A 57671-nucleotide genomic window follows, 5' to 3' on the forward strand; every position below is an offset into this window, starting at 1 on the left:
TCTGTTTCATCGACTTTAATTTCAGGTTGAGTCGGTTTAACGTCTTTAGGATCAGTTACCTCATTTTTCTCAACATCCGTTTTAGGCGTTTCTGGTTTAATGGTCTCGATATCAGTGATAGACTCTTCATCAAAAGAGTTTTCTGTTTCATCGACTTTAATTTCAGGTTGAGTAGGCTTCACGTCTTTAGGATCAGTTACCTCATTTTTCTCAACATCTGTTTTAGGAGTTTCTGGTTTAACAGTCTCGATATCAGTGATCGATTCTTCATCAAAAGAGTTTTCCGTTTCATCGACTTTAATCACAGGTTGAGTAGGCTTCACGTCTTTAGGATCAGTTACCTCATCTTTCTCAACGTCTGTTTTAGGAGTTTCTGGTTTAATGGTCTCGATATCAGTGATCGATTCTTCTTCAAAAGAGTTTTCTGTTTTATCGACTTTAATTTCAGGTTGAGTAGGCTTCACGTCTTTAGGATCAGTTACCTCATTTTTCTCAACATCTGTTTTAGGAGTTTCTGGTTTAACAGTCTCGATATCAGTGATCGATTCTTCATCAAAAGAGTTTTCCGTTTCATCGACTTTAATCACAGGTTGAGTAGGCTTCACGTCTTTAGGATCAGTTACCTCATCTTTCTCAACGTCCGTTTTAGGTGTTTCTGGTTTAACTGTTTCAATATCAGTGATCGATTCTTCTTCAAAAGAAGTTTCTGTTTCATCGACTTTAATTTCAGGTTGAGTAGGCTTCACGTCTTTAGGATCAGTTACCTCATTTTTCTCAACGTCCGTTTTAGGAATTTCTGGTTTAATGGTCTCGATATCAGTGATCGATTCTTCATCAAAAGAGTTTTCCGTTTCATCAACTTTAATCACAGGTTGAGTAAGCTTCACGTCTTTAGGATCAGTTACCTCATTTTTCTCAACATCTGTTTTAGGTATTTCCGGTTTGATTTTTGGTGAATCAATTGGGTCAACTGTTTCAATGGGTTGCTTAATTTCTTGCTCTTTCACAGGCTCATGAGTCTCTAAGTTTCCAGAGGCTTCACCATCAGAAAAAAGATTAGTTACGTTATAACTACTTGTTTCTAGTAGCGGTTTTCCTCCCCATAGTTGGTAAGTGATATCGCAACTATTATCAAAAGCTTTTAAACGATTATTTGTAATGAGTGTTTCATAGCTAAAACTAAAAGAAGCAAGTCTTACGCACTCACGGCGAATGTGGATAATCATTTTGTTATCAGAAGAAATAGTGATTGTTCCGTAACCTTTCTTCTCAAATTCAGCAGCAGTTATTTGAGTTCTACCCAAGTAATTATCAACCGTCACATTAATATTATTTTTATCAAATTTTTGACCAGGACCATGCGTATCAGTTAAAGAAACATCTGATGCCATTTCCAATTTGTTCATGTTAACATTTAAAAACCAACGAACCGCATTTTTACTCCCGTTCATATCTCCAGATTTCCAGAAGAATGGGTATTTACTTGGTCCCGTGTTGGTATTACTGTTTCCTTTAATTGTAATAGATTGAGTATTAACTGTCGTTCCTAGATTTGTATGAATCACAGAATCTTTGGTACGGTCTGTTCGTGTGGCAGTCAAACCAAAATTAAATGTTCCAGTGACGTGATTTAATTTTTTAACTTTGTCATTGAATGTGGCAACTACGCGGTCAGAATAAACAAGGGCTTCACCCAAGTCGCTTAATTGTATTTTTCGAGGAGAGCCATCAGACTCAGTCATACCTTTTAATTCAGGAGGTAAACTTAAAGTAATGGTGTCACCTGGTTTAACATCTAGGTTATTCTTTTCACTAAAACTAACTCGAACAGAAGATGATTGTCCTTGTTGTAAATTAGTGTTCGTAAAACTAATCGAATCTATAAAATCTGTACTGCTTAGTTCTTGTGCTGAGACAACAGAGTGACCGGCTAAACCACCTATTGTAACTGTTAGAACCATAAAAAATAATTTAACAAAATGTTTCATTAATGTAGCTCCTCTTCCCTTTTACTTTGTGAATCTGATAATGATAGTATCAAATAAAGGTTCTTTTTTAGAAATTAGTTGCTTAAAGTTTAATTGTACTTTTATTCTATTTTAATCTTACTTTAATGTGAAACGTTTTCTAAAAAGGTTTTAATTAACGAGTTTTTGTTATTAAATTGATGTTAAATTGATATGAATAGAGAATAAAAATCGTTACTTTTGTTATTTTATATAAAATGTTAAAAATGTATCAATTATGTGGATTTTTAAAAGAAAAAAATGAGGAGGAATGTGTGGATTTCTATTAAAATTCACTGAGATATAGTAAGATAGGGACATAAGAAAAAGTAACCTGTAGGAGGCTTACACGGATGAAATTAGGGATTGTCGGATCAGGAATGATCGTGAATGATTTTTTAAGAATGGTTAAGGATCTTCCAGAGATAGAATTAAAAGCAATTGTAGGAACTAAGAGAAGTTATGATAAATTGTTAGTTTTACAAATAGAACACGAGATAGATTCAATTTATACGGATATCTTAGAATGTTTGGAAAATCCTGATGTGGATACTATTTACGTGGCACTACCTAATCATCTTCATTATGAGTACACTAAATTAGCTTTAGAGCATGACAAACATGTGATTTGTGAGAAACCATTTACCCTAAATTTAGAACAATTCATGGAGTTAAAAAAAATAGCTATCTCAAAAAAATTAGTCTTAGTTGAAGCTATTACCAATCAATATTTAGAAAATTATCAAGAAATAAAAGAAAGTTTACCTCAACTAGGGGACATCAAACTTATCGAATGTAACTACTCTCAATATTCATCTAGATATGATGCGTTTAAAGAAGGAACGATTTTACCAGCTTTTGATCCAGCAAAAGGCGGTGGGGCATTAATGGATATTAATATCTATAACATTCATTTTGTGGTTGGATTGTTGGGCAAACCACTATCGGTTAATTATTTGCCAAATATCGAAAGAGGCATTGATACGTCAGGTGTTTTAGTCATGGATTATGGTGTGACGAAAGTTGTTTGTATTGGGGCAAAAGATTCAACGGCGGAGATTAGATCGACGGTTCAAGGTAATTTAGGATCGATGGTTGTTGTTGGTGCGACAAACGAAATCAATCAAATTGAAAAACAGATGTTGAAACAAGACAAAGAAGTGATGAATAAAAATAGTCATTCTCATAGAATGTATCAAGAATTTAAAGTATTTAATGAGATGATTGAAACGCTTGATATGAAGAAAACAATCGAGCAGATAGAACATAGTCAAATCGTGATGGAGATTGTAAACGAAGCGTTGACTTCTTCAGGGATTAGACTCGGATAATGATAATTAGATGATAGACATACACAAATGGAAGTCTATTTGATATAATAATGTGTTGAAAAAACAGAACAAGAGGAGCAAACATGAGAAATATAAAATTAACGATTGAGTATGATGGCAAAAGGTATCACGGTTGGCAAAGACTAAAGGATTCAGAAAAAACGATTCAAGGAAAAATCGAATATGTTTTATCTGAAATGACAGAAGAAAAAATTGAAATTATTGGTTCAGGTAGAACGGATGCTGGTGCACATGCTAGAGGGCAAGTCGCAAACTTTAAAACAGAATCAAACATGTCACGTCAAAAAATGATGGACTATTTAAACTACTATTTACCAAATGATGTAGTTGTTAATAAAATAGAAGAAGTGCAAGAAAGATTCCACTCACGTTATAACTGTTCGGGTAAACAATATAGCTACTACGTTTGGAATACAGAAGTACCCTCAGTTTTTAAAGGACAACATAGTTTCCATGTTCAAGAAAAATTAGACATTGATAAAATAAATGAAGCCTGTCAAAAATTAGTGGGTGAGCATGATTTCTTAGGTTTCTCATCTTTAAAGAAATCAAAAAAATCAACTGTAAGAACGATTAAAGAATTGTCAATGGAACAAGAAGGCAACATGTTACGATTTATTTTCGTGGGAGATGGCTTCTTGTATAATATGGTTCGTATCATTATGGGCACATTATTAGAAATCGGATTAGGTGAACTACCTGTGGAATTAATCGATGAAATCTTCGAAGACCGCATCAGAGAAAATGCTGGTGAAACAGTACCGTCGTACGGATTATTCTTAGATGAAGTGTATTATAATTAAATAATAAAAGCGTACAAACCTTGATTAGTTTTAGGTTTGTAGGCTTTTTATGTTAAGATTATTTATAATATTTGTTAAGGAGAACCGTTATGATTAAAGAAGAATTTATTGTATACCACCTAGTCACACGGGAAAAAATGAATGTGGGTCAAAAAATTAGTTTTGATAATCATCAAAAAAATCAACTGTATCATTTCTTTTTTGAAAGAGAGCAGCTAAATAAAACAGGACAAGATGCTATTCAGATTCTTTATTTAAATAAAGAAAATGATGAAATAAAAATAAATAAAGAAGATACTAAAGTAACATTGAATTATGTGGATCAAACAACCAGGGCGATTAGAGAAACTATTACCGAAATGGTGAGACTAGAAAAATACCCAGAGTATCCTTCTAGATTATCTTGTTTATATGCGACTAAAAACTATGAAGATGCGATGAGATGGAAACAGCTATTCGATTCATTTAATCGCCAAGTCCTACAACTGGTTAAGTTAAAAGTAAAAGGCGCTTGTTTTGAAGGCGATGGAAATCTACTACCAAAAGAAGATGGTCTTTCCTTTTCAAAAAAGATAGAACAAGCAAATAGTTATTGGCAAGGAAGTGAAACGTGTGAACTTCCTGAATTATTAGTTAATGGAAAAATAGAAGTCATTGAGGTTGTAGAAGATTATTTAGAAGGTGAAAATTAATTTTTTTAATTGTTTATGTTCATAAAGAGGAGTAGAATAAAAATAAAAGGACTGATTGAAGATGACTGATAAATCAAAATTATTTTTACAAAAAGCATTGGCTGGCGGCACTCTTTTGGTATTAGGATACCTAACAGCAGTCTTAATCACAAAATTCATTTTTCCGAGATAATAAAGAGCTTGTGACAGAAGTATTCGGCTTATCTCCGAAGAAGCTACTTCTGTGACACCGTTTAGTTTGAAAAAAAAGAAATCCTCAATTAAAGGGATTTCTTTTTTACTTTCTCGCACTCTTAATGTCCCAAATCACATCGGACAAAAGCATTGTTTTTAAGGAGTTTTCCATCTCAATCCGAGCTATCTCGAATTTACTATCTAAAACCCGTTGAATTTGACTCCCGACTAAACAATTCGGGTGGGTATTTTTATGAATATTAAAGACATCCTGATCCCCATCAACTGCCATGTAAATATCATATAGTGAAATTTCACGGGCATCTTTTGCTAATCGATTCGCTTTTTTTCCTGGTTGGCTTTCAAGAAGTCCAGCTTGTTTTAATTGGCTCATAATGCGCCTGATTACCACTGGATTAGTGTTCACGCTTTTGGAAATATCTGTTGAAGTTGGTGTTGAAGAAGCTTCAATTTCTAATAAGCTTAAAATATGAACCGCCACACTTAATTTAGTGGACATTGCCATCTTACTAACCTCCTTCAATAATCGTCATTTGTTAGTTTCTAACACTAACTCTTGTTTGATTATACTCAGATTGACTCATTAAATCAACTGCAGCAACCGCGTAATCTAAGTAACTAATATAGCTATCACCCTTATCATTTGTACTAAATTCTTCCCCAGCTAAAACGTAGTTACCCGTTTTTTGACCTTCCGAATCAAACATCGCAGCTGGACTAATATATAACCAGTTTACATCTGTAACTTGACGTAAACTATCTAACGCTTTTCCCATCGCAACGGCAAGTGGTTTGTAGGCATCAGGAAACTCAGCACCATCCATTAATTGAATTTTTTTGTCCATGTCTACATATAAACTACCCGCACCACCAACAACAAATAAACGTGTATCAGTATCTTTTAGAATGTTTGTTAAGTGAGCTAAACTTGTACTGTGTTGATCCACATTGTCTCCCCAAGCAGCAAACGCATCGACCACGACATCAAAAGAACTTAAATCTTCTGTTGTTAAACTAAATAAATCTTTCTCAATCACATTGATCGTTTTATCGTCTAATTTTGCTTTATTTCTAACAATTGCTGTCACGTCTAAGTTACGTGAAACTGCTTCGTTCAAAATAGTCATTCCTGATTTTCCTGTTGCACCAATAATTCCAATTTTCATAATAACCTCCGCTTAATTTTTAATGTAACTTTGTTTGTTACAGATAATTTAATCCTTTTTTTAACGAATGTCAACTGTTTGATTTTAGAATTTTTGAGTTTATTTTTAAAACAAGGTAAACTAAATGTATTAAAATGGATGGAGGTTTTAGTATGAAAGTAAGTTATCATGGGCACTCAGTTGTTATGATTGAAACAAATCAAGGGCAAAAAGTAATGATTGATCCTTTCTTAACAGGAAATCCTCTAACTGACTTAGTAGTTGGAGAAGTCAAGGTAGATTATATCCTAGTGACTCACGGGCACAATGATCATGTAGGAGATATGGTAGAACTAGCTAAAAATAATGATGCAACTGTTATTTCGATTCCTGAAATAGCTCACTTTGCGAGAAAACAAGGTGTTCAAGATATCCATGAAATGAATATTGGAGGAACATTCGAGTTTCCATTCGGTCAAGTGAAGATGGTCTTTGCCCAACATAGTTCAGGCTATGATACAGGTGAAGAGATGATTTATATGGGTGAACCAGCTGGTTTTGTTTTAGAAGTTGACGGCGTTGTGATTTATCATGCGGGAGATACAGCTTATTTTAGTGATTTAGGCTTGTTAAATGAGGATTTTGATATTGATTTAGCCTTCCTTCCAATCGGAGATAATTTTACTATGGGAATTAAAGACGCAGTGAAAGCACAAGGTAAAATTCAAGCTAAAAAAGTTGTTCCTATGCATTATGATACCTTTCCAGTCATTGAACAAAATCCAGATGAATTTGTTAACCGATTAGAGAATGGTGTGGGTCATGTGATGAAGGTTGGGGAAGCGTTAGAGTATTAAAGAACTATGTTATAATGATTAAATTAAATAGATGAGAATGAGGGAATCAATTGAAATTAGTAATTTTTGATATGGATGGCTTGATGTTCGATACAGGACGTTTGGCTTATCGTAACTATAGTGACACAGCAAAAAAATATGACTTTGAATTACATCCAAGTGTTTATTATCACTTAACAGGACGCAATGAACCGGGATTTCGTGAAGCCTTAAAAGAACTTTACGGAAGCGAGCAACCAACAGATACATGGCGTGATTTCATGGTTTCAAATAAAATGGAAATTATCACTACAGATCGCAGAGTATATAAGAAAAAAGGACTACTTGAACTATTAAAATTTTTGAAAGAGAATGACTATTTAATTGCAGTAGCCTCTTCATCAAAACGAGAAATTATTTCGTTTTACATGGAAATTGAAGAAATGCCAGATTGCTTTGATACAATCGTCGCAGGAGATGAAGTGACAAAAGGTAAACCTAATCCTGAAATCTTCTTAAAAGCCTGTGAAAAATTAAATATCGCACCAGAAGATGCTTTAGTTTTAGAAGACTCTCTTGTTGGGATTGAAGCGGCTAATAAAGCTAATATTCCAAGTTTCTTAATTGAAGATGACATTACAGATTTACCACCAGTAGAAGGGAAATTTCCACTTAAGATAAAATTACCTGTGAATGAAGAACGCGCATTTCATCCAACAGAACAATTTAATGATTTATTAGAAGTGAGAGATTTTATTAAGAATAATAAATAATTAGATGAAGCTGCTTATTGAATAAAAATAAGTGGTTTTTTTGTTTAAAATAGCCAATTATTTAATCCTAAGGTACAATTAAATAAAAGGAGGTAATTTAGATGGGGAAGCTAAAATTAAATAAAGAAAAACTTCGAATTATCTTTATTAGTTCAGGATCAACTCTTGTAATTATTGCGCTACTTATTTTTATTAATAACCGAATTTTAAATCAGAAATTTTTTCATTTTAATAATACATGGGCGCCAAAAAATACTGTGATGCGGGTTAATTCAGAGTTTGATGATATGCTTTTTAGTATGGAGGAAAAGTTATATTTTAATGTTTCGGGAGATAAGATAGTTATTTATATGGAACATTATAAAAAGGATAGTTTAGTAAAAACTCAAGATTTAATTACAACTTCAAGTAATAGTAATAGAATAAAAGGCAGTATTATGTGGGGAATTGAAGATTTTAATGAAAATGCTGAAATAAAATTATCTGTTAAAAAAGATGAATTGATAACTAAATCTTCTTATCGATTAAAAAGTGAAGTTCGTAATGGGGGTGCTGCAAGTGAATTAAATAGTGATAGAGTGAAATTAGTTAAGAATATACCTATTTCGTTAGCCACTTTTGGATATGGTAAAGATTCAGCTTCGAGTCTAACTATAGAAGATGGAAAGGTTATGAAAGAGATTTAAAAAGTAATGAAGAATCTTATATATTATGGATGAAAGTGGAGTAAATAAAAAATAAATTTGAATACGCTTGCAATTTAAAAAGCATTCATGCTATGATATAGAAAATATGACAGGATAGTTACCTAATGACAGGGCTAGACCTTAGCAAATGGAGATAGTTTATACTCTGTTTGTTGAGGTCTTTTATTATTTAAAAGGGGTTAGGACATGGTGAAGATTAGGAAAATTTTAAACAATAACGCCATTATTGTTGCCGAGGAGAGTGGTGTTGATTGTATTTGGATTGGCTCGGGCATTGGTTTCAAAAAAAGAATAGGTGACTATCCTGAGGAGAAAAAAATAGAGCGACGTTTTATTTTGGATAAAAGCCAACAGTCTGAGGAAATCAATCATCTACTTGGCAGTATCTCGATGGATTATTTAAAAATTACGATTGATATTGTGGATTATGCGAAAGAAAACTTGACGGAAGAACTATCCAACAGTTTGTATATTTCATTGGCAGACCACATTGCCAACGCCATTGATTTAAATAAAAAAGGCTTAGCCACTGGAACAGAATTATCTTGGGAGGTAAAGAAACTTTATCCAAGAGAATCTAAAATAGCTAAACGAGCGATCGAGATGATTGAAGAGCAAACTAGTGTCACTTTCAACGAGTTTGAAGTCGGCAATATTGCCTTACATTTAATTAATGCCCAGATGAAGAATGCTTCAAGTAAAGACGACACTTCCCAAAAGATTAAAGATATTTTAACAATTGTTCGTATTCATAATAAAATTGATTTGGATAGTGAATCTTTGGCTTATGACCGATTTGTCACCCATTTACGTTTCTTTTTTAAGCGGATGGATTCAAGAAAATTTTCTAATCGGGAAAACCCATTGACTCAAGAAGTTAAGGGACGTTATCCGAATTCATTTGCCACAATGAAATTGATTGAGGATTATTTAGAAGTTGAATTAGATCAAGATGAGCAATTGTATTTATGCTTACATATTCAGAAACTAATTGAAAAAAGCTAAGGGTTGTTACTGGTAATGCAGGCAAGACCAAATGAGATGGGAAACCGTCTTGTTTAGTCTTGCTTTTTTGATATAAAAAAATAAAGAAATGAGGATGAGTTAAATGAAGTATCAAGGGATGATTGAAGAAATACTTGAAGGAATAGGTGGCAAAGAAAATATAGGCGAGGTAAAACATTGTGTCACTCGTTTACGTTTTAATCTAAAAGATCAGTCGAAAGCCAATCAAGAAGTTGTAGAAAATATTAATGGTGTCATTACTGTTGTAAAAAGCGGCGGGCAGTTTCAAGTAGTTATTGGTAATCATGTGCCAGAAGTTTACCAAGAATTATTACAAGTCGCTAATTTAGAAATAGCTACAACTGATTCTGAAGATGTTGAAATTAAAGGCGTTTTTAATAAATTTATTGATGTGGTTTCAAGTATTTTTACCCCTATTTTAGGAATATTAGCTGCAACAGGGATGATTAAAGGAATCAACGCTATGCTTGTAGCCTTTGGTTGGATTGAAATGACGTCTGGTTCATACAAAATTTTACAAGCAGCCGGTGATAGTTTAATGTATTTCTTCCCTGTGTTCTTGGGATACACAGCAGCAAAGAAATTCAAAGTGCCACCTTTTATCGGTATGGTTATTGGTGCGTCACTGGTGCATCCAATCATTGCTGGAATTGTTCAACCAGGTGCAGAACCACTTTATACGTTGTTTGAAGGAACGGTCATTCAATCGCCAATTTACGTTACGTTCTTTGGTATTCCTGTCATTATGATGAATTATGGTTCAAGTGTGATTCCAATTATTATTGCCGTTTACTTTGCTTCAAAAGTTCATAAGTGGGTGAATAGTTTTGTTCCTACGATTGTAAAAACATTTTTAGTGCCATTATTAACAATTTTAATTGTTGTCCCTTTAACGTTTTTAGTCATTGGACCTATTGCGACTTGGATTGGTAGTTTATTAGGCGCTGTGACATTAATGCTTTATAATTTTAACCCAATTATCGCTGGAGCTTTAATTGGTGCTTTATGGCAAGTCATGGTTATGTTTGGCTTACATTGGGGAATTATACCAATCGGAATTAACAATATTGCAACTATGGGATTTGACCCAATTATGGCTCTTGGAATGGCAACTCCATTTGCGACAGCTGGTGTTGTTTTAGGAATTATGATTAAAACTAAAAATAAAGAGTTAAAAAGTCTAGCAGTACCGTCATTCATCTCAAGTTTGTTTGGTGTATCAGAACCTTCTATTTACGGAATTACCTTACCACGTAAGAAACCTTTTTATGTCACTTTGGTTGCTGCTGGTATTGGTGGTTTAATTATGGGGATTGCTGGAACTAAAATGTTTATTATGGGTGGCATGGGAATCTTTGGCGTTCCAAATTATATTAATCCAGAAAATGGACTGGATAAAGGATTTTATGGTTTCTTAATAGCAATTGCGGCATCATTTGTGATTGGATTAATCTTATCTTTAACAGTCGGTTACTCAAATGATATGGATCCAGTAAAAGAAGCAAAAGTTCCAAATAAAGAAAAAAAGACAACCATCAAAGAAGTTAGTCTTTTAGCGCCTATTGCAGGACAGGTTAAAAATTTATCAGAAATCAGTGACAAAGCTTTTTCAACAGGACTTTTAGGTAAAGGTGTCGCGGTGATTCCATCAGAAAATATAATTGTTGCTCCAGATGAAGGTGTTGTAACAACTCTTTTTCCAACCAAACATGCGGTAGGAATTACTTTTAAAAATGGTGTTGAGATGTTGATTCATGTGGGCATGGATACGGTGAATCTAAATGGTGAGTGTTTTGAATCATTTGTTGAACAAGGAGACTCAGTTAAAAAAGGTGATCTTTTGATTAAATTTGATAAAGAACAAATTATCAAAAAAGGCTTTTCAATTGAAACACCAATTGTTATCACGAATACGAATGATTATTTAGATGTGTTAGAAACCTCAGAAAAAGAAGTAAATACGGATTCAGTTTTATTAAAGGTTATTATTTAAGAGAAATAAAGGTATAATTAATGAAATAAGTAAAAATAGAAACGAGGAAACACTTATGACTAAACGTGCCGTTATGATTATGTTTGATACACTAACAAGAGATTTTTTACCTAATTTTGGTAATGATTGGATTCATGCTCCAAACTTTAAAAGACTTCAAAGTAAGATGATTACTTTTAATCAATTTTACGGTGGCAGTATGCCCTGTATGCCTGCTAGGCGTGAACTTCAAACAGGACGCTATAATTTCTTACACCGTAGTTGGGGACCTTTAGAAAGTTTTGATAACTCAGTCTTTGAAAGACTTCAAGAACAAGGAATCTATACTCATCTTGTGACAGATCATTCTCATTATTTTGAAGATGGTGGGGCTACTTACCACAATCGCTATTCCACATGGGAAGGGTTTAGAGGACAAGAGGGAGATCGTTGGATACCTAGAACAATGGCAATGGAAAATAAAAATACTCATCCCATGAATAAGCAAGGAATCTCTGTAACCCAGCATTATGCTAACCGAACGAGACAACTTGAAGAAGAAGAGTATTCCAGTGTGCAAACTATTGATGCAGGTCTTGAATTTTTAGAAAATCATTCAGACAAAAAAGATTGGTTCTTACAAATTGAGTGTTTTGATCCCCATGAACCCTTTTATGTGCCAGAAACATACCGTGAAATTTATGCTAATATAGAAGCAGACAAAGTGCCTTATTGGCCAAAATATCAGCACAACGAGGATATATCAGAGGAAGATCAATTGAATATGCGTAAGGAATATGCGGCACTTATTTCTATGTGCGATCATCATTTAGGACGCTTACTTGATTACTTTGACGCTCATAATATGTGGGATGATACCTTGATTATTGTTAATACTGATCATGGCTTTTTACTTGGAGAGCATGATTGGTACGGGAAAAATATTGCGCCTATGTATCAAGAAGTCATCCATATTCCTTTCTTTATGCATGTACCAAGTTTCAAAAATAAACAAGGTCAAACTGTTGAAGGAATTGGTCAAACGATTGATATCGCCTCAACCTTGCTTGATTATTTTGAGATTGAAGATGAATTTGACAGAGATGGTAAGTCTTTAATTAATTTAATTGAAGATGAGTTGAATCATGAAACAATTATCTTTGGAACAAACGGAGGACATGTTTGTCTTTATGACGGAGAGTATATTTATATGCGTGCCTCAGCGGATAGTTCAAATGGACCAATCACGCAACAAACACTTGCTGTTACGATGATGCGTGGCTTTTTCCCAGATAAGATGTTAGAAGAATTAAAAGTAATTCCAGGAAACAGATTTACAAATGGCTACCCAGTTCTTGAAATTGATGCTATGACATATATTGATTCTTATTCAATTGGTCATTTGTTATTTGATATGAAGAATGATCCACATCAAAATGAACCTTTGCAAAATGAAGAAGTCGAGAATGCCATGATTCAAAAACTAATCAAAAAAATGAAAGAAATTGATGCCCCTGAAAGTGAGTTTACTCGTTTGGGCTTGAAAGGATAAGAAAATGAAACGTGTCTCTGTTTTAATTAAACCCGCCTCATCTCTATGTAACATCAAATGTCGTTATTGTTTTTATAATGACATCAGCTCACTTAGAGAAGTGGAATCTTTTGGAAAAATGACAAAAGAAACAACAAAAAGAATGATTGAACAGATATACGTTGATTTAGAAGACGGAGATTATCTGTCTTTAGCTTTTCAAGGAGGAGAACCTACTTTAGCTGGATTGTCCTATTATCAGTACTTAATAGAGTGCATTAATAGTCAGACTAAGCAAGTTGAAGTTTCCTATGCGATTCAAACAAATGGCATGGTTATTAACGAACGTTGGTGTCGTTTATTTAAAGATAATAATTTTTTAGTTGGTCTATCCATGGATGGACCAGCTATTTTCCATAATCAAGGCAGAGTTGATTGGAAGCAAAAGGGAACTTTCGAGAGAGTTAGAAAAACGAAATCTTTATTTGATTACCATGAAATATCTTATAATGTCTTAACTGTTTTAACCAATGAGATAGCCAAAGAACCAGAGACTATTTTTTCATTTATCATGGAAGAAGAAATAAAATACATTCAGTTTATTCCGTGTATGGATTCATTAACTGAAAATCATCAACATTCATTTGGCTTATCACCAGATTTATTTGCTTCGTTCTATCAAAAAATACTTATTTTATGGTTAGAAGAATTGAAAAAGAACCACTACATCAGTATTAAACTATTAGATGATTTATTTCATTTATTAGTTAACAGGCAAGTAACGGCTTGTGGAATTAGTGGGCAGTGTTCGGTTCAGTATGTGATTGAGGGAGACGGTAGTGTGTACCCTTGTGATTTTTATGTGACGGATGATTATAAGTTAGGTAATATTAAGGAACACACACTAAGAGAGCTTTTCAGTCAGCCTCTGCAACAGAACTTTTTATATAAAAAACGAGAAGTCACAAATCAATGTTTACAGTGTCCTTACCAAAATATTTGCGGAGGCGGTTGTAAGCGAATGAAAGATGTTATGTATGTTGATCAAGAAGATACTTTTTGTGGCTTTAAAGAGTTACTTGATGATTACACCAAAGAGTTAGTAACGATTAATCAATATGCGGGGAGGTTAACTGAGTGATTGGAATCTTATATTTTATCATTATTGTTTGTGCCAATACGATAGGTGCTATCTCTGGTATGGGCGGAGGTGTTTTGATTAAGCCGATTTTTGATTTAATCAACGTTCACTCAGTTGCCGCAGTTTCCTTTTATTCAAGTGTAGCTGTCCTTACTATGTCGATTGTCTCAACCTATAAACAAACTAAAAATGGTATCAAGGTTGACTGGCCTTTTGCCCTTCAAATATCGGTTGGTGCCGTTGTTGGAGGTTTACTTGGAAATGGTGTTTTTGAAAAGTTACTTCATTTATTTCCATCTGGACGAGAGGTTCAATTGGTTCAAATTGTGTTAACGGTATTCACGTTGCTCTTTTCATTTTTATATAGTAAAAGTATTTGGCGTAACTTTAAATTTGAATCAGGGATATTAAAAATTGGAACGGGTTTGTTACTAGGTTTTTTAGCCAGTCTATTAGGTATCGGTGGTGGACCAATTAATGTGGCTCTGATTATGTTGCTTTTTAATGTGCCAATCAAAGAAGCCACCGTGTATTCAATTATTAGTATCTTTTTCTCTCAATTATCAAAAGTGACGACCATTTTTCTAACAGTTGATCTAAGTCGCTATGATTTAACGATTCTTTACTATGTGATTCCAGCAGCAATCATTGGTGGTTTTGTAGGGTCTTATATTAGTAAGCAAGTGACAGATAAAAAAGTGAATCAAGTGTATCAAGTAGTGATTATTTTAGTGCTATTGATAAATATTTACAATGGATGGAGTGTGTTTTAATGTCTGAATTTGTTAAAATTCCCAGTGGTCATTATTTAGTAGGAACCAACAGTCAAGAAGGGTTTAAGAAAGATAAAGAAGGTCCACAAGTTTTAGTTTGGATGGATGAATTTGAAATCGAAACAACACCTGTCACAAATGAAGAATTTAAACAATTTGTCCAAGCAACTGGTTATGTGACTGAGGCGGAAAAATTTGGTTGGTCTTATGTGTTTCACTATTTTTTAAGTATGGAAGAGAAAATAAAAGCGCAAGAAATGTCTGGTTTGAATTGGTGGTTAGCTGTTGAAGGTGCTGATTGGTGTCATCCAGAAGGAAAAAACAGCTCAATTGAAATGAGAATGGATCATCCAGTCGTTCATGTTTCAAGAAATGATGCCTTAGTGTATTGTAAGTATACGGGGAAAAGACTACCCACAGAAATCGAATGGGAAATTGCTGCTAAAGGTGGTACAACGAACGAACGCTATCCTTGGGGAGAAGAATTTTTAATCGATGGAAAACACCAATGCAATATTTGGCAAGGAGAGTTTCCTTTAACGAATACATTAGAGGATGGCTTTGACAAAACAGCGCCAGTTAAAAGTTACGCGCCAAACGGTTATGGATTATATCAAATGATTGGTAATGTTTGGGAATGGTGTTTAAACCCTCAAGGCATTGATTTAAACGTCTTTCAAGAAAAGGATAGTCAATACTTTTTTGAGAGATATGAAACATTCGATGATCAAAGTTACGCCCTAAAAGGTGGTTCTTTTTTATGTCACGAATCATATTGTAAGAGATATCGAATAGCCGCAAGAAACGGCAATACAGGAACATCTACAAGTAATAACATGGGATTTCGATGTGTAAAAAAATAAAAAAATTGAAAAATACATTTGACAACGCTTTCTAAAGGTGGTAATCTTAATTTAAGATAAAACACGCGGAGTGTTACTGATACGATCAGGCACCACCAAGTCGATAGTAGGTATTGAACTACTATGGTTTGGTGTTTTTTTCTTTATTAAAAGGGGTGATCATATTTATTCGACAGTTAAATCACTGAATAATAATTTAGTATTAGCACAAAATGATCAGCAAGAAGAATATGTATTGTTTGGTAAGGGAATAGGCTTTAAAAAGAAAAAAGGTGACCCTATTGAGGAACTTTTAATTACAAAAGTATTCCAATCAAAGGATCATCAAGATGTGTCAAAAATGGTTGAAAATATTGATCCTGACGTTCTATCAGTAACAGAAATTATTGTGGATGCGGGTGAGACGTTCTTAGAAAAGAAATTAAATGCCAGTCTTTTAATTTCACTTTCAGATCACATTCAAAATGCCATTAATCGCCAAAAAGAGGGGACCGAGATTCCAGATAGTACCCTTCAATGGGAAATTCCTTTCTTATATTTTAAGGAATCGAAAGTTGGTAAACAAGCCTTACGATTGATTGAAGAAAACATAGGAGTGACTTTACCAGAAATGGAAGCTGCTTTTATTGCTCTTCACTTTGTTAATGCACAAGATGGCGTCCAGTCAATGGATGAAACGATGTTGGTGACTGAAATAACTAAGAGTATGGTTAAAACGATTCAATCATTATTTGGTGTTTCGCTAAATAAAGAAAGTATTAACTATTCGAGATTTGTCACGCATATTCGCTATTTTATGAACCGACAGTTACATAATGAGACGTCTAACAATGAAACAAATGAGAAATTATATGAAATTATTCAAGAACAATATCCTAAAAGTTATGCTTGCGGATTAATGATTCGTGAGATGTTAAAAAAAGAGTACAACTTAGTCGTCAGTGATGATGAGATGATTTATCTGATCATTCATATCAACCGAGTTGTCTTAGAAACTAATTAAATTAGGTGTGTAACATTTAATCATGGCATAAACCTAAACAAATCTTTCTAGTGATTTTTAGTCACAAGGTTTGTTTAGGTTTTTTGTATACTCAAAAGGAGAGTGGCAAAGATGACTCATAAGGAGTTAGCAGAACAAATCGTCGCAAATATTGGTGGTACTGAAAACATTAATCAAAATTGGCATTGTATTACAAGATTACGTTTTAATGTAAAAGATCGAGATAAAATTAAGATAGATGACATCAAGCAATTAGATGGTGTAATGGGGGCTCAATTTCAAAGTGGTCAGTTCCAAATCATCATCGGTAGTGAAGTTGGTAATGTTTATCAGGAAGTCGCTAAATTAACTGAAGGCAAGTTATCAGAAACTGAAGCACCAACTAAAAAAAGCGGTAATGTACTCGATCAAGTTTTCGATGTTATTTCGGGTATTTTTACCCCAATATTAGCAGCTATTACTGGAAGTGGGTTACTTAAAGGATTAATGGCGATTGCTGTAGTGTGTAATGTGTTAACAGAAACCAGTTCAACTTACATTGTTTTAAATGCAATAGCTGATGCAACTTTTTACTTTTTACCATTTTTAGTGGCATTCTCAGCAGCTAATAAATTTAAAACCAATCCATCATTAGGGGTAGCATTAGCAGGTGTTTTGATGTACCCAACCTTTATTGCTAATGCGGCAGCTGGTGAAATTGCGAGTTTGAAATTTTTAGGTTTATCTATTCCAATGCAAAATTATTCATCAACGGTTATCCCGATTATTTTAGCCGTTTTATTATTAAGTTATGTGGAAAAAATAGCTAAAAAAATTGTCCCGAACTCATTATCAATTATCTTTGTTCCACTGATTTGTTTACTTGTCACAGCACCGATTATGTTAGCTTTTATTGCACCATTAGGAAGCTTAATCGGAACCTATTTAGAAATGTTCTTTACGAAATTATTTGAAATTGCGGGACCTTTAGCAGGTGCGTTAATGGGTGGATTAATGCCATTAATCGTTATTACCGGGATGCATTATGCGTTTTTTCCAGGAACCTTTGCGAGTATCGAAAAATTTGGTTACGACATTATGTTGCTACCTTTAAACTTAGTAGCCAACTTAGCTCAAGCTGGAGCGACATTAGGAGTTATCTTTAAAACAAAAGATAAAAAAATGAAACAAATTGCGATATCAGCCTTTATTCCTTCCGTTTTTGGAATCACTGAACCTGCTATTTACGGGGTGACGATGAAGCTTAAAAAACCATTTTATGCCAGTATGATTGGTGGCGCAGTAGGTGGGGCAATTTTTGGAACCTTTGCCGTTAAATCATTTAGTTTTGCCGTACCTGGTATTTTGGCAGTGCCAACCTATATCGAATCAGGAACAAATAACTTAATCTATGCCATTATCGGTGTGTTATCAAGTTTTGTGGTTGGTTTTGTCATGACCTTATTATTTAAGTTTGATACAGGAGAAGCAACTTCTGAGAACAAAATTTCAGAAGTAAATAAAACGAATAATGAGGCACCAAGTAAAATTATGGCACCACTTTCTGGAACAGTTAAACAATTAAAAGATTGTCCAGATGAAACATTCGCTTCAGAATTGGTTGGAAAAGGTTTAGGAATTATTCCAAGTGAAGGTCAGGTTGTCGCGCCATTTAGTGGAATCGTCACTATGACCACACCAACGAACCATGCTATTGGAATTTTATCTGATACAGGTGTCGAAGTGTTAATTCATGTAGGGCTTGAAACAGTTAGCTTAAATGGTGAAGGATTTAAGCGTCACATAGAAGAAGGTAGTCGCGTCAATTTAGGGGATGTCCTCATTGACTTTGATATAAAAACAATACAAGAGAAGAATTTAAGTTTATTCTCACCTGTTGTGATCACCAATAGTCCGGAATTTCTCGATATCGTCGTTGCTGTTAAAGAAAACGAAGTGATCGAAAAATCGAAAGAAGAAGTCTTAATTGTCGTGAACTAATTATTTAAACCATAGATTAGAAATACAACTTATAGGAGGAATTATTAATGAAAGAATTACAAACAGGATTTCCAAAAGGATTTTTATGGGGCGGGGCAACTGCTGCCAATCAAGTAGAAGGTGCTTATAATGTAGGCGGAAAAGGCATGTCAACATCAGATTATGCGGCTTACAAAGATCCATATGCAACAGGTAAAGTAGATAATTTTACCTTTAACGTTACATCAAAAGAGTTAAATGAATACAAGGAAAATGAAGCGAACTTCTTATTCCCTAAACGTTGGGGATTGATTTTTACAATCGCTACGCAGAAGATATCGCCTTGTTTGCTGAAATGGGCTTTAAAACATTCCGCTTATCTATCTCGTGGGCACGTATTTTCCCAACAGGTATGGAAAGTGAGCCAAATGAAGAAGGTTTAGCATTTTACGATAAAGTCTTTGATGAGTGTGCGAAGTACGGTATTGAGCCATTAGTAACCATGTCACATTATGAAATGCCCATCGCTTTAACTGAAAAATACAATGGTTGGGCAAGTCGTGAATTAATTCCATTATTTGAAAACTATGCACGTGTCTTATTCAATCGCTATAAAACAAAAGTAAAATACTGGATTACTTTTAACGAAATGAACATGAACTTAAATAGTTTATATACAGGAGCAGGAATCTTAGAAGATTTAATTGATCCAGAGAAAAAATTAGAAGTAACGTACCAAGCAAGTCACCACCAATTTTTAGCGAGTGCGTTATCTGTGAAAGCAGCCCGCGAAATTATGCCAGAAGCTAAAATCGGTTGTATGATTAATCAAATTGAGTCATACGCATTGACAACAAAACCAGAAGATCAATTACAAGCATTGAAATCAAATCAATTAAATATGTTCTACCCAGATGTTCAAACAAGAGGAGAGTACCCAAGTTACATGGCTCGCTACTTTGCTGATAATGAGATCACTGTCCAAATGGAAGCTGGAGATGAAGAAATCTTAAAAGCAGGTAAAGTGGATTATGTAGCCATTAGTTACTATATGTCTCACGTAACAGAAGCTCGTGAGGACGCGTCTGAATTAGCAGGCTCATTTGATAGCCCGATTAAAAATGAGTATTTACAATTATCACAATGGGATTGGCCAATTGACCCAATCGGATTACGTATTTCATTAATGAAACTATATGATCGTTACGAAGTACCATTATTTGTTTGTGAGAACGGCTTAGGAGCAAAAGATGAAATCACTGAAGATGGTCAAATTCATGATGATTACCGCATTGATTATATCCGTCAACATGTGGAGCAAATGAAAGAAGCGATTCAAGATGGTGTGGATTTAATGGGTTACACAACTTGGGGTTGTATTGATTTAATTAGTTGTGGAACGTCTCAAATGACAAAACGTTACGGCTTTATCTATGTAGATCAAGATGATAAAGGAAACGGACCATTAACACGTTACCGTAAAGATTCATTTAACTGGTACAAAGAAGTTATCGCAACCAATGGTGAAACGCTTTAATTAAGGACTCAAAATAGGTATAATGAATAGGGTGAGAGACTGACGTGAAATAAAGTCAGTCTCCTATTTTTAATCAGTAAGTTAAAAAAGGGGAGGATTTTGAAAATGACAAAAATAGCATTTTTTGATGTGGATGGGACATTGTGTAATAGTAGTGGTGTGGTACTGGAATCAAGTGTCACAGCGATTCGTAACTTTAGAGCTGAGGGTAATTTAGCTTATATTTGTACAGGTCGTTCTAAACCTGAAATTTTAGATAGTATATTAGATGTAGGTTTTGACGGCATTATCGGAGCTGGTGGTGGTTATATTGTGATGAATGATGAAGTAGTGAGTCACAAGACAATGCCAAAAGATGCGGTACTAGAGATTATTGAGTTCTTTGGTCAGCATGATGTTGGTTACTACTTAGAGTCTAATGACGGTCTTTTTGGTAGTGAGAATTGCGAGCGCAAGATTAAAGAAGAAGTTAAAAAAGTATCAGAGCAAGAAGGAACTCCTTTTGAAGAGATGAGTGACAAGATGGAATGGTTCTTTGAACTGACTCGTAATTACGATAATGAGCAAGTCGATCATGGTAACGTGAATAAGATTTCATTTATTAATAATACGATTCCTTTTAAAGAAATTGATGCTAAATTTGGTGAAGAGTTCCATATGTATCATTCAACGGTTCATTTGTTTGGTCCTGAAAGTGGAGAAATTGCTGTTAAGGGCATCGATAAAGAGAAGGCAGTTACCTTTGTTTTAGATCATTTGAACTTAACGAAAGAAGACGCGATTGCTTTTGGAGATGGAGATAATGACTTATCAATGTTTAAAGCAGTGGGGTATAAAGTTGCTATGGCAAACGCGACAGACAATTTAAAAGCAGTAGCAGATGAAGTGACAGCTGATGCAGATGAAGACGGCATTGCCATTAGTTTAGAGAAACAAGCGTGGTGAAAACGGCGATTAGCTCCAGCTTTTAAAAATTTATGTATATAAACAAAGAAAGAGGTGAACTCACAAAATGTGTTCGCCTCTTTTTCGTTTAATTAAATGTTTTAAAAATACCATTTTCAGGTGATAACTTACTGTCTATCTCTTTGTTTCGATATAACCACTCTTGAAGTAACATGAAATCTAGTTCTGAGTAATTTTGTTGTTCTTCATAAGAAAATTCAGTAAAGACTTGAGCTTTCTCCATTGGTAAATGACAGTGTTCTACAAGAAGAGCAACTTTTTCTTCTGGTGTTTGGCGATTAAATAAGTGTTGAGCTTCTTCCAAAGCTAAATGAAAATTTTTCACATCTTTTGGATTCTCTTTAACAAAATCCGAATCAAAACACCACATCACAAAGCAAGCGTCGAGTTCATTGGAATGCCAGATAACTTCTGTCTCAGGAATGGTTAAGGCTTCTGAAACAAAAGGATCAATCGCCACCAAACCATCAATTTCATGATTTTTAAGCTTCTCCATTCGCTCGTAGGTATTGTTGATATAAACATAGCTTGTTTTAGGAAGACAATCATAAAGATAAGTCTCCAAGAAAAATTTAAAAAGACCTGTTCGATTAATCCCCACTCTAAAATCAGTTAATAGGTTAGCATGTTTGTATCCAACTAGTTGAATGGTTCTAGTTAATGTGGAAGTAATCACAGCCTTTTTACCATCCTTTAGGTAGTAAAAGAAGAAGGAGGTGTCCCCCATTTGAGCATCCACGTGCCCTTCTAAAAAGGCAGCCTTTCCTTGGAAGATGAAATCATCAGCCAAGGAAAGTTGAACGGATACCCCGTGTTTTTCAAAAAGGTTAAGTTCTTGAGCTAAAATGACAGGTAAAACAAGAGGATTAATTCTATTTTGTTGTAATCTAATGGTTGCGATAATAAACCATCCTTTCAATTAAGTTGCAATAAAAAATAAAAGAGCCATGATTGTATGAAATGAACGGATTAAAAGCAGGGGTCTTGGACCAAAATCGCGTCCCATTTCTGGATAAACTTCTTGAATTTTAAAGTAATTTTTCAGCCATCTTAAGTAGCCTTGAACAAAGAAAACGAGGCATCCTACAATAAATTGCCACCAGGTTAAGACAGTGAAACCAAGAAAAATCCAAGCAGCTATGACTAAAATACTTTCAGGAATCATGATTAAAATAGAGTTTCTAAAACCAATGATGTGTGGAAAAGTTACTCTGACACCTTTGTCTTTCTCATAATCGCCAGTGTTGTTTGTAGACATTAAAAAGACAGTTAACATCATGCAGATAAAAGCATAAATAAAAGCAGACATATTTAGCCAACCGGTTTGGAGCCAAAAAGCGACAAGTGAGCTTAAACCGCCTACAAGAAGGCCTGAGATAAGTTCTCCAATTGGTAGGACAATATAAGGAAAGGGTCCTAAAGAGTAGCACAGAGCCCCAATTAACCCTAGACAGCCTAATAAGAATAAGCCCCAACTATTAGTTAGATATACGAGAATCAGACCAGTTAAGCCACCTAAGCCAATCCAAGCAAGTAGTACAAGACAAGCATCCAAGAATGTTGCATCCCCTCTGACCAACCCTTCACTTCCTAAATGTCCAGTAAACGTATTTTCGTCCTCTTCTTGCTTTAAATAAGCACGAATTTCATTCGCTACATTCGCCACAATATTAAATGAAAAACCACAAATAAAGAAAAGAGCTAAGTAGAGGAAATTTAATTTTCCAGTTAAGTAAGCTGCAAATAAACTTGAGCTGAGAATGGGTAGACCTGTTGCAAATCCTGTGCGCAGCTCCATCACAGTATAGGCACGAAAGGGAAAACCAAGCGCCCATTTAAATAATTTTTGAATCATTAGTGTTTGACACTCCCTTGAGATAATCCTTTTTCAATTTGTTTTTGTAAAAGGAGATAGATAATAAGCATGGGAATCATACTTAATAAAATAAACGCACAAATGAGTGGCCAATTTGTTTGAGTTGGTCCCACAAAACGGAAAATCCCCGTTGAAACAGTGGGTAAGTCACTACTTGGCATATATAAATAAGGTATATAAAAATCATTGTAAATGCTCAACATTTTAAGTAGAGAAACGGTTGTGGTAGCAGGCATTAAAAGTGGTAAAATAACATGCCAATAAATCTTAAAAAAAGATGCCCCGTCCATCATAGCGGCTTGATCTAATTCAATAGGTAGTTGTTCCATGTTTTGTAAATAAATAAAAATCATGGTCACGTCTGCTCCAATGTAAAGAATAATCGGCGCCCAAATCGTATTGTACAGATGTAAGCTAGTCATAATGTTAAACGTTCCAACTTGAGTGACCACCATTGGCACAGCAGAAACTAGAAAATAAGCTAAGAGTAATAATTTACGCCCTTTAAAACGGAACCGATGATACGTGTAAGCCACCATTGAGCCGATAAAGACACTCATAACAACACTAACTAATATAATAAAAAAGGTGACAACAAAACTTTTGATTAACTGTCCTTCTTTTAAAGCAGTCACATAATTATCAAAGTAAAGAAAACTTTCAGGTAATCGCAATCCTTGAGAACTTGAAAATTCTTCTAAGCTCATAAAAGAGCCAAAGAAAAGAATCCCTAAAGGAAATAAAATAATCATCGCCCACAAAATTAAAGTGAGGTACTTAAGAAAGGTAAAGAGACGTTTCATTTCTTTTGCCCTCCTTTGTTTTTTACATAATTTAAGAAGCCGCTAAGTAAAACAATAATCAATGTGATACAAACAGAAAGACTAGAAGCAATGCCATATTTTTTTTGTTCAAAGGCAAGTTTCATTGTTTGAACCACAATAGTTGTTGAGCCATTTGAGCCATTAGTTAAAATAAATGGAATGTCAAAAACCGAAATCACGCCGATAATTAGTAAGATACAGTTTAAGTAAATAACTTTCATTGTCTGAGGAATCGTAATCCATTTTGTTTTTTGCCAAAGACTTGCTCCGTCAATTAAGCAAACGTCGTTATAATCACGAGGAATACTCTGAATTGCTCCGTAATATAAAATAAAGCTAATCCCAAGATTGCGCCATAAAGAAATACTCGCAAGAGTGATATTGACTTGATCAGGATTGCCTAGCCAAAAAGTAATCCACTTGTCGAGATGTAAAAATATCAGCAACTGATCAAAAGCTCCTTTAGGACTAAGAAATAAACGGAAAATCATTGCCACAGCCATGCTACTAATGAGAGAAGGGAGGAGGAAAAGACTTTTAAAAAAGTTTTTTCCTCTTGTTTTCTCTGATAAAATCACGGCAAAATAATAGGCAATGACCATTTGTATGATACCTGATACAAGGTAATAAAGATTAACTCTTAAAGCATTCCAATAGACTGGGCTTTTAAAAAGGGTGGTGTAATTATCCCAGCCCACCCAATTAAACTCACTACCCATACCGTTCCAAGAAGTAAAACTAATGACGATTAAATTAATAATTGGTAGAATTCCAAAAATCGTTAATAATAAAATTGGAACAGCTAGGAATAGCCGCACCCATTTATTTGATTTATTCATGATTTTTAGCAGCTGATTGCCACTTAGTTGATAATTCTTTGGTGTAGTCTTCGTAACTCATATTTTTATCAGGGTATAAACCGATATTGATGACTTGTTGTAAGACATCAGTTAAACGAGTGACACCTACCTCATCAGCAATAGCTGAATAAGTAGTGTTTATTTCAGGTGTTTCTTTAGCTACGGTTAGAACCACATGACTGTTATCAATTAATTCTTGTTGTTCTTTTGATAAATCTGACTTTGTATTAGGCATCCCGTTTAAATCTTTTGTATAGCCACTTTCATTTGAAACAAAGAATTCCACGAAAGCTTCAGCCGTTTTTTTATTTTTAGAATGTTTGTTAACACCTAATACAGAAGGTGCACCGATTGGAAAACTTGTTTTGCCATCGGTTTCAACAGGGAAATTCATGATTTTAATTGAATCTTTTGACATTTTTTGAATGCCAGCTACTTCTTGTGAACCGTGCATTAGCATGCCGATTTTTCCATCAGCTAATTGTTTGAATGCTGTTTGCCCATCTAAAGTCATAGGATCTTCTTCAATTAAACCTTTTGAAGCCATTTCATAAAATAAATCCATGACTTCACGAATTGGCATACCTTCTTTAAAAGCATCTCCAGATTTTAAAGTGTCTGATTTAAATTGTTCTCCGCCAAATGAAGTTAAAGCACCTGCCCAAATTGCCACAGCTTGGTAATTTGAATAGAAAGGTGTCGCGTCTGTTTTTTCTTTGATTAATTCTAAATCTTTAATGAATTGTTTTTGAGTTGTTGGAACTGTGCTAATGCCAGCTTTTTTAAGCACGTCTTCATTATAGATAATTCCTAGAGAATTAAGAGCCACAGGTAATCCGTAAACTTCATCTTTGAAGTCTGCTTCATAAACATCTAAGTATTTTTTCTCTAGTTCTTTTGTTGTTCCTAATGATTCAAAATAATCTGGGTAATTACTACGATTTCCTGCCATTGAAAATGGAATAAATAAAGCATCCCCGTAGTCACCACCATTTAGTCTAGTTGTGACAGTTTTATCATAATCAGCAATGTTTTCAAATTTAACTTTAGTTACGTCTGGGTATTTTTTGATAAATTCTTTTTCAACCGATTTAAAGATATCGTCTCCATCCGTTCGGTTGGTCAAAACAGTGATTTCCCCACTAACTTTGTCATCTGTTTTTTTTGCTTCATCTTTACTAGTAGAACAACCAGCAAGTAAAAAAGTTGCAGCGATAGTTCCTAAGATGATTTGTTTCAATTTCATGTGTTCATTCCCCTTTTTTCTAAATAAATTATTCACAGGTTCAATTATATCAAAAATACTGATTTTATCAAAAAAAGCTTCGATTAAAATTTGTTGTTTGTTATGCTTTTTAGATCAAAACATGGTAAAGTAAGGAAAAGAAAAATAAAGACTAAGAAAAGAGTTATCTATGGCAAAGAAAAAGCAAACACCAAAAAAAGTAAACCAACCAATGAGAGTCAGTAGTTATATCATTGAAGAACCAATCGAATTATTACCCTTTTTAATTAAAACATTAAGTACAATGAGTCGTAATTCAGTTAAATCAATCATGACACGTGGTCAAGTTACTGTAGACGGGAAAGTTGTGACTCAACATAATCATGAATTAAAACCAGGTCAAAAAGTGGAGATTCAAGGCAATAAAGCAGCGAAAAAGGAAGTTGCTTTAATGGGCATTGAGATTGTTTTTGAAGATGCGGATATTATTGTGATTGAAAAAGAAGCAGGGATGTTATCAGTTGCCACACAAAAAGGTTATGATGTGACGGCGTACAGTCAATTAAAACAATATGTTAAACAAGAAAATCCTCAAAATAAAGTGTTTATCGTGCATCGTTTAGACCGAGAAACATCAGGTTTAATGCTATTTGCTAAAAATGAACAAACGAAATACAAGCTACAAGAAAACTGGAAAGAGTTAGTTAGTGAAAGAACGTATACTGCTCTTGTAGAGGGGAAAGTTAAGAGAGAAAAAGGTACTTTATCTTCTTGGTTAACAGAGAGTAAGACTTTTAAAATTTACTCATCTCCCTTTGATAATGGGGGAAAACAAGCGACAACTCATTTTAAAAAAATTAGAGGAAACCAAAATTATACCTTACTTGAGGTTCATTTAGATACAGGACGTAAGAATCAAATCCGTGTCCACATGGAAGATTTGGGTCACCCGATTGTAGGAGATAAAAAATATGGTGCTAAAGGAAATCCGATGAAACGTTTAGGTTTACATGCTACGACTTTAGTATTTGAGCATCCAACAACAGGCAAGAAAATGAAATTTACAACCAAAGTACCTAAGAAATTTGCCCATCAATTGAAAGAGAAAAGTGAATAAACGATAGAGTGAATAAAAAAAATCGTGAAAAAGGCGTTTAGCTCCAAGAAACTGGAGATAAACGCCTTTTTCATCACGCTTTTTTAGTCTGAAAGATTAAATCTTAGGGTCATTTTTTTTGTTCCTTGGTTGACCATTTCACCTAATAGTTCTGTGGCTTTTTCTAAGTAGTGTTCGGCTAGTTGGTTGTTCACTTTTTCCAAATCATCTAAGCCTAGTTCTTTACTTATGAATTGTTGATCAGTTTGTTTTTGGATGAATCGACAATGAGCCATCATTTCTAATTCAAAGGCTTCGTGGAGACTACTATATAAAGTGTAATTCGTATCACCTAATAGAGCAATTGTACGGTTTAACCAATAAATAGATTGAGGCTGATAGTGACTGGATGTTTCTTTAAATGTTTGAGGTGTATCTGTGATTCTAGTATAAAAAGGCACTAGGGCATTGAAAGAATTAGGTCCAAAGGCTAACCAATGAATACCAGCGATTTCTTCTGGAACGTTCGGTCTAATTTGTAATAGATGGACTTCTAAATTACGATTTAACCCAATAGAACGGTATTTTTTAGGAACGCCATTTTCTATATAAGGATCAAAGTCTGTGTTTTCGTAGTGTGAACTCAAACACCATTTAATATCTTCAATGCTAATTTTTCTACTAGGTTTTAGTGTGAAAGGTAAATCAAAATTTTCGATTTTCTGAGTTAATTCAGGATTAAAGTATTTTTGAATAAACCAAGCACGAGGTGTGTTGTATTCTGTATCTTTAATCGTCCGACTACCAAAGATATGACGTAAGTTGAAACCGTCAAAATCAGGGTTGAGATGATTGTCATTAATCATTGTTAGTAAATCTTCAGAGTAGAGATTATCCTCAGTATCAAAATAAAATTCATCAATATTAAACTGATTAGGAGCAATCACGTAAGCATCATCAGGGATTTTCATAGCAGCCCAGTGATGACCGCCAATTGTCTCCAAGTACCAAATTTCATCTTTATCAGAAAAAGCAATCCCGTTTGATTCATAGGTGCCGTAAGTTTCAAGTAAGTCACCTAATCTTAAAACCCCTTCTCTAGCAGACTTAATATAAGGTAGTACAAGTGTGACAAAATCAGCTTCTCCAATACCTGATTCAACGAAAGGATCGATTCCTAAAATCCGAGAATTGGTAGTACTTGTTTCAGTTGCGGTCATGGACACGTTTAAACTGTTAATCCCAGCACCAGCAAAAGTACCATATGAATCATCAGCATCAGGGGTGCTTGTATAGGAAAGAGAAAGTTCAGGTAGTGGGACCTTAACTTGATTTACCTTTGAAATATAAGTTGTAGGTTGTTGTTCTGGTGTGATTAAAACAAATTTTTGAGGATTGGCAGAATCACTGCCGTCTTCATTTCGAGCAATAATCGTTGAGCCGTCCATGGAAGCATTTTTTCCTACTAAAATAGTTGTACAAAAGCGTGGTGTTTTTTTCATAAATAGCTGCTCCTTCACTTAATGGTTTAATTAAATTAAGTATACAGCTAAAGAAATAGCTTGTCATCTTGAGTCCCATAAATCAAACAATAGAAATTTTCAGAATAACATGCTATTATGATTAAAATTTGGAAAAGAGGACGTTGTTTTGAAAAATAAAAGTAAAGCTTACCGGTTAACGATTCGAGGAATTTTAATAGCGATTATTATCGTTCAATCTATGGTGCCTTTTTTAGGATTTATACCTTTGTTCGTTACTAGTTTAACGATTATTCATATTACTGTTATTGTAGCCAGTGTAACTTTGGGCACAAAAGACGGGATGTTAATTGGTTTGATTTGGGGTCTTTTAACGATGTTTCGAGCCTGGACAATGCCAACAACTCCAATAGATACTTTAATTTTTACAAATCCAATTGTATCCGTAGTTCCTAGAATTTTAGTGGGTGTCGTTGCAGGTCTTTTATTTAGTTTTATCTACAAAAAAACTAAAAAAGTTTCCTTATCTACTATTATAGCTTCTGGAGCAGCATCATTAACCAATACGGTTTTAGTACTGGGATTAATGGGAATTATCTATACTGCACCTGTAGCACAAGCTTACCAAACAACTTCAAAAGGATTGTGGACAGTACTTTTAACTATTGTTGGAACGAATGGTATACCAGAGATGATTGCAGCAATGGTAATTACACCACTCATTGTAGGAGCTATTTTCTCTGCAACAGATTTACTTGAATCAAGAATATAATACTTTAAGTAAATTAGAACTTCATTTATTAAGAAAACGTTTATATGCTAGTATTTAAATAGATTTATATTTAAGAAAGCAGGCAGAAAAATGAAAAAACAAGTGAAAACCTAAAAAGTGCCACAAGCCATTGGTCCATATTCTCAAGGGATTCAAACAGAAGGTGAATTGATGTTTATTTCTGGTCAATTACCTATCAATGGTGCCACTGGAAAAAAGCCCGAAGATTTTGTGGAACAAACTAAGGAAAGTTTAAGTAATATCAAAGCGATTTTAGAAGAAGTTGGTTTAGATGTGACAAACATTGTGAAGATGACGATCTTTTTAGATGATATTTCAGATTTTGAAAAAGTTAATGAGGTGTATTGCAGTTTCTTTTCTGAACCGTTTCCAGCTCGTAGTACGATAGAGGTGTCCAAACTTCCTAAAAATGCAAAAGTAGAAATTGAAGCGATAGCTACTAAATAAATAATTACAACCCTAATTTAAACTATGCAGGAACAAATTATGTTCCTGTATAGTTTTTTTTATAAAAACTGTCTTTTATGAAGACAATTTTTATTAAAATTTACTTTTATTTATATACTATAATTTTTGTACAGGCCGGTAATATAAAATGTATTAAAATTTTAATTTGAGAATATTAATGATACAATAAAATTGACATATAAAAGCTTTAAAGGATAATAAATATATAAATGTTTTATTTAAAAACGTTTTTTTGGTAAACGGATTAGAGTTATAGAAGGGGAATGATATAAATAAAAAATAAAGATTACAAGAAAATAATTGCCCGTTTTTTAAAAATGTGTTATTTTTTAACTTAGCTGTTTTTTTAAAGGTCTATTTTTGAAAAAATGAATGGAGGAAAGAAGATGAAATTAAAAAAATCGGTGTTCATGTTAATCGTTATGTTAATGGGGATTGTTACTCAAATAGTAACAACAATTGGGACAATCCAAGCTTTTGCAGAGTCAGTAGATGAAGAAACTGTTACACAAATAAAAGACTCATCAACTGTCAACAGTCAGAATTTGACTTTCGATACACAAACACAGGAAGAACATTCTTCTGAAGAGGAATTAGTCACTGATTATGATGAAAAGAAGAATGTTGAAGAGGAAGCAAGCGGTGATGAATCACAGGAAAATAAGAATGTTCGTGATATGGAAAAAGGTAAGAATATTTTAGATTATCCTCAGTCAGATTTAGAGAATTTACCAAAAGATAAAAATGGGAATCCAACTATATTAACTGATGTAAAAATGACTTTAAATGATGAAGTAATTACAGAAGTTAATCCACTAAAAATTGGAGATGTATTTCAAATAAAATATAAGTTTGAAATACCAGATGCTTTTGGAAAGTTAATGGAAGCTGGCGATTATTTTGAATTTGATTTACCTAGTTCGGATGCTGTCCAATTAACTGAGAGACAAACAGGACCATTGCTTCATTCTGGAACAGCTGAAGTCTATGGAGAGTATATCGCAGAAACAAATGGGCATGTAACATTGATTTTTAATGAACTTTTGGCTAAGAATGATTCTGTTTTTGGTGAATTAATGTTTTCTATGCGTATTGATGAAAAAAAGGTTACGATACCAGGTGAGTACCCAATTGAAATCCCAGGAACTGTTACTAATGGCGATCAAGTAGTGGTAATTGCAGCTAAGGAAAAAAAATATATTGAAAAAGAATATATAAAAAGTGAAGGTTCAACGATATATTGGAAAGTATTAATTAATCCAAGTTATTTAAAAATTGATGATTTGAAATTACGTGATTCTACTAGGATAGGTATTCAGAATGTTGCTGAGAGTATTAACATTGACAAGATGGTGAAAGCAGATGTCAACCTCAATGGTGACGTTACTGAAAAAGAAGAAATTTCTATAAAAAACAATGTAGTAACACCAGATGGTGACATTGATTTAGGCTTTGATTATATTGATCAACCTTATGTACTCTATATAAGTACTCCTATATTATTTGGTGTTGTAGGAACAATTGAAAATACAGCAACACTTTCAGGTAAGACTGATTTTCAAAAAGATGGCTTTATGCTAAATGCTTCTGCAACGGCAAATTTTGGTAAGGAAATGATCAAGAAAGAAGCCGGAATTTTTGATAAAAAGAATCAAACAGTTGATTGGACAGTTACTTTTAATCCAGAAGGAATAGCTATTCCAGAAAAAGATGCTCACTTTATGGATTACATTGACAATGGAACATTGATGGAAGAGACAATGGAAGTGTCCCCCGCTTTACCTTATGAGGTTATTCCATCAGATGACAAAAAATCTTTTAAATTTGTGTTTAAAACTGATGTAAATGAACCAGTAAAGATAAAATATAAAACAAAAATTACCAATGAAAATGTTTCTAAAGTAAAAAATAAAGTTGTTATTGGTTCTTATGAAAAAACTGTTTCAAAAGATATCTCAGGTCCTGGAGAGGGTGATGGTGATGGCGAAAACCCTGGTGGAGATGATAAGAGTCAAATTAACAAATCGGTATCAAAGTCAGATAAACCTGGAATGGCTGATTGGACTCTAGATATTAACAAAGAAAAAATAGCGCTAGACAGTTGGAGTGTGCATGATAAAGTAAATAGAGGATTTATTAATATGGATTCATTTAGTCTTCGTTATGCAGATGGTGGAGATGTTCCAACAGAGGATTATTCGATTACTTGGTATGAAGAAGGTAAAGGATTATCAAGAAGTTTTAAATTGAATTATCATAAAGCAACTTCAAAGCATTTTATAATTAATTATACAACAACACTGGATGGAGCATCATCTCAAACAAATGGAGCAGATTATACATATACATTCAAAGGAAAACCAAAATTTGATAATGACTCAAAAACATTTGTACCTGAAATTATTCCAGAAATTGGATTAGCAAAATCTGGTAAATTTGATCCAGAGAAAAATGAAATTATTTGGACAGTCGTAGTTAATGATGGAAAAAATAAAGAGAAAATTGGGCCGGACAATTTATTGATTGACCCAATTAATGATGACCAAGAATACGTTAAAGATTCAGCTGAAGTTTTTTATCAATATGGAACTAGATGGGAGCCATTACAAACTGGTAAAGTTAATTTTGATCAATCTAAAAATCAATTGGAAGTCTCTAATTTAATAGAAACAAATTATGCTCATAAAGTTGTATTCAGAACAAAATTAAAAAAACCAAGTGATATTTTAAATAAAACAATTGAAAATACAGCTTACTATACAGATAAGAATACTCCGAAAAAACCAGCAAAGGGAACTTTAGAAATTGCTAACAAAAACGATTTATTTTTAAAGAAAAGTGGTACGGTTGATCCAATCGATCAAACCTTAATTAACTGGACGGTTGATGTTAATCCTTATGAACAACAATTGAAAGATTTAGAAATTTTTGATGATAACTGGAAGAATCAGATAGTTGTTAGGGATAGTATTAATTTGAGGTATGCACATACTAATGTTCCTATGGTTGAGGGAATAGATTACGTATTGAATTACACGGAACGTGGTTTCCATATAAAGATGAATCAAGATGTAACAACAAAATTATTGTTAACTTATCAAGGTCGTATCTTATTCCCGAATGGTACTCGTCCAGGTAGTGAACAAGAGGTTTCTAATAGTGTTCGTATGACAGCGAAATATGTTTATACAACAGAAAAACCAATTGAAGTAAAAATTCCTGTGAAAGTACCAGATAGTTCTGGAACAATACAAGGAAAAACAAGAAATCTAAACGTAAAAAAAGTATCAGAAGATAATCCAAATGAAGTTTTATCAGGTGCAGAATTTGTGTTATACCGTGGAAAAGAAAAAGATCCAGGGAAAGTTGTTAATCGTGTAACTACTAATAATAGTGGTGATGCATTATTTGATAAACTAACTAAAGGGGACTACTTATTAGTTGAGACAAAAGCGCCTTCTGGTTATGGTATTAGTAATGAAATGAAAAATGGTCGTGTAGTTTCTATTTCAGATGATCAAACGACGACAATCGAAGAAATTGTTAAAGATCCAATAGCAGGATCAGAAAAATTAATTGATTTTCCAGTTAAGAAGAAGTGGGAAAAAGTTCCATCAAATGTAACAACTCCAGAAGTGACTGTAAGATTATACGCTGATGGTGATGAAAAAGATTCGATGAAATTGAATCGTGGAAACAATTATGAAGGAACGTTTAAAGATCTACCAGAAAAAGAAAATGGGAAAATGATTGAATATACTGTGAAAGAAGATTCAGTAGATGGCTATGATAGCAGTGTTAATGGTAATGTAATTACAAATGTTTATGATTTTTCTGAAACGACTAGTTTATCAGGTAAGAAAATGTGGAAAAATGATGAAAATATTGATGTTAGACCTAATGAAATTACAGTAGTTTTATTCAAAAATGAAGTGGAATTTGAAAATCAAAAAGTTAAATCATCTAATGATTGGAAGTATATCTTTAACGATTTACCAGTTTATGATAAAGAGACAGGAAAAGAAAATATTTATCGTGTAGAAGAAAGAGATATTCCAGATGGATATATCTCAGAAGTAGATAATCAAAACAATATCACAAATACTTATTCAAAAGAGCCGGTCAAATTAATTGCTATTTCGGGCGAAAAAAAATGGAATGATAATGATAATGCCTTGGATACTAGACCAGATAAAATTAAAGTGGAACTATTTAGAAATAATGGTTATTCTCCTTATAGAACACAAATAGTTTCTTCGGATAGTTCAGGACATTGGAAATACACATTTGAAGATTTACCAGAAAGAGATGAAGATGGTGATCTTTACAATTATCATGTAAAAGAAGAAAAAGTAGACGGATACACAACAGAAGGATTTAGTGATTATGGGTTAGTTAATACTTACGATAACAATAAAACAATTGAAATTAAAGGTAACAAACTTTGGTTTGGTGACGATGATAACTACGATAACAGACCGGATGAAGTAACGGTTCATTTATTACAAAACGGTCATCGAATTAAAGAAACCAAAGCTACTGAGTCTTCCAATTGGCAATATAAATTTACTGATTTGGCAGAGTTTGATGATAAATTGATTCCATATAAATACACTGTAGAAGAAGAACCAGTTGAAGGATACACAACAGAGATTGACGGTACAACAATCAAAAATACGTATGAATCAAGTGGTAAAGTAAGTTTACACGGTGAAAAAAAATGGGAAGATAATGATAACAGTAATAATACTAGACCTGGATATATTTTTGTGAATTTATATCAAAATGGGGTAGAGATTGATTATCAAAAAGTAAAACCAGATCAAGAAGATGGAAAATGGAATTATAGTTTTGAAGATTTAGAAGAAAAAGATGAAAATGGCAAGCCATATGTATATACAGTAAGAGAAAATATAGTGCCTTTAGGTTATACATCGAAAGTAGAAGGCAATGATATTTATAACACATTAAATGATAATGAGTTTATTACGATAGAGGGGGAAAAGTTCTGGAAAGATTTTGATGGGACTATTGGAAGGAGACCTTCAAGTGTCACCGTACAACTTGAAAGAAAAATAAAAAATTCCAATAATTGGAGATGGTTAGATAGAACTTATACTAAAGCTCCAGATTGGAAATATAAATTTGAAAATCAGCTTAAATATGATGAGTACGGAGATGAATATGAATACCGTGTAGTAGAAATGGGAAGCGATTCAGGTTATACACCTGTTTATTCTGAATATGATATCACGAATATACCAAATAATCCAAAAACTAAAATTGAAGGTTGGAAAAGATGGGAAGATAATGATAATGAGGCAGGATTGCGTCCAGAAACCATTGAAATTTACCTATATCAAGACGGTAAAAAAATCGAAACAAAAACATTGAGCGGAAATTCATCATTACCTAATGATTGGAAGTACACTTTTGATAATTTAGATGTTTACAACATGGAAACTGGAGAGAAATATGTTTATACGTTGGAAGAAAAGGTAGTGCCTAATTATGAAACAACATATCCTTACTCAAATAGGATATTGAACACATTTACTCCTAATGAGAAAACGAGATTAGATGGTGAAAAAATATGGAACGATAATAACGATGCCTTTAAAAAACGACCTTCCGAAATTACTGTTGAGTTATATCAAGGTACGACATTGTTTGATTCGGTAGTAGTAAACGAGGCTAGTGATTGGAAGTATACATTTGATGAGTTACCAAAACTAGATAATAATGGAAAAGAATATCAGTATTCTGTCAAAGAAAAAGGATCAGTTCCCGGTTATGATACTGAAGTGGTAAACAGTGATATTGTTAATACCTATCAAAATACTGAAATAACTAGTTTAAGTGGTGAAAAAATATGGGAAGATTTTGATAACAAATTCAACTCACGTCCATCATCAATTGAAGTAGTATTACTTCAAAATAATAAGGTATATGAAAGAAAGACTGTTAAACCGGATGAAAATGGGCATTGGAAGTATACGTTTGAAAACTTAAAGATTTATGATGACGATGCCAAACGTTATGAATACAAGGTTCAAGAAAACAAAGTACCTGATGATTATACATCAGTAGTTGACGGCACAAATATCACCAATACTTATAATAATGAAGATTTAATTGATTTAAAGGGTGAAAAAATATGGGATGATTATGGTAATAAATTTAATACTCGTCCTAAATCTATCACGGTTCAGCTTTTAAATGGTAGTGAAGTTATAGAAAGTAAACAAGTTACACCGGATCAAAATGGTAACTGGTACTACGAGTTTACAGAATTAATTATTTTTGACGAGAATGGTCAAAAAATTGATTACACAGTTAAAGAAGTCATTCTAGATAATACTCATGGTTATGTTTCTGAAGTAGTGGGAGACAATATTATTAACCACTATGTTAATAATGAGACTATTAATTTTAAAGGTGAGAAAAAATGGGATGATTATGGTAATAAGTTTGATACACGCCCAGAAGAAGTAACTATCCAACTGTTTAGAAATAATAAAAAAATTGAAGAAACAAAAACAGATAGCAAAAAAAATTGGAAGTATGAATTTAGTAATGATTATCTGGTTTATGATGTCGATGGAGATGCTTATGACTATCGAATTATTGAAAAAGATGTTTTAGGATATCAAACAGAGGTTAAACCTGTAGAGTCTTCAGACACCGGAATTAAAGAACATACTGTAACTAATAAATATGTAAATACAGAAAAAACAAATATTCCAGTAAGTAAAAAATGGGATGACTACAATGACAAGTTCGATACAAGACCAGAAAAATTAAAAGTAACTTTATATGAAAATGAGAAAAAAGAATTAGAAAGCGTGTATTTATCAGAGACAAATGATTGGAAACATGATTTTGTTAATTTACCTGTCTATGATGAAAAAGGTAAGAAGATTGTTTATAGTGTGAAGGAAGACATTCCTGATGAGTATGAACAAGTTCAGTCAGGACCAAACTTTATTAATAAGTATGAAAATAAAGAGACAACCATACTTCAAGGTGAAAAAATATGGAAAGACGGTAATAATGCTTTAAGTACAAGGCCAGGTTCAATTACAGTTGTATTGTATCAAAATGGACAACCAATGATTGACGAGCAATTAAAACCAGTCACACAAGAAGTGACGCTGCGTAATAATTGGGGCTATAAGTTTGAAAATTTACCGAAGTATGATGGTAAAGGAAATCCTTATACATATACTGTTGATGAAATCGAAGTGGATCAGTATGAAACTAGCGTCGTTGGAAATAACATAGTTAATACATATCGTAATTATGAAGTAATCGATTTTGAAGGTAAAAAAGAATGGGATGATTTGGATAACAAAGTTAAATCTCGACCAGAATCAATTACAATCGAATTGTATCAAAATAATGCTAAACAACCTTACGACGTAAAAGAAGTTAAACCTGATAAGAACGGTAATTGGAACTATAAGTTTACTAATTTACCAAAATATGATGAAGAGATTAGAGAATATAAATACACTGTGAAAGAAAAAAATGTACCACATTATGATACTGAAGTGGTTGGTAATAATATCAAGAATACCTACCGAAATGAAGAATTGACTGAATTTAAAGGACAAAAAGTCTGGTTTGATAAAGACAATAAATTAGGTAAACGTCCAGATTCAATTACAGTCGAATTGTATCAAAATGACGGTAAACAACCATTTAAAACAGACACAGTAGTACCAGATTCAAATGGTGATTGGAACTATTCATTTACCGATTTACCAAAATATGATGATACATTGACGCCTTATGAGTATTCAGTAAAAGAAATTCCTGTCAATAATTACGACAGTGAAGTATCTAGTGTAGATGGAACAACCATTACTAACACAATAATCAATAAAGACAAAACATCTGTGTTAGTTCAAAAGAAATGGGAAGATCAAAACGATAAACTGAATACCCGTCCAAATAGTATTCGAGTTAACCTTTATCGTAATAATGGAAGAATTCCATTTAGAACTCAAGTTATCTTGCCAAATGAGAACGGCTCATGGTTCTATGAATTTGAGAATTTACCAAAATATGATGATGAGTTAAATGAGTATCAATATACTGCTAAAGAAATGAGAGTACCTAATTACAGTAATTCTGTTGTAAAAGATCCAATCACTCAAAATGCTGTCATTACTAATACTTATAATAATAAAGAGGTTATTCAAGTAAATGGTGAGAAGACATGGAGTGATTACGATAATAAACTTAATTCACGTCCAGAATCGATTCAAGTTGATTTATTTCGTTCAGACTCTGAAGAAGTTTATCAAACTCAAAAAGTAGAAGCAGATGAGAATGGTCATTGGTACTATTCATTTAATGATTTACCTAAGTATGATGAGAATCTTGATCCATATAAGTATAAGGTGAAAGAACAACCTGTTTCTCATTATGATAGTAAAGTTGATGGGTATAATATCAACAATACTTATCGAAATGATGATAAGACAGAAGTCAAAGGTGAAAAACGTTGGGTAGACGTGGATGATAAACTGAATAAACGACCTGATTCTATTGTTGTTGAGTTATATCAAAATCATAAAAAAATAAAAGAAACAACAGTTACAGAAAATCAAGATGGAAATTGGAACTATGAATTTACTAATTTAGACAAGTATGACGCTGACTTAAATGAGTATTATTATACGGTTAAAGAGGTTCCTATTAAAGACTACGATACTGAAATTATAGGTACAACTATAACTAATACGTATCAAAATAAAGATATAACAGAAATTTCAGGAAAAAAAGTTTGGGATGATAAGAGCAATAAAATAGATGTTCGACCTGACTCTATTGTTGTTGAACTTTATCAAAATGGTGGGGATAAGCCATACCAAACAAAAGAAGTTAAATCTAACGGAACAGATGAATGGTCTTACGAATTTACAGAGTTACCAAAATATGATGGAATGTTAGAACCATTTGTTTATACAGTTAAAGAAGTAAGTGTTCCTCATTATGAAACAACTATCCAAGGAATAACCATTACTAATAAATTAACGAACGATATTAAAACAAACTTAGAAGGTAAAAAAGTTTGGATAGATGAGGATAATAAGTTAAATAAACGTCCAAAATCAATTGAAGTTGATTTATACCAAAATGGTGGGGAACAACCGTATAAAACGCAAACTGTTACAGGTGATACAACAGGTCATTGGAGTTATGAATTTAAAGACTTACCAATGTATGATGATAATTTAGATTCATATGAGTACACAGTAAAAGAACACGATGTCACTCAGTATGATGGTAAAGTTGAAGGAACGACGATTACAAACACATACCAAAATACGGATAAAACAAAATTATCTGGAGAAAAAACGTGGTCAGATAAAGACGATAAATTAAATGTTCGTCCAAATGCAATCAAAGTTGATTTGTATCAAAATGGCCAAAAAATGGCAGACAAAACAAAAGTTGTAAAAGCAGATAAATCAGGTCATTGGAAGTATGAATTTAAAGATTTACCAATGTACGATGATAAACTAGATCCTTATGAATACACAGTGAAAGAACAACAAGTTCCTCACTACGATAGTCAAGTTAATGGAAATAATATCCATAATACTTACCGTAATGACGATGTGGTTAAAGTTGAAGGTGAGAAAAAATGGAAAGATGAGAGCAACAAAATTAAATCTCGTCCGGAATCGATTGTGGTTGAATTGTATCAAAATGATGGTAAAAAACCATTTAAAACACAAACCGTAACAGCAAATGAAACGGGACATTGGTACTATTCATTTGATCAACTACCAAAATATGATGAAGAATTAAATCCATATACTTACACAGTGAAAGAACAACAAGTTCCTCATTATGAATCTAGTGTGACAGGAACAACGATCACGAATACATATCAGAATACAGAGTTAATCAAAATTTCTGGTCAGAAACAATGGAATGATGAAAACAACAAATTAAATCATCGTCCGGATTCAATCACTGTTGATTTATACCAAAATGATGGTAAAAAACCGTATCAAACAAAAGAAGTTAAGGCTGATAAAAATGGTAACTGGACATACGAATTTACAGAGTTACCAAAATATGATGATAAGTTAAATGAATATCAATATACAGTAAAAGAAAGAGATGTTGAAGATTATACGACTGTTATTGAGGGAACAACGATTATCAATACATATAAAAATGTTGAGGTTATTGAGTTATCAGGTGAGAAACAGTGGGATGATTTAGATAATAAATTAAACGTACGACCAGGTTCGATTGAGGTTGAATTATATCAAAATGATGGTGAAAAACCATTTAGAACTCAAAAAGTGACACCAGATAAAGATGGTAATTGGAACTACACATTTAGTGCTTTACCAAAATACGATGAAAAACTAAATGAATACCAATATACTGTAAAAGAAAAAGAAGTCACTCATTATGATTCGAAAGTGGAAGGAACAACGATTACTAACACGTATCGTAATGATGATGTCACTGAAGTTAATGGTAAGAAAATCTGGAAAGATGAAGATAATAAATTAAACGTACGACCAGATTCAATTACAGTTGATTTGTATCAAAATGGTGGTAAAGAGCCATTTAAGACACAAAAAGTGACACCAGACAAAAATGGTAATTGGAATTACACCTTCAAAGATTTACCAAAATACGATGATGAGTTAAATGCCTTTGAGTATACGGTTAAAGAAAGACGTGTTTCTCATTACGAAAGCCAAGTGAATGGTTTTGATATAACTAATACATATCAAAACACTGATATGACAAAATTAGTAGGTCAAAAATTCTGGGATGATGACAATAACAAAAAGAATACGAGACCAAATTCAATTATAGTTGAATTGTATCAAAACAATGGTGCGTTACCATTTAGAACACAGGTTGTGACACCAGATAAGAATGGTAATTGGAAGTATGAATTTACAGAATTACCAAAATATGATAATCAGTTAAATGCTTATCAATATACAGTAAAAGAAAGACCAGTGGCAGGTTATACGGCAACTGTGAAAGGAAACAATATTACGAATACCTTAAATCGTGATGTGACGCCGCCAAAACCAGTTGGACCTAAGAATCCTGGAACACCAACGGATCCTAATCGCCGCTTACCATTTACAGGACGTGAAACACCAAGTCAAAGAAGATTACCACAAACAGGAGAAGAAAAACAAAAACAGCTCCTTATCTCTTTAATTGGTTTAAGTTTACTATCTGTAAGTAGCGCTGCTCTTTACTTTAGAAAAAGATATTAGAATGAAGGTATAACTTAAAAATTCGAGGAACTCGCAGAAATTTATTTAAGATTTCTGCGGGTTTCTATTTTTGGTATAATGATTAGAAAAAGTTGAGGAGGAGAAATGATGTCAGATATTAGGGTAATGATTGAGGACACAAAGTTTGATGTGAGAGTTAGTGGCATTTTAGAAATTAATAACCAGATCTTAGTCACTAATGAATGTGATGGTGTTAAAACACTACCAGGTGGGGCGATAAAGACCAAAGAGACGACAGAAGCTGCCATGATTCGTGAATTTTATGAGGAAACCCATTTAAAAATCAAAGTTGGTAGACTGGTTGCTTGTGTGGAGAATTTGTTTTACTACGATGAACTTCCTTATCAGCAAATAAATTTTGTTTATGAAGTGTCCCTTTTAGATAGTGAAGAAAGTGACATCGAGTGGCATGATACGGTGACCACTGAATGGATTGATAAAAGTAACATTAACAACCAGTTGCAGCCTAGCGTTTTGAATAAATTAATAGTCGAAGAAAGAGAAAATTTTCAGCACATTGTTCATGAGGAGAGGATGGAGTAATCATGACAAAGGAAGAATATGAGCTTTTTTTAGAACAAGCCTTAAAGAATCTAAAAGTTCCTAGCGCTCAACGATTTAATATTAAAGGTGAAGTTAGCCGATTAGTAAAACTTTATACGGTTGAAGAGATGAAGGAAAAACAAAATAAATAGAGAAAAGAGACTGGCATCAATTTTAATTTTGATGTTAGTCTCTTTTCTGTTTAATTTAGATGCTTGGAGCTAAGCGCCTTTTTTATCACGCTATTTAGTCTGGATTCAAAAGGCAGCTCCTGCGGCAACTTCACAAATAAAAATTAATCGAAAAAAGCATCGATTATTTTTTATTTCCTCCAGCTGCTTGGAGCTAAGCGCCTTTTTCATCACGCTATGTAGTCTGGATTCAAAAGGCAGCTCCTGCGGCAATTTCACAAATAAAAATTAATCGGAAAAAGCACCGATTATTTTTTATTTCTTCCAATTGCTTGGAGCTAAGCGCCTTTTTCATCACGCTATTTAATCTTAGACAAGTAGCGATATACGCTTGGTTCTGACATTTCTATTCGGTGGGCGACTTCTGCTACGCCACCTTTGAGTAGGAAAACGCCTTTTTCGTTTAAATCGGTAATGATAGCGACTTTATTGTCTATCGATAATTCTGTTGAGAAATCGTAGTGAACAAGGACGCTGTCGATTAAAGAGGTTAATAGTTCTTCAATACTTTGTCCTAGATTCTCATGATCTTCCACAAGTTTAGGGGAATGACTGCCTACTTGCTCATCGTTGATATTAGGTAATCCAATGAGCTTATCTAAGGTATCTTGAATAGCCATTAAATCAGCAACAAGAACATTAATACAAAGCATACCTAATAAATTATTATTATCATCCTTAATAAAATAACTAGAAGAGCGGCAAGCTTTTCCTTCTGTTGTAAAAGATTTATAGATACCTGAGTTATCTTGCGTTAAATATTTTTTCTCTTGAATTTGTTTTAATGCCATATTTGTTAATGGTCCACCGATTTTTCTATTACTTAAATTTCCTGCAAGAGCAATAATAGAACTGTCAGGAGAACTAACATCATGCAGTAGTACCTCACTATCCGGACCCAAAATACTGTGTAAGAAGGGTACTAAATTTTTATAATAAGAAAGTATTATTTTATTATCCATCTCAATCACCTCACTCTTTATTATAGCAAAAATATTTTTTTTAAATAGTGTTGACTTTAAATTTGTTACCGTTTACAATGATAATAAATTATTATCAGATATCAATAATAATTTATTACTGAGGACTTAGGGGGCTTTATAATGAAAAAAGATTTTAAGAAGTGGGGTACATTTGGGGTTCTAGTTTTGGCTGGAGGAACAATTTATAAGTTATCTTCTTTAAAAGATGCTTTTTATGTGCCAATGCAAGAATACTTAGGATTAACACATACACAAATCGGGATGGCTATGTCAGTTTATGCAATTGTTCAGACTTTAGGATATTTTATTTCAATGTACGTAGCAGACCGTTTTTCAAGAAGAATTTTGATGCCACTAGGACTTATTGGAACAGGAGCAGTTGGTCTTTACTTAGCGACATTCCCTAACTATGTTGGAATTTTAGCTTCTTGGGCTGCGATGGCGTTTTTTGCAGATTTACTCTTTTGGCCCGTTTTAGTTAAATCAGTTCGGTCTCTGGGAGATTCCAGTGAACAAGGCCGTTTGTTTGGGTTTTTAGAAGCTGGACGTGGAGTAATTGATACAATTGTTGCTTTTACAGCACTTGGTTTGTTTGTTCAACTTGGTAGTAATGCAGCAAGTTTTAGAATTGCAATATTATTCTTTGCGATTGTCACAATTATTACAGGTGTTATTGTTTTCTTCACAATTGGTGACGATAAAGCAGAAGAAGCAGAAGAATCAAGTCACGAAAAAAATAAAAAAGCCATGGCAGGTGCGAAACAAGCGCTTAAATTACCTGAGTTGTGGATTGCTTCATTTATGATTTTCTGTGTTTACGGAACGTATGCCGGTTTAACTTATTTTATTCCATTCTTAAAAGATATTTACGGAATGCCAGTTGCTTTAGTTGGGGCATACGGAATTATTAATCAATACGGACTTAAAATGGTAGGAGGTCCCGTTGGTGGGATTCTTGCTGATAAAGCCTTTAAATCATCAACTAAGTACCTAAGATTCACTTTCTTATTATCAGCAATTATGATTGCTATCTTTGCCTTTTTACCACATACATCAATGAATATCTACTTAGGAATGGCTTGTACATTATTAATCGGAAGTGTTGTCTTCACACAAAGAGCGATTTTCTTTGCACCGATTGATGAAATTAACATTCCAAAAGAAATCAGTGGTGCTGCTATTTCACTAGCGTGTTTAATCGGATATGCGCCTTCTATTTTCTCATTTGCTTTATACGGGGCAGTGATTGATGCATTTGGTGGAATGGCAGGTTACCGAGTTGTCTTCTTAATTATGAGTGGGTTTGCGATTGTTGGATTCATTATTAGTAACTATTTAACACACCGATTAAAAAAACAAAAAGGAGCGAATTAGAATGAAATTAGGATTAGAAACAGAAACATTTCATATGTATTTCCAAAATGGACGAATGAATGCTTTTGACTTTGTGGATCAAGTGGTAGCTTACGGTTTAGATGGTGCTCAGTTTAACATAGTAGAATATTCAGAAGAAGAAGTATCCCAAGAGATACTGGATAAATATGATATTGACCCAGTTTGGGGAAGTTTATGTTCTAATGATAAAGATCATTTAAAAGCTCTTAGAAAAAAATTAGATGAGCACAACCTTTACTGTGAACTAGATATGAAAGGTGTGGAGACAGAAAGATTAAAAGATGTGATCGAAGTCGCTGAAATATTAGGTGCTAAGATTATTAGAACTTATATTAATAAAGGTAACTACGATCCAGAAAAAGTGAAAGCTGGGATTGAAAAAGTTCGTCTTATTGAACCTTTGTTAATTGAGAAAGGCATCCATTTGGCGATTGAAAATCATGAAGAAGAAGTTGCTACAGAAGTCGTTAAATTACTTCAAGAAATCAACTCACCAAATGTTGGTTGTTTATGTGACATTGGTAATGGTATGATGGCATGGGAAGATCCTAAAACAACTGTAGACACTCTAGCTCCTTATGCTAAAAGTACTCATTTTAAAGATCATATTGTGATTAAAGATGGTGAAAACTTACGTGTTAGTGGTTGTCCAGTAGGTTCTGGAAATATTGATACAGATTACTGTTACAAAACCTTATTAACACAATCAAGTGTTGAGCGAATTAATATTGAAATGTGTCATCCTTATGTTTCAACATTTAAAAGACCACTTGGAACGGGTGGTGTTGAGTATCTTGGAGAAGGCGCCTTTAAAATAGAAGAACCTTATATTGATCCAACCTTGATTGCCCCATTAAATACCTATAAACCTAGCCCGGAAAATTTAGAATATATGTTAGAAGTTCAAAAAAGAGATGCAGACGCTAGTGTGACTTACGTGAAGTCACTTAGAGAAAAATACAAACATTTAGAAAGAGGAATTTAATCATGAAAAAACAAATTTCAACAAACAACGCACCACAAGCAATCGGACCTTACTCACAAGGAATTGCGACAGAAGGATTAGTTTTTATTTCAGGTCAATTGCCAATCAATGCTGCCACAGGAGTAATGCCAGAAGATGTAGCAGAACAGGCAAAAGAAAGCTTAAACAATCTTCAAGCGATTTTAAAAGAATCTGGTTTAACAATGAATGATATTGTTAAAACAACGATTTTCTTAGCTGATATGAATGATTTTGTAGTAGCTAATGAAGTTTACGGAAGTTTCTTCTCAGAACCGTTCCCAAGCAGAAGTACAGTGGAAATCTCACGCTTACCGAAAGACGCAAAAATTGAAATTGAAGCAATCGCAGTTAAAAAGGGTGAATAAAAAAATGTGATGAAATAGGCGTTTAATTCCCGTTTCGTCTCAATCAAAAAGGTAACCAGAATAGTTGGTTACCTTTTTTTGTTTGATTTAAAGAGTCTCAACTGCTGTTCTTTCTTTTCTTTTCGATACCAATGAAATAGAAAGAAAAATCAGGGCAATACCGCCATATAACCACCAACTTAGCGTATCATTAAAGACATTAGCAGTTCCTAAGAAAATAAGTTGTCCAATGGGTGCCCCTGCCATAACAAGAGTGCTAAAAACCCCACTTGTAATACCTAGTTTTTCTTGAGGGACTTCACTAATCATAAAGGCAGAAACACGTGGATTTAATTTACCAATCAAATATCCTAAAGTGAATAAAGAAATAAGAACTAGGATAAAAGATTTCACTAAAATCAAAAGAATTGGTATCAGAGTAATGTTTACAAGAATTAAACTAATAATAGAGGAACTACTCACATTTCTGAGAAAATCTTTTGTCCAAAGAGAGCCAATTAAAAGTCCCACTGAGATAAAAATTCCAATCAAGGCAATACTATTAGGTAAATTACCAATCCACAGATATTCTTTTGTTAAGAGAGAAATATTTAGTAATGATTCAGAAGTGCTTGTAAGTAAGTTAATTAAAACAGCAAAGCTAATAATCATCTTTAAAAAAGGATTCTTCATAAAAATTGTTGTGACTTCTTTAAAATCTTCAACAAATGAGTTTGATTGACCTACTGTGTTTTCAGTAATTTTTAACGAGTCATTACAAGGTTTTAGAAGTGAATAAGAAGTCATAATAACAAGGGCTGCAAGTAAGAAAGTCACTGCGTTAATCCCCGCAAAGAGTGAAAAATTATAATTAAGTTGGACAAGCAGAAAGGCACCGAGACCTTGGAAAATCAATTGAATCAAGGTAAACATGGCATTTTGAAATCCCATCACATCTCTTAAACTTTCCTCATCAACCAATTCTTTAATGAAAGATAATTGGAGTGTACTACTAAAGAAACCTAAGCAATCAGCTACCACATTAATAAGGAGTAAAACGCTAAAAAGTAGAAAAGAAGGCTTTAATAAGATTAAAAAAGCAAGAAAGCTAAAAAGTAAGAACTGAATTAATCGTGAATAGATATTCCATTTTAATTTTTCTTTGGTTTTATCCGCTCGGTGTCCAACGAGTGGTTGAAAGAGACTGGGAATAAAAATCGTGATTGACGCTAGGGAAACGGCTAATGTGTTAAAAGGAAGTGTGCTAGCGTAAACGATAAAAACAATGTTAAAAAGACTATTACCGACAGCATTAAGTAAGTTGGCATTTGTTAAAATTCGATATTCTTTATTATGTAGATACGTATTCATGTTCTTCACCTCGTTGATTTATTTGTTAAATTAAGTATAAGTGAGGTAAACTAGAGATATCAGATAATTCTACTATAGTGGAAAAAAGGTGAGAAGATGGATGAAGGAACGTTATTTAGAAAGCTAAGAAAAGATCGGGGACTTAGTTTAGAGCAAGTGTCAGACGAGTTAAACAGTGTGTCATTTATTAGTAAGTTCGAAAAAGGCAACTCAAATATTAGTCTCCACCGAATGGAACGCTTGCTGAATAATATCAATGTCTCGGTAGAGGAATTTTTTTATTTGAGGGAGTTGGAGAAAAATACAACTTTGAATGAAGATATTAAGATTTTGAGAGGGTATTTGACGAGCGAATTTTATTATTATGTTGCTAGACTACTGTCTGTTAATGATCAAGCAGTAAAAAAGAGTTTTGAAATTGGCATTATTGAGATGAAAAAAATAAAAGATGAGATGGACGCAAAAAAAAGCTGGCAAAAATTCATTGCGATATATTGTGATATTTGTATCTATACCTATAAAAATAATCTAGATGAGATTAAAGATAAAAATCCTAAAAAAATTATGGAAGAGATTAACATCATATCGAAACCTGTTATCACGTACTTGTATAAAGTGGAGGATTGGAGTGTTTTTGAGTTAGTCTTATTTAAGCTATTTCTCTTTACCTTTAAAGCAGAACAAATTCATCAATTATTACCATTAGCCATAGCAAGAACAGAAAAAGAAAGTCAGTTCCATGTCATGATGAAATTTAAATCTGAAATCATTTTCTCTGGTTTTTCTTATTTTGTTAATTATAGACTTCAAGAATGGGCGAAAGAAAGTCTGGATTTGGCGCGAAAGATGTTAAAAAATCAAATGGATTTAACAAGTAGTACCTGTCTATTATTTTATGAAGGCTGGTATCAATTGATTTTTGAAGACTTTGAGAAGGGGATAGAATCTTGTCATCAAGCTATTTCTATTTTTAGAATTTTAGAACAACCTAAAATGGAAGGTAGCTTTAAACTGATTTTAAGAAATATCTTAAAGAATAAAGAACAACCAGATGAATATTTTATGTTTGTTTAAACCTATTACTCATTTCTCGTGTGTTATTCACAAAAACATGTTACACTGTGGAAGCTAAAAAATAAATTTAGGCAAGTGAAGGACTCAAAATTTTTACTTGTTTAATTGAAGGATGTAGATTAAATGAGTACCAATTATTTTGTGAATTACCCTTTAGATGAATCAATCATCAAAGCCTTAGATGTTTTGAAATATACAAAACCAACCCAAGTTCAACAGGAAGTCATACCATTATTATTAAATAAAAAAGATGTGATTGTAAAATCTCAAACAGGTAGTGGGAAAACGGCTGCTTTTGGTATCCCTATTTGTGAGTTAGTGGAGTGGGAAGAAAGAGCACCGCAAGCCTTAGTCCTAACACCGACAAGAGAGCTAGCGACACAAATTAAAGAAGAAATCTTTAATATTGGTCGTTACAAACGAATCAAAGTAGAAGCGTTGTTTGGTAAAAGTTCTTACCAATCACAAGTTAAAAATTTAAACCAAAGAACACACGTAGTTGTTGCAACACCAGGTCGTTTGTTTGACCACATTGAAAGAGGCACAATTGATTTAACAAAAATCAAAACAGTGATTATTGATGAGGCAGATGAAATGTTTGCCATGGGATTCATCGAACAAGTTGAAAAAATACTAAGAGAATTACCAAATAAAAGAGCCACAGCAATGTTCTCAGCAACTATGCCAAAAGGTGTTGCTTCATTAGCTGAACGTTTCTTGAAAAAAGCACAAATGGTAGAAATCGAAACCACAGAACAATCTAAAAAACGTATTTTCCAACAATTTGTTCGTGTAGAAGAAGATACTAAATTATCAACAATGAAAGATATTCTAGTCGTTGAAAACCCAGAGAGTAGTATTATTTTCTGTAACACAAAAATCATGGTAGATAAGTTAACTTACGAGCTTCAAAAAGCTGGCGTTAAGATCGAGATGTTACATGGTGGTATGGAACAAAGTGACCGTAGTTCTGTGATTCAAGATTTTAAACGTGGTTACTTTAGACACTTAGTCGCAACAGATGTGGCAGCTCGTGGGATTGATGTGGCTGATATTGGCTTAGTTGTTAATTACGATTTACCTGAAAAAACAGAAACATATGTCCACAGAATAGGACGTACGGCTCGTTTTGAAAATAGCGGGAAAGCTTTATCTCTTGTTAATCACCGTGATAAGCCTCAATTTAATGAAATTTTAGAATCTCAAGATCGTTTGATTGAAGAAGCTTACCGTCCGTCAAAAGCGATTGTTGATAAGTATCGTATGGAATTTGATATGAAACAAACGCAAAAACCGAAACTTAAAAAAGAAAAAGGTCATGATTTTAAAGATGATATCATGAAAATCCACATAAATGCTGGTAAGAAAACAAAAATGCGCCCCGGAGATGTTGTGGGAGCACTATGTAATATAGAAGGCATGACTGGCGACGATATCGGTGTGATTAATTTAATGGATATCTCAACTTTTGTGGAAATTTTAAATGGTAAAGGTGAGATGGTATTAAAAACACTACAATCAATGCCGATTAAAGGACGCATTCGCCGTGTGAGTCGTTCGAATGAAAGTAACTATGAAAAAGACTTAAAAAGAAATAGATAAAATATTTAGGTTGTGACAGAAGTGTTTAGCTTCAAGAAATAAGAAGCTACTTCTGTGACACCGATTGTTTAATATTAAAGCAAAGGAATTAATAATTTAATTCCTTTTTTCTATTGATTTAACTAATGAAAACGCATACAATTAGAATGTTATTTAAATTTTAGGAGGATGTATGAATGGAAGAAACGTTAGTTATTATTAAGCCAGATGGTGTGAGACAAAAAGCAGTAGGAGAAATCATTGCTCGTTTTGAACGACGTGGTTTTGAGATTAAAGCCATGAAACAAACAGTTTTAGAAGAAGCTGTTGTAATGGAACATTATGCTCACTTAAAGGAAAAACCTTTCTTTAGAGAAGTGGTTTATTTCATGATATCTGGACCAGTTGTTTGTATGATTTTAGAAGCAGAGCATGGGATTGCTTCAGTTCGCCAAATGGTAGGGGCAACAAATCCACAAGAAGCATTACCTGGAACAATTAGAGCTGATTATGGTTTTATTTCAGGTTCAAATGTGATTCACGCTTCAGATTGTCCAGAAGCAGCTGAAATCGAGATTAAGCGTTTCTTTGGTTAATAGAATAATGTTTTGAGGCTGACTTTGATTTTTGTCAGTCTTTTTTATTTCTTGAAGCTGAACACTTCTGTTACAACTGAATAAACGGTAATAAAAAAGCTGCTCCTACGACAACTTCAAAAATTAAAATTAATTCAAAAACCACGAATTATTTTTAATTTCCTCCAGTTGCTTGGAGCAAAGCACTTTTTTATTCACCTCTTGTAACATGAAGAAATTTTCATTTTTTCTTTTTTTAAATAGATAGAAGATTCTACTCTAGTTTAGTAAACTAGAGAAAACAACTATCGATTGGAGTGAACGCTATGAGTAACTCATTAATTTTACTAGTAGAAGACGAAGAAAGTTTAGCTAGTTTCATTAAGACAGAATTAAAATTTGAAGGTTATGAGGTTTTATGGGCAAAAAATGGACAAGATGCTTTGGAACTATATGAAGAAAATATAGATAATATTCAAATGATTCTTTTAGATTGGATGTTACCTATTTATGATGGTATTACAGTGGCACGAAGAATTAGAAAAAATAGTGATGTGCCAATCATTATGATGACCGCAAGAAATCAAACCACAGATATTGTAGTGGGATTAGATACTGGCTTAGATGATTACTTAACGAAACCTTTTGAAATTGAAGAGTTATTTGCTCGTATGCGGGTAATTGAGCGTCGATTGAAAAAACAAGAGGAGAATATCCAAAGTTTAACTTATCATGGTATTGTGATCGATATTGCCAAGCATTTGGTTCACTTAGACAATGAAAGCGTGGAGTTAACACCAAAAGAGTTTGGTATATTATTTGAACTCATTAAAACACCAGAAGTGGTGAAGACGAGAGATGACTTGTTAAATGAAATCTGGGGGTATGATTATGACGGGCAAACCAATGTCGTCGATGTTTATATCAGAACCCTTAGAAATAAATTAGGGGCTGATTCGTTTGGGCGCATGATTCAAACGGTTCGTGGGGTTGGTTATGTATTGCGAGTTGATCAAGATGAATAGGAAGACAGCTCAGTATCAATTAACCAAACGTTTTATGGGGATTTTTCTTGGCATATTAGTGATTATGAATATTTTCTTTGTTCTTGCGGCGACAACTTTCGTTTATGATTTCTTAGAGAATAAGTCAAAAGGGGTTGTTAGTAGTCTTAAAAAAGAGCAAGGACGTCAAACAGATTGGACTTATCGTATCGATAATTTTGTTTCAAAGAAAAATGATGATGTTTTAATTATCGAAACCAATGATGGAGAGACTATTTATTCAGAAAAAAGCTATAAAATATTTGATGAATTGTACCACGGTAAGTCTTTGCCATTTTTAAAACACATTATTTTTAGTGAAGAGGGCGTTTATTTTGTTGAGCAGGGAGAGTATGATAGCTTCAAGTTTCAATTAGCTATTAGTGGTGAAACGGCAATGGAACTTGCTTTTGGTATGTTTGGTATTAGTGTGATTTTAAATATTGTCGCCATAATTTTAGGAAGCATCTTGATTTACTTTAGTGTTCGAAGATGGAGTCTAAAATTGAGTAAAATGTCCAGTGAAATTAGTCAGATTGATATTTCAGGAAAGGCTGAACTAAGTGTCCCAGAAGATCCTATTGAAATCACAGAAGTAGCGGAATCTTTTAATCATTTACTAAGAGAGCAACGTGAAGCAATCGCAAGAGAAAAGCAGTTCATAACAAATGCTTCTCACGATTTAAGAACGCCATTGGCAGCAATTAGAGGGCATGTTCAACTGATTCAACGAAGAGGGAAAGAACATCCAGAAGTTATTCCAGAATCGATTGCCTTTATTGATAAAGAATCTAAGCGACTAGAAAAATTAAGTAATCAGTTACTTGTTTTAGAAAAAGAAGACATAACAAGTCAGAAAGAAGTTTTTAATTTATCGGAGATTCTACTCTATGAAATTGAGAAGATTAAATTATTATATCCTCAAGAATTTACCTTTGATTTTGGAAAACAAATAGAATTTGAAAGTTATCCTGGTGACTTGCAGCAAGTTTTTCAAAATTTAATTGAAAATGCGGCTAAATATTCTTCGGATGATTCAATGATTGAAATTATCTTAAAAGAAGAAGAGAGTCGACTGATTTTTAGTGTGAAGGATCAAGGAATTGGCATTTCTGATGTAAATAAGCAACATATTTTTGAGCGCTTTTACCGTGTTGATAGCTCCCGAACGAGTAAAGTGGAGGGGTCTGGTATTGGTCTCTCGATTGTGAAAAAGATAAGTGATAAGTACAAAGGTAAGTTAACGATCACAGATAATAAACCAAAGGGAACTGTTTTTGAGTTATGTTTACCAAAGATGAAATAAAAATGAAGAAAACTTCATCTAGCATTTATCCAAAATTGATTTATTAAACTCTTTTAGTTGGTAATATTAAGACATCAAAGAGATAAATAAATAAAACATGAATGGAGAAATTAAAAATGAAGAAAATAATAATGACAGGTTTAGCAGTGGTACTTTTAGGAGCAATGGCAGGATGTAGTTCTCAAACGGAGATTAAAAAACCAGTAACTGAAACGAAAGAAGTTTCTAAAACAACGGGATCTTCAAGTAAAGATACTAAGACAAGTGGTAGTAAAGATACAAAAACATCTACGGATACTAAATCTTTAAATGAAGTCAAAATCATCACGTTGAATGAAGCCAGTGAAATATATACAAAAGCTCATCCAAAGACGGATATCATATCTATGGAGCTGGAATATGAAAAGGGCGACTTCTTCTACAAAGTTAAAGGTGTAGATGACACGAATAAGTATAAAATGTTAATCAATGCCTCATCAAAAGAAATCAAAAAAGACAAAGAGAAAAAATTAGAGTCTGATGATAAAGTGAACCGTGCAGAGGCGAAACTTGGTTTGAAAGATATCCAAACAGTGGATAAAGTAACTGAGATTGCTGAAAAAGAAGCAGGTGCCGGTAAAGCAAAAGAATGGCAATTGAAAAAAGAATTAGGTGTCACTTTCTGGGAAGTAGAAGTCAAAGACGGCCATAAAGAAACAAAAGTTAAACTTGATGCTAAATCAGGTAAAGTGTTAGAAAAGAAACAAGAAGATTAATATAAAAAAAGAGTTCTTACTAAACCAAAAAAACTTTAGTAAGAACTTTTTTTTATTTTCTCCAGTTGCTTGGAGCAAACCACTTCTATGACAACCTAATTACCAAATACTAATTCTTTTCTCTGGCTCTAGGTACATCTCGTCTTGTTTTTCGATGTTGTATAGTTTGTGGTATTCTTCGAAGTTTCTGACTTGCATGTTGGCACGGAGTTTGTTTGGTCCGTGAACGTCCACAGCAAGTAGTAAGTCAGTGTATTGTTCTTGCGCTTTATTACGCCAAACGCGTGCCCAGTTTTCAAATAATTCCTTACCGTTATAATCGTCTTCTAATTGAGCAGCTTCAAGAGCACAACTCAAGCCACCAGCATCCGCAATATTTTCAGAAACTGTTAATGTACCGTTAACTTGCCCATTGCCAAACGGAATGCCGTCAAATTGAGCAATCATCTCATTCGTTAATTTTTCAAAGTGAGCCAAATCTTTTTCAGTCCACCAGTCATTCATATTCCCAAATTCATCAAATTTAGCCCCATTATTATCAAAAGCATGAGAGATTTCATGAGCGATCACGGCACCAATACCACCATAATTTTGACTTCTAGTTTGTTTAAAGTCATAGAATGGTGCTTGGAGAATAGCCGCTGGGAAAACAATCACATTTTTTTGTGGGTGATAGTAAGCATTGACCATATCAGCACTCATTTCCCATTCGCTACGATCAACTTTTGTGTTGTAGCGTTTAAAAAGATCTTTAGCTAACAAACGATTGAAGTCCATAATATTTTCAATTAAAGAGCCACCATCAGCTTTTGATTTTGTTTTAAGATTGGCATAAATAGCTGGTATTTTTTCGGGGAATCCCACATGAATACCTAGCGTATTTAATTTCAAAATGGCTTTATCTTTCGTCACTTTTTCTAGCCACGTATTGTTAGTTAGGCGATTTTGATAAATTTGAATCATCTCATGAATCATGTCTTCCACATCTTGTTTGGCTTTTTGACCAAAGTAGTTTTCAGCGTAATATTGACCAATGACTTGATCAAAGTAGCCAGTTGCAGTATAGAAGTGTAGTTTTTCACTGGAAATCATCTCTTCGGCACCTGATAAAGCTAGTTGATAACGAGAGGCAACGGTTCTGAATTCTTCTGTTAAGAAATCACCAAGGCGTCTTGTTTGTTGAACGAGTAACCAAGCTTTAAGATTTTCAAATGTCTCAGCAGTGATTAATTGTTGGAAGTTTTCAAAATACTCTGGTTCAGTGACAATGACTTCTTTTGGTGTTTCTTCCAGTAAACCAGAAATTAAAGTATCTAATCGAATGTCTGAATGATAGTTTTTAACGTCTTCCAAACGTCTTGGATTGTACTCTTTTGTATAATCAGCACTTTCCTCAGAACTTCGAATAAAAGGCACTAAACTTTCGTCAAAAGCCATAGCATTTGAAACGATGTTACTTGCTTCCCTTTCTGATTTACCAGTTAGAACTAAAAGTTCAGTCATCATACTTTCAAAGGTATTAAGCAAGTCTTTTTTATTTGGATGATCTTCTGCGTAATAAGTTGTATCAGGTAAAAACAAAGGTGCAGGTGATAGTGAAACAGCATAAGTGTCTGCTTGTTTCATATCAGGTGCCACGTAAATCCCAAAAGGTAAGGGGTAGCTTGATAAGACCCAGTCAGTTAAATCTTTTGGTAAATCACTTAAAGAGTTAAAAGATTCAATGTATTCGAGTCGTTTTTTAAGTGGTATCACACCTAATTTTTCTCGTTCATCTGTGTCAGCAACTAAACGATAAAAATCAACAAAGGATTGAAGTTCTTTAGTGTCTAAAGAAATCTCGCCAATCTTCATTTTTTTAACATCTGACATCAGTAGTTTTTCAATCTCATCATTTAAAAAGGTGAAACTATTAATGACTGGTTTATCACTGGGGATTTTAGCGGTTTCTAACCACTCGTTGTTAACATACTCGTAAAAGTCTTTTTTTGCTAAATTACTATTTTTATCCATTTACTCACTCCTTTAACTATAGTTAATATTATAGACCAATTAGAAATTAATTAAAAATAAAACTCGTTATTTGTTTAATAATAATTAATTCCCATAGCTTTTTTGACTTCATCTAAGGTAGTAGCAGCACGAGCTTCTGCCTTTATACTGCCTGCTTTTAAAATACTAAGTAGATAATCTTCTTCTTTTGCTAATTGAATTCGTCTTTCACGTATAGGACGCAATGTCTCTTGAATAATCTCATTAAGATAGAGTTTAATTTTCACATCTCCAAGTCCACCTTTTTCGTAGTGTTCTTTAAGTTCAGCAATTTTTTTATGATCATCTCCAAAAATCTCTAAATATTCAAAGACCATATTACCTTCAACTTGTCCTGGATCATTCACATGAATATGATTCGGATCAGTGTACATGCTCATGATTTTTTGTTTAATTGTATCTGGCTCATCAGAAAGGTAAATTCCATTATTTAAAGATTTACTCATTTTACCTAAGCCATCTATTCCTTTTAAGCGTTCTTGGTTTTTCTTTGGTAAGACAATTTCAGGTTCAACCAAACAATCTGTCTTGTAAATCCGATTAAAACTTCTAACAATTTCTTTGGTCTGCTCAAGCATAGGTAGTTGATCGCCACCAACCGGAACATGAGTTGCTTTAAAAGCAGTGATATCAGCAGCTTGACTGACAGGATAGGTTAAAAATCCTGCTGGTAAACTGGTTTCAAAATTCTTTTCTTTCATTTCTGATTTCACAGTAGGATTTCGGTAAAGTCTTGAAACAGTAACAAGATTTAAATAGTACATCATCAGTTCTGAAAGTTCGGGTATCTTTGATTGGATAAAGATGGTTGATTTGCTTGGATTAATTCCCACTGCTAAATAATCAAGTAAGACTTCTTTTAAATTATCTTGAATTTTTTTCGGATTATCCGCATTATCTGTTAAAGCTTGTTGATCAGCAATCATAATAAATTGTTCTGTATTTTCTAAGTCTTGAATCGCCACGCGGCTTTTAAGTGAACCAACGTAATGTCCTAAATGTAATTTGCCAGTTGGACGATCTCCAGTTAAATAAGTATGTGTCATTTTTTATTCCTCCTTAAAATAAAAAAACTCACCCTCCAATCGATATAAACCGATTGGAGGGTGAGTGAAATCACGGTGCCACCTCTAAATTAACTTAAGTAGTTAAAACTACGCTTGGTAACGCTAGCTTAGCGGATAGACCTACTTAGTCATTCAATCTATCAGTTCAAAAGCCCATTCCTATATCTTTTTTTACTAATTTACACCAACCATTAGCTCTCTTTGAAAAAATAAATATAGTACTTTTCTTTATTAATCACTTCTTTGTATGAAATTAAATACAGTATAGGCTTATTTAAAGTGAAAATCAAATAAAAATAATATATAATTTTTTATATATTATGATTGACTAAAAATATATAAGGCGTTAGAATGAACTTAGTTAAATATGTGATAAAAAGCACAAAAATATAGAAAGGAGATTCAAATGAACGTTGATTGTTTTATTGAAGCAAGAAAATCAAAAGGATTATCTCAAAGTGAATTAGCCGAAAATATTTGTACACAAACAACTTTGAGCCGTTTTGAGAACAATGGTCAAGTTCCTAATTTAAAAACACTGATTAAATTATGTACCAGATTGGATTTTCCGATTGGTGATTTATTTCCTAAAGTCGGTTTAAAAAATACAGAAGTCGTTAAAAAAATGGATAAGATAGAGTTTTATTTTATTACTAGTGAATATGAAGAAGCTCAAAATTTACTGGAGTCATTAAAGATCACTTCAGAAGATGAAAATTCAGATATTACTTTAAGGTACTTGTATTTAAAAGGTTTTCTAATGTTTTTTAGAAAAGAAGAACTAACAGATATTTTATTTACTTTTGATCAAATTTTATTGAATGAAACAACTACTGAAAAGAAAATGTATCAATTATTAGCTTATACAGGTATTGGCATGACTTATGCTAGAGAAAATGATTTTGAAAAATCTGAGTTTTATTTTAGTAAAGTGATTGGTCAAATCTATGATTGTCCTACAAATAGTATCGAGGATATGTGGCGTGTTTTAAATATGGTCTTTCATGCAGGTGTTTATTATGCAGAAACTAATGAAATTGAAATAAGCAATGCGTTACTGGAGTATGCTATTACAATATGCTCAGAAAATCACGTAACTTATTATTTAGCAAGAGCTGCTTTCCAATTAGCTTTAAATAGTGTGGTTGAAAAGAAGGACATCCCTGAAACCTTAGAACTGCT

The 57671-nt window shown here is 33.3% G+C and carries 44 protein-coding genes, 1 pseudogene and 1 other annotated feature (2 of these 46 only partly in view); of the genes and pseudogenes, 32 read left to right on the forward strand and 13 right to left on the reverse strand.

Annotated elements, in window-relative coordinates; genetic code table 11:
* On the reverse strand, positions 1–1988 hold the 5' portion of the coding sequence (locus G7082_RS09205; RefSeq protein WP_166034806.1) for a collagen binding domain-containing protein. The gene continues 577 nt to the left of window position 1, outside the view; 1988 of the gene's 2565 nt are visible here — the first part of the coding sequence; the start codon lies at positions 1986–1988; its stop codon lies beyond the left edge, outside the window.
* A 371-nt stretch (positions 1989–2359) separates the two neighbouring features.
* On the opposite strand from G7082_RS09205, the gene G7082_RS09210 reads away from it, so the two are divergent.
* The 3 genes from G7082_RS09210 to G7082_RS09220 all read left to right on the forward strand — a co-directional run bounded on the left by G7082_RS09210 (position 2360) and on the right by G7082_RS09220 (position 4853).
* The gene (locus tag G7082_RS09210) at positions 2360–3337 is read left to right on the forward strand and encodes a Gfo/Idh/MocA family protein (protein WP_166034807.1); all 978 of its coding nucleotides are present in this window, start codon (positions 2360–2362) and stop codon (positions 3335–3337) included.
* 83 nt (positions 3338–3420) lie between these two features.
* Complete coding sequence (gene truA / locus G7082_RS09215) at positions 3421–4161, forward strand: tRNA pseudouridine(38-40) synthase TruA (protein ID WP_166034808.1); 741 nt, start codon at positions 3421–3423, stop codon at positions 4159–4161.
* Positions 4162–4250: 89 nt separating this feature from the next.
* Positions 4251–4853 (forward strand): DUF2441 domain-containing protein, encoded by a 603-nt coding sequence (locus tag G7082_RS09220; RefSeq protein ID WP_166034809.1) that lies wholly within the window; start codon positions 4251–4253, stop codon positions 4851–4853.
* Between the two features lie 277 nt (positions 4854–5130).
* Here G7082_RS09220 and G7082_RS09225 read toward each other — a convergent pair whose 3' ends face one another.
* Together G7082_RS09225 and G7082_RS09230 are read right to left on the reverse strand one after the other, a co-directional pair.
* Positions 5131–5553, reverse strand: a complete 423-nt coding sequence (locus G7082_RS09225) for an Rrf2 family transcriptional regulator (RefSeq protein WP_166034810.1) — start codon at positions 5551–5553, stop codon at positions 5131–5133.
* Between the two features lie 31 nt (positions 5554–5584).
* Positions 5585–6214, reverse strand: a complete 630-nt coding sequence (locus G7082_RS09230; RefSeq protein ID WP_166034811.1) for an NAD(P)-dependent oxidoreductase — start codon at positions 6212–6214, stop codon at positions 5585–5587.
* A gap of 152 nt (positions 6215–6366) precedes the next feature.
* On the opposite strand from G7082_RS09230, the gene G7082_RS09235 reads away from it, so the two are divergent.
* The 13 genes and pseudogenes from G7082_RS09235 (at position 6367) to G7082_RS09295 (ending at position 21259) form a co-directional block, all read left to right on the forward strand.
* Positions 6367–7050, forward strand: coding sequence for a metal-dependent hydrolase (locus G7082_RS09235; RefSeq protein WP_166034812.1), 684 nt, complete (start codon positions 6367–6369; stop codon positions 7048–7050).
* Positions 7051–7100: 50 nt separating this feature from the next.
* Entirely contained in the window at positions 7101–7802 is a 702-nt protein-coding gene (locus G7082_RS09240) for an HAD family hydrolase (RefSeq protein WP_238842636.1), read from the forward strand.
* Positions 7803–7903: 101 nt separating this feature from the next.
* Entirely contained in the window at positions 7904–8488 is a 585-nt protein-coding gene (locus G7082_RS09245; protein ID WP_166034813.1) for a hypothetical protein, read from the forward strand.
* A 207-nt stretch (positions 8489–8695) separates the two neighbouring features.
* On the forward strand, positions 8696–9514 hold the full coding sequence (locus G7082_RS09250; RefSeq protein ID WP_166034814.1) for a PRD domain-containing protein: 819 nt from the start codon (positions 8696–8698) through the stop codon (positions 9512–9514).
* Positions 9515–9617: 103 nt separating this feature from the next.
* A complete protein-coding gene (locus G7082_RS09255; protein ID WP_166034815.1) occupies positions 9618–11528 on the forward strand; it encodes a beta-glucoside-specific PTS transporter subunit IIABC in 1911 nt (636 codons plus the stop codon).
* 55 nt (positions 11529–11583) lie between these two features.
* Positions 11584–13059, forward strand: a complete 1476-nt coding sequence (locus G7082_RS09260; protein ID WP_166034816.1) for a sulfatase — start codon at positions 11584–11586, stop codon at positions 13057–13059.
* 4 nt (positions 13060–13063) lie between these two features.
* Entirely contained in the window at positions 13064–14179 is a 1116-nt protein-coding gene (locus G7082_RS09265; protein ID WP_166034817.1) for a radical SAM/SPASM domain-containing protein, read from the forward strand.
* Positions 14176–14952, forward strand: a complete 777-nt coding sequence (locus tag G7082_RS09270; RefSeq protein ID WP_166034818.1) for a sulfite exporter TauE/SafE family protein — start codon at positions 14176–14178, stop codon at positions 14950–14952. Before G7082_RS09265 ends, G7082_RS09270 begins: the two co-directional genes overlap by 4 nt.
* Positions 14952–15815: a formylglycine-generating enzyme family protein gene (locus G7082_RS09275; RefSeq protein ID WP_166034819.1), complete on the forward strand. Its 864-nt coding sequence runs from the start codon at positions 14952–14954 to the stop codon at positions 15813–15815. Before G7082_RS09270 ends, G7082_RS09275 begins: the two co-directional genes overlap by 1 nt.
* A 70-nt stretch (positions 15816–15885) precedes the next feature.
* Complete coding sequence (locus G7082_RS09280; RefSeq protein WP_238842637.1) at positions 15886–16818, forward strand: PRD domain-containing protein; 933 nt, start codon at positions 15886–15888, stop codon at positions 16816–16818.
* Positions 16819–16929: 111 nt separating this feature from the next.
* Positions 16930–18798: a beta-glucoside-specific PTS transporter subunit IIABC gene (locus G7082_RS09285; RefSeq protein ID WP_166034820.1), complete on the forward strand. Its 1869-nt coding sequence runs from the start codon at positions 16930–16932 to the stop codon at positions 18796–18798.
* Between the two features lie 47 nt (positions 18799–18845).
* Positions 18846–20314 (forward strand): annotated as a pseudogene (locus G7082_RS09290) (glycoside hydrolase family 1 protein).
* A gap of 105 nt (positions 20315–20419) precedes the next feature.
* The gene (locus G7082_RS09295; protein WP_166034821.1) at positions 20420–21259 is read left to right on the forward strand and encodes an HAD family hydrolase; all 840 of its coding nucleotides are present in this window, start codon (positions 20420–20422) and stop codon (positions 21257–21259) included.
* An 88-nt stretch (positions 21260–21347) separates the two neighbouring features.
* On the opposite strand, the gene G7082_RS09300 is transcribed toward G7082_RS09295, so the two are convergent.
* The 5 genes from G7082_RS09300 to G7082_RS09320 are packed head-to-tail and all read right to left on the reverse strand — an operon-like array spanning position 21348 to position 26086.
* On the reverse strand, positions 21348–22199 hold the full coding sequence (locus G7082_RS09300) for an ABC transporter substrate-binding protein (protein ID WP_166034822.1): 852 nt from the start codon (positions 22197–22199) through the stop codon (positions 21348–21350).
* Entirely contained in the window at positions 22200–23135 is a 936-nt protein-coding gene (locus G7082_RS09305; protein ID WP_166034823.1) for a prenyltransferase, read from the reverse strand.
* The gene (locus tag G7082_RS09310) at positions 23135–23959 is read right to left on the reverse strand and encodes a carbohydrate ABC transporter permease (RefSeq protein WP_166034824.1); all 825 of its coding nucleotides are present in this window, start codon (positions 23957–23959) and stop codon (positions 23135–23137) included. Before G7082_RS09310 ends, G7082_RS09305 begins: the two co-directional genes overlap by 1 nt.
* Positions 23956–24819 (reverse strand): carbohydrate ABC transporter permease, encoded by an 864-nt coding sequence (locus G7082_RS09315; RefSeq protein WP_166034825.1) that lies wholly within the window; start codon positions 24817–24819, stop codon positions 23956–23958. The genes G7082_RS09310 and G7082_RS09315 overlap by 4 nt, the downstream gene beginning before the upstream one ends.
* Entirely contained in the window at positions 24812–26086 is a 1275-nt protein-coding gene (locus G7082_RS09320; protein ID WP_238842638.1) for an ABC transporter substrate-binding protein, read from the reverse strand. Before G7082_RS09320 ends, G7082_RS09315 begins: the two co-directional genes overlap by 8 nt.
* Positions 26087–26255: 169 nt before the next feature.
* Here G7082_RS09320 and G7082_RS09325 point away from each other — a divergent pair, with 169 nt between their 5' ends.
* A complete protein-coding gene (locus tag G7082_RS09325; protein WP_166034826.1) occupies positions 26256–27182 on the forward strand; it encodes an RluA family pseudouridine synthase in 927 nt (308 codons plus the stop codon).
* An 83-nt stretch (positions 27183–27265) separates the two neighbouring features.
* On the opposite strand, the gene G7082_RS09330 is transcribed toward G7082_RS09325, so the two are convergent.
* Positions 27266–28663 carry a C69 family dipeptidase gene (locus G7082_RS09330; protein WP_166034827.1) on the reverse strand — a complete coding sequence of 466 codons (1398 nt, stop codon included), beginning with the start codon at positions 28661–28663 and terminating at the stop codon, positions 27266–27268.
* Positions 28664–28811: 148 nt separating this feature from the next.
* Between G7082_RS09330 and G7082_RS09335 the strand changes: the two genes are divergently transcribed.
* The 5 genes from G7082_RS09335 (at position 28812) to G7082_RS09355 (ending at position 41898) form a co-directional block, all read left to right on the forward strand.
* Positions 28812–29414: an ECF transporter S component gene (locus G7082_RS09335; protein ID WP_166034828.1), complete on the forward strand. Its 603-nt coding sequence runs from the start codon at positions 28812–28814 to the stop codon at positions 29412–29414.
* A 171-nt stretch (positions 29415–29585) separates the two neighbouring features.
* Positions 29586–29882, forward strand: a complete 297-nt coding sequence (locus G7082_RS09340; protein ID WP_420825031.1) for a RidA family protein — start codon at positions 29586–29588, stop codon at positions 29880–29882.
* 407 nt (positions 29883–30289) lie between these two features.
* The gene (locus G7082_RS09345; protein WP_166034829.1) at positions 30290–41182 is read left to right on the forward strand and encodes a Cna B-type domain-containing protein; all 10893 of its coding nucleotides are present in this window, start codon (positions 30290–30292) and stop codon (positions 41180–41182) included.
* 108 nt (positions 41183–41290) lie between these two features.
* Positions 41291–41746 carry an NUDIX hydrolase gene (locus tag G7082_RS09350; protein ID WP_166034830.1) on the forward strand — a complete coding sequence of 152 codons (456 nt, stop codon included), beginning with the start codon at positions 41291–41293 and terminating at the stop codon, positions 41744–41746.
* A gap of 2 nt (positions 41747–41748) precedes the next feature.
* A complete protein-coding gene (locus G7082_RS09355; RefSeq protein ID WP_166034831.1) occupies positions 41749–41898 on the forward strand; it encodes a hypothetical protein in 150 nt (49 codons plus the stop codon).
* Between the two features lie 338 nt (positions 41899–42236).
* On the opposite strand, the gene G7082_RS09360 is transcribed toward G7082_RS09355, so the two are convergent.
* Positions 42237–42899: a helix-turn-helix transcriptional regulator gene (locus G7082_RS09360; RefSeq protein ID WP_166034832.1), complete on the reverse strand. Its 663-nt coding sequence runs from the start codon at positions 42897–42899 to the stop codon at positions 42237–42239.
* Positions 42900–43040: 141 nt separating this feature from the next.
* Between G7082_RS09360 and G7082_RS09365 the strand changes: the two genes are divergently transcribed.
* The 3 genes from G7082_RS09365 to G7082_RS09375 are packed head-to-tail and all read left to right on the forward strand — an operon-like array spanning position 43041 to position 45686.
* On the forward strand, positions 43041–44294 hold the full coding sequence (locus G7082_RS09365) for an MFS transporter (RefSeq protein ID WP_166034833.1): 1254 nt from the start codon (positions 43041–43043) through the stop codon (positions 44292–44294).
* 1 nt (position 44295) lies between these two features.
* Positions 44296–45300, forward strand: a complete 1005-nt coding sequence (locus tag G7082_RS09370) for a sugar phosphate isomerase/epimerase family protein (protein ID WP_166034834.1) — start codon at positions 44296–44298, stop codon at positions 45298–45300.
* 2 nt (positions 45301–45302) lie between these two features.
* Positions 45303–45686, forward strand: a complete 384-nt coding sequence (locus G7082_RS09375) for a RidA family protein (protein WP_166034835.1) — start codon at positions 45303–45305, stop codon at positions 45684–45686.
* A gap of 87 nt (positions 45687–45773) precedes the next feature.
* Here G7082_RS09375 and G7082_RS09380 read toward each other — a convergent pair whose 3' ends face one another.
* On the reverse strand, positions 45774–47036 hold the full coding sequence (locus tag G7082_RS09380) for an MFS transporter (RefSeq protein ID WP_166034836.1): 1263 nt from the start codon (positions 47034–47036) through the stop codon (positions 45774–45776).
* Positions 47037–47132: 96 nt separating this feature from the next.
* Between G7082_RS09380 and G7082_RS09385 the strand changes: the two genes are divergently transcribed.
* The 6 genes from G7082_RS09385 to G7082_RS09410 all read left to right on the forward strand — a co-directional run bounded on the left by G7082_RS09385 (position 47133) and on the right by G7082_RS09410 (position 53370).
* A complete protein-coding gene (locus G7082_RS09385) occupies positions 47133–48110 on the forward strand; it encodes a helix-turn-helix domain-containing protein (RefSeq protein ID WP_166034837.1) in 978 nt (325 codons plus the stop codon).
* Between the two features lie 123 nt (positions 48111–48233).
* Entirely contained in the window at positions 48234–49712 is a 1479-nt protein-coding gene (locus G7082_RS09390) for a DEAD/DEAH box helicase (RefSeq protein WP_166034838.1), read from the forward strand.
* A 176-nt stretch (positions 49713–49888) separates the two neighbouring features.
* On the forward strand, positions 49889–50287 hold the full coding sequence (gene ndk, locus G7082_RS09395; RefSeq protein WP_166034839.1) for a nucleoside-diphosphate kinase: 399 nt from the start codon (positions 49889–49891) through the stop codon (positions 50285–50287).
* Between the two features lie 305 nt (positions 50288–50592).
* Positions 50593–51291, forward strand: a complete 699-nt coding sequence (locus G7082_RS09400; RefSeq protein WP_166034840.1) for a response regulator transcription factor — start codon at positions 50593–50595, stop codon at positions 51289–51291.
* Positions 51284–52615, forward strand: a complete 1332-nt coding sequence (locus G7082_RS09405) for a sensor histidine kinase (protein ID WP_166034841.1) — start codon at positions 51284–51286, stop codon at positions 52613–52615. Before G7082_RS09400 ends, G7082_RS09405 begins: the two co-directional genes overlap by 8 nt.
* 116 nt (positions 52616–52731) lie before the next feature.
* Entirely contained in the window at positions 52732–53370 is a 639-nt protein-coding gene (locus G7082_RS09410) for a PepSY domain-containing protein (protein WP_166034842.1), read from the forward strand.
* 99 nt (positions 53371–53469) lie between these two features.
* On the opposite strand, the gene G7082_RS09415 is transcribed toward G7082_RS09410, so the two are convergent.
* Both G7082_RS09415 and trpS read right to left on the reverse strand, forming a co-directional pair.
* Entirely contained in the window at positions 53470–55383 is a 1914-nt protein-coding gene (locus G7082_RS09415) for a M13 family metallopeptidase (protein WP_166034843.1), read from the reverse strand.
* A 74-nt stretch (positions 55384–55457) separates the two neighbouring features.
* Positions 55458–56468 carry a tryptophan--tRNA ligase gene (trpS, locus tag G7082_RS09420; protein ID WP_166034844.1) on the reverse strand — a complete coding sequence of 337 codons (1011 nt, stop codon included), beginning with the start codon at positions 56466–56468 and terminating at the stop codon, positions 55458–55460.
* A 53-nt stretch (positions 56469–56521) separates the two neighbouring features.
* Positions 56522–56734, reverse strand: a binding site (T-box leader).
* A 161-nt stretch (positions 56735–56895) separates the two neighbouring features.
* Here trpS and G7082_RS09425 point away from each other — a divergent pair.
* On the forward strand, positions 56896–57671 hold the 5' portion of the coding sequence (locus G7082_RS09425) for a helix-turn-helix domain-containing protein (protein ID WP_166034845.1). 91 nt of this gene lie beyond the right edge of the window; only the first 776 of its 867 coding nucleotides appear in the window; its start codon is at positions 56896–56898; its stop codon lies off the right edge, out of view.

This window comes from Vagococcus hydrophili (assembly GCF_011304195.1).
Classification (GTDB): domain Bacteria; phylum Bacillota; class Bacilli; order Lactobacillales; family Vagococcaceae; genus Vagococcus; species Vagococcus hydrophili.

Excerpts from the sequence above, each read along its gene's own strand:
- G7082_RS09210 (WP_166034807.1), top strand. The coding sequence starts at position 2,360 with ATGAAATTAGGGATTGTCGGATCAGGAATGATCGTGAATGATTTTTTA.
- truA (WP_166034808.1), top strand. The coding sequence starts at position 3,421 with ATGAGAAATATAAAATTAACGATTGAGTATGATGGCAAAAGGTATCAC.
- G7082_RS09220 (WP_166034809.1), top strand. The coding sequence starts at position 4,251 with ATGATTAAAGAAGAATTTATTGTATACCACCTAGTCACACGGGAAAAA.
- G7082_RS09225 (WP_166034810.1), bottom strand. The coding sequence starts at position 5,553 with ATGGCAATGTCCACTAAATTAAGTGTGGCGGTTCATATTTTAAGCTTA.
- G7082_RS09230 (WP_166034811.1), bottom strand. The coding sequence starts at position 6,214 with ATGAAAATTGGAATTATTGGTGCAACAGGAAAATCAGGAATGACTATT.
- G7082_RS09235 (WP_166034812.1), top strand. The coding sequence starts at position 6,367 with ATGAAAGTAAGTTATCATGGGCACTCAGTTGTTATGATTGAAACAAAT.
- G7082_RS09245 (WP_166034813.1), top strand. The coding sequence starts at position 7,904 with ATGGGGAAGCTAAAATTAAATAAAGAAAAACTTCGAATTATCTTTATT.
- G7082_RS09250 (WP_166034814.1), top strand. The coding sequence starts at position 8,696 with ATGGTGAAGATTAGGAAAATTTTAAACAATAACGCCATTATTGTTGCC.
- G7082_RS09255 (WP_166034815.1), top strand. The coding sequence starts at position 9,618 with ATGAAGTATCAAGGGATGATTGAAGAAATACTTGAAGGAATAGGTGGC.
- G7082_RS09260 (WP_166034816.1), top strand. The coding sequence starts at position 11,584 with ATGACTAAACGTGCCGTTATGATTATGTTTGATACACTAACAAGAGAT.
- G7082_RS09265 (WP_166034817.1), top strand. The coding sequence starts at position 13,064 with ATGAAACGTGTCTCTGTTTTAATTAAACCCGCCTCATCTCTATGTAAC.
- G7082_RS09275 (WP_166034819.1), top strand. The coding sequence starts at position 14,952 with ATGTCTGAATTTGTTAAAATTCCCAGTGGTCATTATTTAGTAGGAACC.
- G7082_RS09285 (WP_166034820.1), top strand. The coding sequence starts at position 16,930 with ATGACTCATAAGGAGTTAGCAGAACAAATCGTCGCAAATATTGGTGGT.
- G7082_RS09295 (WP_166034821.1), top strand. The coding sequence starts at position 20,420 with ATGACAAAAATAGCATTTTTTGATGTGGATGGGACATTGTGTAATAGT.
- G7082_RS09305 (WP_166034823.1), bottom strand. The coding sequence starts at position 23,135 with ATGATTCAAAAATTATTTAAATGGGCGCTTGGTTTTCCCTTTCGTGCC.
- G7082_RS09310 (WP_166034824.1), bottom strand. The coding sequence starts at position 23,959 with ATGAAACGTCTCTTTACCTTTCTTAAGTACCTCACTTTAATTTTGTGG.
- G7082_RS09315 (WP_166034825.1), bottom strand. The coding sequence starts at position 24,819 with ATGAATAAATCAAATAAATGGGTGCGGCTATTCCTAGCTGTTCCAATT.
- G7082_RS09320 (WP_238842638.1), bottom strand. The coding sequence starts at position 26,086 with ATGAAATTGAAACAAATCATCTTAGGAACTATCGCTGCAACTTTTTTA.
- G7082_RS09325 (WP_166034826.1), top strand. The coding sequence starts at position 26,256 with ATGGCAAAGAAAAAGCAAACACCAAAAAAAGTAAACCAACCAATGAGA.
- G7082_RS09330 (WP_166034827.1), bottom strand. The coding sequence starts at position 28,663 with ATGAAAAAAACACCACGCTTTTGTACAACTATTTTAGTAGGAAAAAAT.
- G7082_RS09340 (WP_420825031.1), top strand. The coding sequence starts at position 29,586 with ATGTTTATTTCTGGTCAATTACCTATCAATGGTGCCACTGGAAAAAAG.
- G7082_RS09345 (WP_166034829.1), top strand. The coding sequence starts at position 30,290 with ATGAAATTAAAAAAATCGGTGTTCATGTTAATCGTTATGTTAATGGGG.
- G7082_RS09350 (WP_166034830.1), top strand. The coding sequence starts at position 41,291 with ATGTCAGATATTAGGGTAATGATTGAGGACACAAAGTTTGATGTGAGA.
- G7082_RS09355 (WP_166034831.1), top strand. The coding sequence starts at position 41,749 with ATGACAAAGGAAGAATATGAGCTTTTTTTAGAACAAGCCTTAAAGAAT.
- G7082_RS09360 (WP_166034832.1), bottom strand. The coding sequence starts at position 42,899 with ATGGATAATAAAATAATACTTTCTTATTATAAAAATTTAGTACCCTTC.
- G7082_RS09365 (WP_166034833.1), top strand. The coding sequence starts at position 43,041 with ATGAAAAAAGATTTTAAGAAGTGGGGTACATTTGGGGTTCTAGTTTTG.
- G7082_RS09370 (WP_166034834.1), top strand. The coding sequence starts at position 44,296 with ATGAAATTAGGATTAGAAACAGAAACATTTCATATGTATTTCCAAAAT.
- G7082_RS09375 (WP_166034835.1), top strand. The coding sequence starts at position 45,303 with ATGAAAAAACAAATTTCAACAAACAACGCACCACAAGCAATCGGACCT.
- G7082_RS09380 (WP_166034836.1), bottom strand. The coding sequence starts at position 47,036 with ATGAATACGTATCTACATAATAAAGAATATCGAATTTTAACAAATGCC.
- G7082_RS09385 (WP_166034837.1), top strand. The coding sequence starts at position 47,133 with ATGGATGAAGGAACGTTATTTAGAAAGCTAAGAAAAGATCGGGGACTT.
- G7082_RS09390 (WP_166034838.1), top strand. The coding sequence starts at position 48,234 with ATGAGTACCAATTATTTTGTGAATTACCCTTTAGATGAATCAATCATC.
- ndk (WP_166034839.1), top strand. The coding sequence starts at position 49,889 with ATGGAAGAAACGTTAGTTATTATTAAGCCAGATGGTGTGAGACAAAAA.
- G7082_RS09400 (WP_166034840.1), top strand. The coding sequence starts at position 50,593 with ATGAGTAACTCATTAATTTTACTAGTAGAAGACGAAGAAAGTTTAGCT.
- G7082_RS09405 (WP_166034841.1), top strand. The coding sequence starts at position 51,284 with ATGAATAGGAAGACAGCTCAGTATCAATTAACCAAACGTTTTATGGGG.
- G7082_RS09410 (WP_166034842.1), top strand. The coding sequence starts at position 52,732 with ATGAAGAAAATAATAATGACAGGTTTAGCAGTGGTACTTTTAGGAGCA.
- G7082_RS09415 (WP_166034843.1), bottom strand. The coding sequence starts at position 55,383 with ATGGATAAAAATAGTAATTTAGCAAAAAAAGACTTTTACGAGTATGTT.
- trpS (WP_166034844.1), bottom strand. The coding sequence starts at position 56,468 with ATGACACATACTTATTTAACTGGAGATCGTCCAACTGGCAAATTACAT.